The following is a 55750-nucleotide window of genomic DNA, read 5'->3' on the forward strand; positions in this document are numbered from 1 at the left end:
AGATCCATACCCACATGTGCTACAGCGAGTTCAACGACGTGATCGACGCCATCGCCGCCATGGATGCCGACGTGATCACCATCGAGACTTCCCGCTCGGACATGGAGTTGCTGCAAGCCTTCGAGGCCTTCGATTACCCCAACGACATCGGCCCGGGGGTGTACGACATCCACTCGCCACGGGTGCCGGATACCGCCGAGATGGTCAAGCTGATCAGCAAGGCCGCCCGGCGCATTCCCGCCGAGCGTCTGTGGGTCAACCCCGACTGTGGCCTCAAGACCCGCGCCTGGCCGGAAACCGAAGCGGCCCTGGTGAACATGGTGGCCGCCGCCCGCCAGCTGCGCAGCCAGCTGGCCTGAGCCCCTGGCCGGCGAAGGCGATCACCGGATCCTCTTCGTCGGCCAGGAATGACCGCTGGGCAATCTTCATCAAACTGTCACGCAACTGTGGCAGCGCGAATCATCGAAGTTCATCAGACTCGCGCTCCACTGGGGTTCTGCGTTTCGGTGTTTTCCATGCGGGCAAGATTGTTTTCCACTGTCATCCTGCTGGCCGGGCTATTGCTCGGCCAGCTGTCCTTTGCGGCCGCGCGCTGCGATGTCGACGTACCCACGCAACGGGTCGACCTGCCACAGGTGAGCCTGGCCTATCAGAGCATTGGCCGGACTTCCGATCCGGCGCTGTTGCTGGTCATGGGGCTGGGCGGGCAATTGATCCACTGGCCGGACGAGGTGGTCATGGCCTTGTGTCAGCAGGGCTTTCGGGTCATTCGCTATGACAATCGCGACGTCGGCCTGTCCACCTGGCGCCAGGCTCCGGCCAGCGCCAACCTGACCTTCGAAGTGCTGCGCTACAAGCTGGGCCTGCCGGTGTCGGCGCCCTACACCCTGACCGACATGGCCGACGATGCCCTGGGGCTGATGAATGCCCTGCACATCGAGCAGTTCCATGTGCTGGGGGCGAGCATGGGCGGGATGATTGCCCAGCACCTGGCGGCCATGGCGCCACAACGGGTCGAGAGCCTGACCCTGATCATGACCAGCTCCGGCGCCGAGGGCCTGCCCGCGCCGAACGCGGCCCTGGTGCAGTTGCTGTCCCGGCGCAATGCACCAAACCGCGAAGCGGCCCTGGAGCAGCAGGCGGACCTGCTGGCGGCCCTGGGCAGCCCGAAGGTCGCGGATGATCGTCAGGTTCTGCTGCATCAGGCTGCGTTGTCCTATGACCGGGCGTTCAACCCGCAGGGGGTTCAGCGCCAGATCATGGCGATCCTCGCCGAGCCGAGCCGGGTGGCGCTGCTCAAGCAACTGCGGGTGCCGACCCTGGTGGTGCACGGCACCGCCGATCCGCTGTTGCCGGTGATGCACGGCGTGCACCTGGCGGCGCAGATCCAGGGCAGTCAGTTGAAACTGATCCCGGGCCTGGCCCATCGTTTCCAGGAAGCTTTCAAGGCACCCTTGCTGGCGGCGGTGCTGCCATACCTGCAAAACCATCGCGAAGACACGTCCCACTGGGCCCAGATCGAACCACTGGAAGTGGGGCGCATGCTCTGAGCCAAGCCTCAAACGGCTAGATTTTCACTTGCAGCTTGCAGCTTGCAGCTTGCAGCTGGTCGCTGGTCGCTGTTCGCGTCAGCGAACGATCTTGTCCACCTGAATGCCGAGTTTCTTCAGGCGGTACCAGAAGCTGCGCTCGGAAATGCCGATCATCTGCGCCGCCGCAGCCTGGACGCCGTTGCTCTGCTGGAGGGCTGCGAGGATGTAGCTGCGTTCCACCTCCGCCAGGGCTGCATCCAGGTCGCTGGGCACTGGCGCACCGACTCCGGGGAGTGCGCTGCCTTCGACTCCCGCGGGCTGGGTGTCGAACAGATAGCCCGGCAGGTCGCTCTCTTCGATGACCGAGGCGCGGGCCACGATGGTGGCGCGCTCCACGCAGTTCTGCAGTTCGCGAATGTTGCCCGGCCAGTTGTAGCTGGCCATGGCCTGTAGCGCCTGCGGGCTGAAGCCGGTGATGCGCTTGCCCGCGGCGGCGCCCAGGCTGTGGGCGAAGTGGCGGGCCAGCGGGGCGATGTCCTCGACCCGCTCGCGCAGCGCCGGCAAGGGGATCGGGAACACATTGAGGCGGTAGTACAGGTCTTCGCGGAATTCCTTGTTGGCCACCGCTTCCAGCAGGTTCTTGTTGGTCGCGGCAATCACCCGCACATCGACCTTGCGCTCTCGCGGGTCGCCCACCGGCTCGATCACCCGCTCCTGCAGGGCGCGGAGAATCTTGGCCTGCAGGGCCAGGGGCATGTCGCCCACTTCGTCGAGGAACAGGGTGCCCTTGTCGGCCTGCTGAAAGCGCCCGACGCGGTCGGCCACGGCGCCGGTGAAGGCGCCCTTGCGATGGCCGAACATCTCGCTTTCCAGCAGGCCCTCGGGAATCGCCGCGCAGTTGACCGCGACAAACGGCTTGTCGGCGCGATTGCCGTGCTTGTGGATGGCCCTGGCGACCATTTCCTTGCCGGTGCCGCTTTCTCCGGTCAGGAGGATGGTGGCATTGCTGTCGCGCACCGAGTCCACCGCCTGCAGCACCTGGCGAAAGGTCGGGCTGTCGCCCACCAGACTGTCGAACTGCTGGTGTTCGTCGAGTTCGGCGCGCATGCGCTGGTTGTCTTTGAGAATGTCGCGAAACTGCAGGGCCTTGCTGACGGTGATGTCCAGCTCGTCGATATCGAACGGCTTGGCGATGTAGTCGTAGGCGCCGTTGCGCATGGACTGCACGGCGTTCTTCACCGTGCTGTAGGCGGTCATCACGATCACTGGCAGGTTCGGGTAGCGCTGCTTGATTTCCCCCAGCAACTGCGGCCCGTCCATGCCCGGCATGCGCCAGTCGCTGATCACCAGGTCGATGTCCTCCTGCTCCAGCACCTTGAGGGCGTGCAGGCCGTTGCTTGCGGTGAACACCTGAATACCGTCCTGGCTCAGGGCCGAGGACAGCAGGTCGCAGAGTTTCGGTTCGTCGTCGACCACCAGCAGGTTATGCGTCATCACTGTCCTCGTCGTCCTCTTCACCGTTGGCCGGAATGTACAGGCTGAAGGTGGCGCCGGCATCTTTTTCGCTGACGCACTCGATATGGCCGTCATGGCTTTCCATGATCGAGAAGACTTTAGCCAATCCCAGGCCGGTGCCCGAGGCCTTGGTGGTGACGAATGGGGTGAAAATGCGCTCCAGCATGTCCGGCTCGATGCCCTGGCCGGTGTCGCTGACGCTGATGATGGTTTCGTCTTCCTGCTGGGCGATGCCCAGGGTCAGGCGGCCGCCCTCGGGCATGGCGTCGATGGCGTTGAGGATCAGGTTCAGGCAGGCCTGCTTGAGCTGCCGGGCGTCGGCGTGGATGGTCGCGCCGGGGGCCTGGTCATCGATGCGCGCGTCGATGTTGTGGGTCGCCAGTTCCGGGGCGCAGAAGCCCAGCAACTCTTCCAGCAAGGGGCGCGCCGGCTGGGTGGCGCGGATCGGTGCGCTGGGCTTGGCGAAGTCGAGGAACTCGGTGATCAGGTCATTGATCCGGCTGACCTCGCTGATCACGTATTCCAGGTGGCGCTTGTCGTTTTCCGGCAGGTTGGCCCGGCGGTGCAGCAGTTGGGTGGCGGTCTTGATGATGCCCAGGGGATTGCGGATTTCGTGGGCCAGGCCCATGGCCACTTCGCCCAGGGCGTGCAGGCGGTCCCGGCGACGCAACTGGGCTTCCAGGTGCTGCAGTTCGCCGAGACGTTCGGTCATGTGGTTGAAGGTGCTGCTCAGCTCCGCCAGTTCGTCGCCACCGATCACCGGCACCCGTTGCCGGTAGTCGCCGGCAATTACCGCCTGGACGCCCTTGGACAGGCCCCGCAGCGGCCGGGTCAGGCGTTGCGACACCAGCCAGCCGACACACAGCGAGGCCGCCGAGCTGAGGAGAAAGATCAGGATGAACAGGTTGCTCTGGTTGACCAGGCCCACCAGGCTGCTGTGGCGCAGCAATCCGCTGAAAATCACCCCCACCAGGTCGCCGCTGTCATTGAAGATCGGTCGGTACAGGCCGCTGTAGCGGCTGGTGAACTGTTCGGTGGGCTGGCGCGTGGCGCGCAGGATGTCTTCGATCTTGTGCGGCACCCGCGGGGGGTGATCCTCGAAGCGCTGGGTGGCGAAAATCTCGGAGAAGTCATCGGCCTTGGCCAGGTACAGGCGCAGGTCCAGGGAGTGCACGTCGGCCACGCTGGTGAGGAAGCTGGCGTCCAGGTAGGTGGCGATCAACAGCTGATAGTCGACGCCGTCCAGCTGGGTCTGGAAGGTCGAGACCACCGCGCCGGTGGCCACACCGCCCACCTGGATCGTCTGCAGCACGGCATTGGAGGCGGTGCTGATCTGCCCCACCACGTCATCGGCGGCGGTGGTGAACATCACTTTGTGGTCGTTCTTGCGAATCAGCGCCACCACGTCGATGCCCATGGAGTCGGCGATGTCGGCGGTGAGCTTGTCGTGCTTGGCCGCATTGCGATCGGTGGGCGGGCGGGTGTAGCGCAGGAACAGTTGGGCGATCCGGGCGTTGTCACGCAGGATCTCGGTGATCTCGTCCTCGACGATCTTGGTCGACTCCTGCAGCCAGATCCGCACGTTGCTGTCGAAGATTTCCGACAGCGTGGTGGCCGCCAGTTCAGCCGCGATCATGGTGGGGATCACACTGACCAGCCAGAAGGCCAGCACCAGCTTGCGCTGCAGGCTCCAGCGGGAGATGGCGAAGGGGCGAGGCGGGCGACGATCTTTTCTGGTCATGTACTTTCGCTTATTGCAGCAGCCATGGCGGGGTCGGAGCGATCCGGGCGAACAAAGCGTTTTATCACTTTGAGCAGGGCATTGAGCAACGGATTGCGGTGGCGGAAAAACAGCATGTTACCGGTGAAGCGGCAACCCAGGCGCAGTTTGCTGGCATAGCCCGCCTGGCCGCACTCGTAGAGCGGAATCCGTTGCTGGATGCAGTAGTCGACATTGGCCAGCCAACTGCGGAAATACAGGTTGTGCTCGCGACTGACATTGAGGTCGTGGGCGAAGAACTTGTCGATCAGCCGATGCTGGTCGATGAGGATCAGGTTGAACGCCACCAACTGCTCGCCGACCCAGTACAGAACGCAGGCGGCGCGATCGCCCAACTGCTGCAGGATCGCGGTGAAGTAGTCCGCCGGCAGGCGTTCGAACTGCAGGTCGCTGCGGTTCAGGGTCGCTTCGTACAGGCGCATGATGTCCGGCAGCACGTCGTCGATCTGCCGCCGCCATTCGATGCGCGGTCCCGGGGCCCGGAGTTTGCGGCGCAGGTCCTTGCGGGTGGATTTGCCCAGGGTGCCCAGGTACGCGTCGATCGAGGCGAAGGGCACGGGCAGCAAGGCGGTGGGCAGGCTGGGCATGGCTTGCAGGCCGGCGGCCAGGCAGCTGTCGGCCCATTGCTGATCGTGGCTGGGGGCGTCCTTGACCGCCAGCAGGCCGATGCCAAAGCTGTCGGCGTCGCGCCGGGCCAGTTTCAGCAGTTCTTCAAGCAAGGCCTGGCGGCGCTGGGGCGGGACATGGCTGGCGGTGCCGGCGTTGCACTGTTCGGCCACCGGCGAACCGATGGCGTACAGGCGCAGTTGCAGAACACCGGGCCACTGGCGCTCCAGGCGCTCGGTAAAGCGTTTGGCCAGTCCCGAAACGGTGGTGTCGAGCCGATACTGGGTGGTGAAGGCCGGTGCCACCGCCACCAGGGTCGAGCCCTCGAAGACCGCCAGGTAGCGCCACTGAAAGTCGGCAATGGCGGCTTTTTCTACGGCCAGGTAGTAATCCCAATCCTCCAGGGCCTCTGGAAAACAGTCATTCCAGGCGCTGCGTTCGATGGCCTGTATGGTTGAAAAGGCTTGGGCGGTAATCACGTCTCTTCCTTAAGTCACGCCAGCTGTCGGTAGTCTTCGCGTTCGGCGGGCTGGGTCACTCGTTGCTGGATGAAGTCGACGCTCAGCTCGATCACCCGCTGGTACTGCAGGTCCACGGTGATCATGTGATAGCAGTTGTCGAGGAGGATCTTGGTCACCGGGCCGCCGAGCTTGCGCTCCACGTAATTGGCGTTCCAGGGGCTGGTGATGTCGTCCTCGCTGGAGTGCAGCACCAGGGCCGGGGTCATGATCGAAGGCATGCGTTTCTTGACCACGGCGTTCATGCGATGCAACTCGCGCACCGTTACGCCCTCCATGGTCAGGAGCCCGGCATTGCTGCTTTCGCCGGCTTTCATCTGCTTCTCGACGATGGCCCGCAGGCGTTCGTTCTTGATGCCGTAGGGCGGTTTCTCTTCGAAACGGCAGATGTGCACGCCAAAGGGGATCTTCATCAGCAACGGCGTGAGGAACGCCAGCTTGTTGATGCTCCAGCCGTCGTACTTGAGGGTGGTGGAGTACATCAGCAGGCCGCTGATCCGGCCCGGATGCTCGGAGGCCAGGTACATGGACATCACCGCGCCCATGGACAGGCCGCCGACGAACACCTCTTGGTGACGCTGCTGCACGCCGACAAAAGTCTTGCGCACGCCTTCGTACCAGTCCTGCCAGCCGGTGGCCTGCAGGTCGCTGTTGTCCCCGCAGTGCCCGGGCAGGGTCGGAACGTACACGCTGCACGTTCCGTCCTTGGCCAGGCCCTGGGCCACCCGACGGAGTTCCGTCGGGGTGCCGGTCAGGCCGTGGATCAACAAGACCCCGACCGGACCCGTGCCGAGAACGAAGCCGGCGTCGCCTTCGCCCAGATCGATCTCAGCCTGGCTCATCGCTTCATGGCCCGATCCAGCAGGCGGTCCAGCAGTGCGATGCCCAGGTCGATTTCCGCGTAGCTGATTTCCAGCGACGGGGCCAGGGTGATGACGTTCTTGTAGTAGCCGCCCACATCGAGGATCAGGCCCAGGCGCTGACCGTTGATTTCGATGTCGCCCTTCATGCCTTCCTCGACCATGAAGTCCAGGGTCGCCTTGTCCGGGGTGAAACCGTCGGTGGTGCAGATTTCGCAGCGCAGGGCCAGGCCCAGGCCGTCGACATCGCCGATGATCGGGTAGCGTTTCTGCAGGTCTTGCAGGCCGGCCAGGAAGTACTTGCCCTTTTCCATGACCATCGCGCCGTAGTCGATCTCGCTGGTCATCTTGAACATTTCCAGGCCCACGGCGGTGCCCAGCGGGTTGGAGGCGAAGGTGGAGTGCGTCGAGCCTGGCGGGAACACGCCCGGGTTGATCAGCTCTTCACGGGCCCAGATGCCGCCCAGCGGGTTGAGGCCGTTGGTCAGCGCCTTGCCGAACACGATCACGTCGGGTTTGACGTCGAAGTGCTCGATCGACCACAGCTTGCCGGTGCGGTAGAAGCCCATCTGGATTTCGTCCACCACCAGCAGGATGCCGTGCTGGTCCAGCACATGCTTGAGCTCGCTGTAGAAGTTCATCGGCGGGATCACGTAGCCGCCGGTGCCCTGGATCGGCTCGACGTAGAAGGCGGCGTATTCGCTCTGGCCGACTTTAGGGTCCCACACGCCGTTGTATTCGGTTTCGAACAGACGGGCGAACTGCTGCACGCAGTGGCTGCCGTACTCTTCCTTGGTCATGCCCTTGGGGCCGCGGAAGTGGTACGGGAACGGGATGAACTGCGCGCGCTCGCCGAAGTGGCCGTAGCGGCGACGGTAGCGGTAGCTGGAGGTGATCGACGAGGCACCCAGGGTGCGACCGTGGTAGCCGCCTTCGAAGGCGAACATCAGGCTCTTGCCGTTGGTGGCGTTGCGCACCACTTTCAGCGAGTCCTCGACCGACTGCGAACCGCCGACGTTGAAGTGCACGCGACCGTCGAGGCCGAACTTCTTCTTGGCGTCCACGGCGATCATTTCCGACAGTTCGATCTTGCCTTTGTGCAGGTACTGGCTGGCGATCTGCGGCAGGGTGTCGATCTGTTGCTTGAGGGCGTTGTTCAGGCGCGGGTTGGCGTAGCCGAAGTTCACCGCCGAGTACCACATCTGCAGGTCGAGGTAGGCCTGGTCGCTGGTGTCCCAGACATAGGAGCCTTCGCAGCGGCTGAAAATGCGCGGAGGTTCGATGTAGTGAACGGTATCGCCGTAGGAGCAGTACTTGGCTTCTTTTTCCAGAAGGATCTGGTCTTCGGCGGTCGCGATGCGGATATCAGACATGGTGGAAGAGTTCCTGGGTTTCAAGAGAGAAATTGGTGGCGTTGGCGGCGTTGTTCGGCAGTTTGGCCAGCAGCGCCGGCAGTTCGGCGAAGGAGTCGAACCGCGCATGGGGAATCTGGTTGCGTTCGCAGTAGTCGGCCAGGCGGTCCTTGGCGAACACGAAGTCGGCGGTGGAAGCCACGCACATGTCCGACTGGCCGTCGCCGATCACCAGCACGCGTTTGCCCCGCGGGGTGGACTTGCACTTGCAGTTGCCGGAGGCGGCGCGGCAGGCGTCGCTGGCGTAGGGAAAGTCGATGCGCCAGCTGTTGTGGTCGACCTGGCGCAGGCGGTTGGCGAGGATCGGCAGCAGGGTCACGTAGTTGCGTGCCAGGATGCGGGCGATGCCTTGTTCGATGCCGTCGCTGACCACTTCGATGGAAGCGCCCAGGCCGATCACGTGATCGACGAAGTCGGGGAAGTCGGGGTCGATTTCGACACTGTCGAAGTAGCCCAGCAGTTCGGCGGGCGAGGCCTTGACCAGGGCCAGTTGGCGGCTGAGGCATTCTCGGGAGCCGATGTGACCGTCCAGCCATTCCTGCTCGATGCCTTCCCAGCTCGGGTCGGCGAAGCGTTGGAGAACGTTATCGATCACGTCGGCGCGGGAGATGGTCCCGTCGAAGTCACATACGATATGCCAGTGCATCATCTGCTGTTACCTGTTGAATAAGAGCGCTGTTTGCGCTTGCGGCAGGGGTAGAGCAGGGACTGTGCCAAGTGGCGAAAACCCAGCAGGGCCGGGGCTCTGGTCGGGCGGGGAGGGGTTTTGTAGTTTTCTGGCTACAATTTTTGTAGCTTGCTACAACCAACATCAGTGCTTGCGTCCGTGGGGCGCTCTGGTGATTGATGCGCGGCTGTTCAGACAAGGAAACTCACTCATGCCTAGGCTTTCTCTCCCCGCCATACTGGCCGGCCTGCTGTCGCTGGGCGCGGCCATGGGCGCCGCCGCCGACTCCGGTATCACCGGTGAACTGGGACTTGGCCTCGGCTACCAGCCCCACGACCCGACCGGCAGCAGCTACGACACGGTGCCGCTGCCTTATATGGATCTGGAATGGGGCGATGTCAGCCTGAGCACCGATGACGGCCTGACCTGGAGCGCGTTCAAGGGCAATGGCTTGAGCATCGGTCCCTACGTCAACTACCTGCAGGGGCGCAACGCCGACGGCAAGCTGCGCGGCTTGCGGGACGTGCGCGACATGGCCGATATCGGCGGTTTCATTGAATACGCTCCGGATGACTTCTGGCGGGTGTTCGCCACCGTCGGCCAGGCGGTCGGCGGTGCCGGCGGCCAGGGCGGCCTGCTGGGCAAGCTCGGTGGCGAGATCGGCTATCCCCTGGGCATGGGCATCATTGGCAGCAACGAGCTGACCCTGCACTTTGCCGACGACCGTCAGGCCAATACCTTCTATGGCGTCAGCGCCAAAGAGTCCCTGGCCTCCGGTATTGATCGCTACAACGCCGGCGGTGGCATGCAGAACTTCACCCTGAGCCAGAGCTTCCAGTTCCCCCTGGGGGACAACTGGTCGCTGGTGGCCAGCGCCAGCTGGATCCGTCTGGTCAACTCCGCCGCGGACAGCTCCATCGTTCGCGATCGGGGCGAGGTCAACCAGGGCCAGGTGCAGACCGCCATCAGCTACAAGTTCTGAAGCGCGCCACCGCAGGCCGCACCCCGGCCTGCGGTGGCCCCGGTGAAAACTGGTCTGGCCTTTGCAAAGGCGGTCATGAATTCAATTTCTCAGGAAGTTCTTCATGGCTCGACCCGCCTACCGTCTGCTTGCCCATTCCCTCTGGGACCTGATCCCTATTGTCATGGCCCTGGCGCATTTCGCCTTTGTCCTGTGGCTGGTGCTGGACTTTCACGCCCTGTCCTGGTGGGTCATTCTCCCGGCGGCGCTGCTGTATGCGGTCAGCCTGTCGTGGAGCATCAACAGCATTTCCCACAATCAGATCCATAACGCCTACTTCACCCCGGGGTGGATGAACCGGGCCTTCGACCTGCTGCTGTCGGTGACCATCGGTTTTTCCCAGACCCTGTACCGCGACATCCACAACCGTCACCACCGTGGCAACTCCGATCGGCCGGATGCCCAGGGCAAGACCGTGGATCCGCTGTCGATCTACCTGCACGGCAAGCATGGCCAGCCGGACAATCCCTGGGCCTACACCTTCCTGAGCTTCTTTCGCGACGATCCCAAGGAGATCTACCAGGACATGCAGCGCAAGCGGCCTGACGATGCGCGCTGGGTGAAGGTGGAAATCGGCGTCACCGTGGCGTTCTACCTGGCCCTGGCGCTGTATGACTGGCACGCGGTACTGGTGCTGCTGCCGTTCTGGTACCTGGGACAATCGCTGTCGTCCCTCAATGGCTACTACGAGCACCTGGGCGGCAACCCCGACCTGCCGATTGCCTGGGGCGTGAGTTCCTACAGCCCGCTGTACAACCTGATCTGGATGAACAACGGCTACCACTCCGAGCATCACTACCGGCCGAAGATGCACTGGACCAAGGTCAAGGCCTTCCACCGCGAGATTCGCGAGCAGCAGCGCGCGGCGGGGGTGAAAGTGATTCCCGTGTCCCACGGCCTGGGCTTCCTGGTAGCCCACCGCAAGGCCTGAGGGCAAGATCGCCTTCGCCGGCAAGCCGGCTCCTACCAAGGCACTACGCCAATCCCCCGCCGTAGGAGCTGGCTTGCCAGCGAAGGGGCCCGCAAGATCGCCTTCGCCGGCAAGCCGGCTCCTACCAGGGCTCGACGCCAATCCCCCCGCCGTAGGCGCTGGCTTGCCAGCGAAGGGGCCCGCAAGATCGCCTTCGCCGGCAAGCCGGCTCCTACCAGGGCACGACGCCAATCACTCGCCGTAGGCGCTGGCTTAGCAGCGAAGGGGCCCGCAAGATCGCCTTCGCCGGCAAGCCGGCTCCTACCAGGGCTCGACGCCAATCCCCCCGCCGTAGGCGCTGGCTTGCCAGCGAAGAGGCCTTCAGGCCTCTTCACCCTCCGCCAGCAGGGCAATCCCGCCGATGATCACGAAGACGCCGATCCAGTGCAGCAGGCTGATCTGTTCGCCCAGGCCCAGCCACGACCCCAGCAGGACCACCACGAACACCAGGGAACTCAAGGGGAAGGCCAGGGACAGGCTGCTGCGACGCAGGATCAGCATCCACACGAAAAACGCGCCGATGTAGCAGGCAATCGCCAGCAGCACACCCGGATTGACCGCCACGGCCGTCAGCCATTGCAGGTTGAAATCCATCTGCCCCAACTGATCGCCGCCGACCTTGGTGGCGATCTGCCCGGCGCTCTCGAAGCCGATCAGCAGGGCCCAGAGCACGATGGTGCCCAGACGCTCGTGCAGCCAGCCGTGGGAGGTGTTCGAACTCATGAAGCGTTTCCTTCTATTCGTTGAATGAGGCTCAGGTACTGGCCACGCACACCAGCATCACCCCGGCGGTGATCACCAGGGTGCCCAGCCAGCGCCGGCGGCTGACGGTCTCGCCCAGCACCACCTTGCCCGCCAGTACCACGCCGCAATAGGCCAGGGCCGCAGCCGGGAACAACAGGCTCAGGGGCGCCCGGGACAGGGCTTCGAGCCAGACGAAGAACTCGATGGCGTAGGCGCCGATGCCGCACCACAGCAGGGGCGCGTTGAACACCTGGCCCCAGAAGGCATTCAGGCGAAAGCCGCCTTCCAGCTCCGGCAGGCGGTCGAGGCCGAGCTTGAAACAGAGTTGGCCGATCACGTCCAGGAGGATCGAAAAGGCCACCAGCAGAACAACGGTCAGGGTCACGGGAACAGCTCCTCGAACAGCGAAATCAGGGCTTCATTGGTCACCGAGTTGCGCAGCAGGTCGTCCTGGCTCCAGCGTTCGGCCGGGGGCTGGTCGGACTTGGCTTCCCAGCGTTTGAAGGCGTTGCTGAAGGCCGGTTTGGCGAACTCGCCGCAGACGTCGATGCCCAGGATGCGCTTGCGCGCCGCCAGTGCGCGCAGTGCCTGCAGCAGGTGGGTCAGGCGCATGCCGCCCTGGTCCCAGTTGGTGGCGGCGTCTTCGCTGGCCAGCACGTCCTTGTCGATGGTGATCCACACCGCTTCGGTGGGCAGGCTGTCGATCATCTGCGCGAGGAAGGCGGCCCAGTCCAGGTCCGCCAGGTTGCGCCAGTGCAGGAGGTTTTCCTGCTGTTGATGCCCGGCGCCGTCGCCGACCCGGCCCCAGACCTTGGACGGCGCGTGCTGCCAGGGAAATAGTTGCAGTTTGCCGTGCTTCAGGGCGCCGAGGTTGCCGCCGCGCAGTTGCGGATTATGCAAATCTTCGCTGCAAGGGCCCAAGGTGACGATGCGCTGGATATTCGGCAGCTGCAGCGCCCGGTTGACCCAGGAGCCGCAGTGCCGGCGCGGGGCGAAGCGTACCCAGTCGGGGTGGTTGTCGAAGTGGATCAGGCTCACCGGCTCTTTGAGGTCGCCGAGAAAGGCCGGGGTCAGGTGGTGATAGTCACCGGAGCCGACGAAGAAGATTTCCGGCTGCGGGCCGCTGTGCCGGGGGCGTTGGCCCAGGCGCTCGGTGAAGTGGCGGTAGGTGCGTTCGGTGGACCAGAGGCGCAGCTTGGGGCCCAGGTCCAGCAGGTCCAGGCGTCGTGCCTGGCCGCTGTTCAGGCGCCGGACAATGGGCTCCTGGGCGGTCAGGCTGTGGTCGAGATCTAAGATATTCAAGGTGTTCTTTACCCATGGCAGCGCCCTCCAGAAACTGCGTGATAACGCGCAAACGCAGGCTGGACGGGCTTTACCGGGTAAATGCAAGGGTCGGGCCAGGGTGGCCGGCGACAGACCGCGGCGCCGGCTTCGCGAGCAAGCTCGCTCCTACAGAAAGGGCAGGGCCTCAGGCGTGGAGGCGGACCCAGACGCTGACCAGGATCGTCGCGGCTATCAGCCAGGCCACGGCGGCCACCGCCAGGGACGCTTCCAGGCGCAGGCGGTCAACCATCACATACAGGGTCGCCAGGTAAACGAAGTAGGGAATGATCGACCACATGCCGAACAGGATGGTGGTCTTCAGGTCGTCGAGCGAGCGGCCCTTGCCGACGATGTAGTGGGCGATCAGGGCAAAGGTCGGGAACAGCGGCACCAGCCCGGCGATGTAGTAGTTCCGGGTCTTGGCCAGGGCCGCCAGAATCACCACCACCGCCGCGCCCAGGGCGGCCTTCAACAATAGATCCATAAGTCCTCGCGCTGGGGTCAGTGGTTCAGGCCGTACTTCTTGACCTTGTCGAACAGGGTGGTCTTGGCCATGCCCAGCTCCTGGCTGGCCTGGGTCAGGTTGCCGCCGCTGCGCTGCAAGGCGTCGTTCAGCAGGTTGCGTTCGAAGGCTTCCACCGCCTCGGCAAAACCCAGGCCCTGGGCTGCGCTGCCGCCGGTCTTCTTGAACGCCGGCAGGCCCAGGGCGAAGCGCTCGGCGACGTTGCGCAGTTCGCGCACGTTGCCCGGCCAGTCGTGGCTCATCAGGCTCGACAGGGTCTGGTTGTCCAGCTCCGGCACGGCGCGGTCGAAGCGCAGGGACGACTGCTGCAGAAAGTGTTCGAACAGTTGCAGGATGTCCTCGCGGCGCTCGCGCAGGGGCGGCAGTTCCAGGGTCACCACGTTGAGGCGGTAGTACAGGTCGCTGCGAAATGCCTTGGCCCGGCTCAGCTCGTCCAGGTCCGACTTGGTGGCGGCAATCACCCGGCAATCCACGGCCACGCTCTGGTTCGAACCCAGGCGTTCCAGGGTGCGCTCCTGCAATACCCGCAGCAGCTTGATCTGCAGGTTGATCGGCATGCTTTCCACTTCATCGAGGAACAGGGTGCCCTGGTGAGCGTGCTCGATCTTGCCGATCCGGCGTTTGCCGGCGCCGGTGAAGGCGTTGGCCTCGTGGCCGAAAATCTCGCTTTCGAACAGGTTCTCCGGCAAGCCGCCGCAGTTCAGGGCGACGAACTGTTGCGGGTGGCGGCGGCTGAAGTCGTGCAGGCAGCGGGCGACCAGTTCCTTGCCGGTGCCGGTTTCGCCTTCGATCAGCACGTTGGCCGACGTATCGGCGACGTTGGCGATTAATTCCCGCAGGTTCTGCATGGCCGGCGAGCGCCCGATGATCCGGCCTTCCAGGGAACTGCGTTCGGCCAGTTGGCGGCGCAGGGAAGTCACTTCCCGGGCCAGGCCTCGCTGCTCCAGGGCGCGGCGGGCCACGTCCACCAGGCGCTCGGGAGAAAAGGGTTTCTCCATGAAGTCGTAGGCGCCTTTCTGCATTGCCCCCACGGCCATGGAAATATCCCCGTGACCGGTGATCAGCACCACCGGCAGGCTGCGATCCCGGGCCTTGAGTTGGGTCAGCAGTTCCAGGCCGTCGATGCCCGGCAGGCGGATGTCACTGACCACGATGCCGGGAAAGTTGTCGCCGACCTGGGCCAGGGCCTCTTCGGCGCTGCCCACGCCAATGCAGGGAATGTCTTCCAGGGCCAGGGCCTGCTGGCAACCCAGCAGGACATGGGGATCGTCTTCGACGATCAGCACGGTCAGCTCGTTGTTCATATCGACTCGGCTTGAGTGGGGCTTGCCAGGGGCAAGCTGAGGACAAAGGCGGTGCCGCCGCTTGCCGGATGTTCCACCCCCAGGCTGCCGCCGGTGGCGGCGGCGAGGCTGGCGGACAGGGTGAGGCCCAGGCCCAGGCCCTGCTCGCCGGGTTTGGTGGTGAAGAAGGGTTCGAACAGATGCTTGCGCGCCTCGGGATCGATGCCGTGGCCGTTGTCGCGTACCCGCAGACGGTACTTGCCGTCGCCGGGTTCGCCTTCCAGCCACAGTTCCGGCGCCGGCTGTGCCTGCATGGCGTCCAGGGCATTGCCGATCAGGTTGACCAGGATCTGCTCCAGGCGGGTCTGGTCGATCTGCAGGGTCTGTTCGCTGAAGTCGCGGTGCAGTTGCAGGGGCAGGGGTTCGATGCGGGCGTTGAGGATCTGCAGGGCGGCGTCCACCGCCTTGTCCAGGCTGGCCTGGCCCTGGTCGTCGCCGCGGCGGGCGAAGGCGCGCAGGCTGGCGGTGATGCGGCCCATGCGGTCGATCAGTTCGTTGATGGTCTTGAGGTTGGCGCTGGCGGTGTCCAGGGCGCCGCGCTCAAGAAAGCGCACGGTGTTGCCGGATAGGGTGCGCAGCGCCGCCAGGGGCTGGTTGAGCTCGTGGGCGATGCTGGTGGACATCTGGCCGATGGCCGCCAGCTTGCCGGCCTGGACCAGCTCGTCCTGGGCCCGGCGCAGGGTTTCCTCGGCCTGGCGGCGTTCGCGGATCTGGCTCTTGAGCCGCTCGTTGCTGGCCCGCAGGTCGGCGGTGCGCTCGGTGATTCGGCGCTCCAGCTGGCTGTTGGCTTCCTGCAGGGCTTCACGGGCGGCCAGGCGCGTGGCGATGACCTTGCGCCGCTCGTTCCAGGCGATCAGCAAGAACGCCACCAGGGCAAACGCCACGGCCACCAGGATGCCCTGGTTGATGGCTTCGCGGCGCAGGTCCTGCAAGGGGGTGAGCAGGGTGAAATTCCACGGGGTGTCGCTCAGGGGACGGGTCTGGGACAGGTAGCTGATGGCCTTGCCGTCGGACTCGAGTTCGGTGTTGGCGGGGAAGGTCAGTTTCTCCACGCCTTCGGCCAGGCGTTCCCGGGCCAGGGGTTCGAGTTCGTTGAGCGGGAACCAGTAGTACTGCAGGCTGCGGGCCAGGCGTTCCTTGGTGTCGTCGCTCAGGGGGAGGACCGACTTGAGACGCCGCGCCGGGTCGCTGGAGAGGATGATGATGCCGTTCTCGTCGCTGACGAAGGCTTCCAGACGGGCGCGCTGCCAGCGTTCCTCCAGGGCTTCCAGGCGCACCTTGACCACCGCCACGCCAATGATCTTGCCGTGCTCTTCCAGGCCGTGGGCCAGGTAGTAGCCGGGTTCGCCGTTGGTGCTGCCGATGCCGTAGAAGCGTCCGGGCTGGCCGCGCACGGCGTTCTGGAAGTAGGCGCGAAACGACAGGTCCTCACCCAGGTAGCTGTCGACGTCACGCCAGTTGCTGGTGGCCAGTACCCGGCCGGTGGTGTCCATGACATAGATGGCCCGGCTGCGACTGCGGCGGTTCAGGCCTTCGAGGTATTGATTGACGGTCTGCCGGTGTTCCGGCGAGGGATCGTCCAGCAAGCGCGAGACACTGGATTCCAGTTCCAGCAGGCTGGGCAGATAGGTGTATTTGCTGATCTCGCTTTCTACGGCGCGGGCGTGCAGCTCCAACTGGCGTTCGCCATTTTCGCTGAGGGTGCGGATGCCGTTGTGTTCGCTGACCCAGAAGCCGATGTAGCCCAGGCCGATCATCAGCAGGATGACCAGTGGCGGCAGGAACAGTTGGCGGATCAGACGGGGTTTCACGGCAAGTGATGGCGGCGCGGCGCGATAGAGAGTGGGGTCGCATTTCATCACAGATGCCTTGGGTCAACCACTGTGCGGTGTCCATAGGAGCCGGCCGGCCGGCGAAGAGGGCGACCCTGGCGATAGGGGAGCCAGGTGCGTTCCCTTCGCCGGTCAGCCGGCTCCTACAGAAGCACAGGTTTAGTGCTGCAGGATCTTCTCGAGGAAGTGCTGGGCACGTTCGGAGCGGGCGCTGATGTCGCCGAAGAATTCCTCTTTCTGGCAGTCTTCGATGATCTGGCCCTTGTCCATGAAAATCACTCGGTTGGCCACTTTGCGGGCAAAGCCCATTTCGTGGGTCACGCACATCATGGTCATGCCTTCCTGGGCCAGTTGCACCATGACGTCCAGCACTTCATTGACCATTTCCGGGTCCAGGGCCGAGGTTGGTTCGTCGAACAGCATGACGATCGGGTCCATGGCCAGGGCGCGGGCGATGGCCACGCGCTGTTGCTGGCCGCCGGACAGTTGGCCCGGGTGCTTGTGGGCGTGGGCGGCGAGGCCGACGCGGTCCAGCAGTTGCAGGCCTTTCTTGGTGGCCTCTTCCTTGCTGCGACCCAGGACCTTGATCTGCGCGATGGTCAGGTTCTCGGTGATGGTCAGGTGCGGGAACAGTTCGAAATGCTGGAACACCATGCCTACGCGGGAGCGCAGTTTCGGCAGGTTGGTCTTGGGGTCGGCGATGGAGGTGCCGTCGACCACGATGTCGCCCTTCTGGAAGGGTTCCAGGGCGTTGACGCACTTGATCAGGGTCGACTTGCCCGAGCCGGACGGCCCGCAGACCACCACCACTTCACCCTTCTTGACCTCGGTGCTGCAATCAGTCAGCACCTGGAAGTCCCCATACCACTTGTTGATGTTCTTGATAGAGATCATACGGCGAACCTTTTTTGCAGACGCTTGACCAGCAGCGAGGCGGCAAAGCTGATTGTGAAATAGACCAGACCAGCGATGATCAGGAATTCATTGGAGCGGCCGATGATGTCGCCGCTGGAACGCGAGGCGTTGAGGAAGTCCACCAGGCCCACGGTGTACACCAGGGAGGTGTCCTGGAACAGGATGATGCTCTGCTGCAGCAGCAAAGGGGTCATCTTGCGGAACGCCTGGGGCAGGATGATCAGGCGCATGGTCTGGCCATAGCTCATGCCCAGTGCCTGGGCGGCGCCCATCTGGCCCTTGGGAATGGACTGCACGCCGGCGCGGACGATTTCGCAGAAGTACGCCGCTTCGAACATCATGAAGGCCACGATGCACGAGGTGAAGGCGCCGATCGGGGTGTCTTCGCCGGTGATCCAGCGCAGTACGAAAGGCACCGCCAGGTAGAACCAGGTGATCACCAGCAGCAGCGGGATCGAGCGGAAGTAGTTGACGTAGGCACCGGCCAGGTTCGACAGCAGCTTGTTGTGGGACAAGCGCATCAGGGCCAGCAAGGTGCCGAGGATGATCCCGCCGACCACGCCCATGACCATCAGCTTGAGGGTCATCAGCATGCCGTTCCACAGGCCGGGAATGGCCGGGATGATGCCCGAGAAGTCGAATTCCATTATTTACCCCCCACGGAGATCAGGCCGGGGACCGAGACTTTTTTCTCTACCAGGCGCATCAGCAGCATCAGGCTCATGTTCAAGGTGAAGTAGATCAGGGTGGCCAGGGTGAAGGCCTCGAACAGGTTGGCCGAGAACTCGGCGGTCTGTTTGGTCTGGGCCAGCAGCTCCATCAGGCCGATCAGGGACGCCACCGAGGAGTTCTTGAAGACGTTGAGAAACTCCGAGGTGAGCGGCGGAATGATGATCCGGTAGGCCTGGGGCAGCAGCACGTTCCAGTAGATCTGCGGCAGCGAGAAGCCCATGGCGCGGGCGGCGGATTCCTGGCCGCGGGGCAGCGCCTGGATACCGGTACGTACCTGTTCGCAGACTCGGGCGGCGGTGAACAGGCCCAGGCACACGACAACGCTCAGGTAGGCCGAGGTGGTCGGGTTGAGGTCCTGCTTGTACCACTCCTGAAGGTTTTCCGGCAGCAGGTCGGGTACCAGGAAGTACCAGATGAACAGCTGCACCAGCAGCGGCACGTTACGGAAGATCTCCACGTAGACGGTGGCGATGCCCGACACCAGACGGTTCGGCACGGTACGCATGACGCCCAGGATCGACCCCAGCAGCAGCGCGATGATCCAGGCCACCACGGCGATGGCGATGGTCCAGCCCAGGCCGCTGATGAACCAGTCGAGATAGGTCTCGCTGCCCACGCCGGTGGACTTGAAGAACACGCCCCAGTCCCAGTTGTAATTCATTAGGGTTACCCCTCAGATCGTTCGATGTACAAGCACCCGCCTGGGGACGTCCGTTCCCACCCGGCCAGGAAGGCCAGGCACACGCGATCGGCTCGACAACCACCGGTTCGAGTGTTTCCAAAAAAAATGCCAGCAGGTAGTGACAGACTCCCGAAGGGGCGGCGCCCCTTCAGGAGATAAGGTTAGTCAGGAATCAGGACTTTTTATCGTCAGCCGCTTTGTCGGTCGGGTTGGCGATCAGGGCCTTGAGCTCGTCGCTCATCGGGAACATCAGGTTCAGGCCTTTTGGCGGAATCGGCGATTGGAACCACTTGTCGTAGATCTTGTTGATTTCGCCCGACTTGTAGGTGGCAACGATGGCGTCGTCCACGGCTTTCTTGAACGGGGCATCGCCCTTGCGCACCATGCAGCCGTAGATTTCGTAGGACTGCGGGGTACCGGTCACGGCCCAGTCGGTGGGCTTCTTGGCCTTGGCCATTTCACCGGCCAGCAACGCGTCGTCCATCATGAAGGCGACGGCACGACCCGATTCCAGCATCTGGAACGACTCACCGTGGTCCTTGGCGGAGATCACGTTCATGCCCATCTGCTTGTCGGCGTTCATGGCCTTGAGGATGCGCTCGGACGTGGTACCGGCGGTGGTCACCACGTTCTTGCCTTTCAGATCAGCGAAATCCTTGTAGGTCGAGTCCTTTTTGGACAACAGACGGGTACCGATTTCGAAGATGCCGACCGAGAAGTCGACCTGTTGCTGGCGCTCGACGTTGTTGGTGGTGGAGCCGCACTCGACGTCCACGGTGCCGTTCTGCACCAGCGGGATACGGGTCTGGGAGGTTACCAGGTTGTACTTGACCTTCAGGTCAGGCATGTCGAGGTCTTTCTTGATCGCTTCGACGATTTTCAGCTGGATGTCGTGGGAGTAGCCCACTGGCACGCCAGAAGCGTCAGCGATGTAGGAAAACGGGATGGAAGCGTCGCGATGTCCGAGGGTGATGGTGCCGGACTCTTTGATTTTCTTCAGTGTGCCGGTGAGCTCGGCAGCGAAAACTGGAGTGCTAATCAGAGCGGCAGCGATAGCTGCGCCCAACAGATGGGGAACGATGCGCATCAATATTTCCTCGACATTTGTTTTTTTTATGAAGCCAGTTCGACGGCTCTTTTATACAGCGAATGCCTTGACGGCTCCTGGTGTGTTGGCACGACAGGCATTCGTCGCACAGTGTAGAGCATGAGTCGTGCCAGACCCATTGATCATGTTCAAGTCATTGATTTTAAAGGTCATAAAAATTTATTGAGGCATAAATTTCCGTGCTTTTATCCGGTTATCCGAATGCCTTTCGGTCGGCCATTCGGAAAACCGAACGCGATGCTTTGCTGTGGAGAGGGGCGGCGAGTCGAGGCGAGCGGCTGCGATGCACCACAAAAAAAGCCCCTGGGCCTTCCGGCGCAGGGGCTTGACGTGCTCCATGGCGTTCAGGCCGCCTTGATCTTGCCGCGATTGTCCTCGACCTTTTGCAGATAATCCTGCAACTGCCGTTGTTCGGCGGCGGTGGTGAACAGGCCCAGCTTGCTTCGGCGCCAGAGAATATCCTCGGCCTTCAGTGCCCATTCCTCGGCACACAGATAATCCACTTCGCGGGTGTACAGGCCGCCCCCCAGGTGTTCACCCAGGTCGTTGAGGCTATGCACGCCTTCCAGCAGGCGCCAGGTGCGGCTGCCATAGGTGGTGGCCCAGCGGCGGGCGATCTGGCTGGGCACCCAGTCGAATTTCTTGCGGATGGCTTCCGCCAGGGCTTGCGGCGTGCTCATGTGCTCGCCGCCGGGCAGGGTGGCCTGGGCGGTCCAGCTCGGCTTGGCCTGCTTGAAGTAGGGCGCCAGCTGCGCCATGGCCGATTCCGCGAGCTTGCGGTAGGTGGTCAGCTTGCCGCCGAACACTGACAGCAGCGGAGCTTCCTCGCCAGTGCCGGAAAGGGCCAGGGTGTAGTCGCGAGTCACGGCCGAAGGGTTGTCGGATTCGTCGTTGCACAGCGGGCGAACACCGGAGTAGCTGTGCAGGATATCGCCGCGGCTGAGCTGCTTCTTGAAGTGCGCGTTGACCACCTGCAGCAGGTAGTCGGTTTCGCCTTCGGTGATTGCGACCTTGGCCGGGTCACCGGTGTATTCACGGTCGGTGGTGCCGATCAGGGTGAACTGATCGAGGTAGGGAATGGTGAAGACAATGCGCTGGTCTTCGTTCTGCAGGATGTGCGCGTGCTCGCCCTCGTACAGCTTGGGCACGATCAGGTGGCTGCCCTGGATCAGGCGGATGCCGTAAGGCGATTCCAGTTTCAGGTCATCCTTGATGAACTTGGCGACCCAGGGGCCGGCCGCGTTCACCAGGGCCTTGGCGGTGATGGAGAACAGGCTGCCGTCGGCCCGTTCCAGTTCCAGTTGCCACAGGCCCTTGCTGCGTCGGGCGCTGATGCAGCGGGTCTGGGTATGCACATGGGCGCCGTGCTCGCGGGCGGCCATGGCGTTGAGCACCACCAGGCGGGCATCGTCGACCCAGCAGTCGGAGTATTCGAAGCCTTTGCTGATCTCGGCTTTCAGCGCGCTGTCGGCACCGAACTTCAGGCTGCGCGAACCTGCGAGCTTCTCCCGCTTGCCCAGGTGGTCATACAGGAACAGACCGGCGCGAATCATCCAGGCCGGGCGCAGGTGGGGCCGGTGCGGCAGGACAAAACGCATGGGCTTGACGATATGCGGCGCCTTGGCCAGGAGCACTTCACGCTCGGCCAGGGCTTCGCGTACCAGGCGGAACTCGTAATGTTCGAGGTAGCGCAGGCCACCGTGGATCAGCTTGCTGCTGGCCGACGAAGTGTGGCTGGCCAGATCGTCCTTTTCGCAAAGGAACACGGACAAGCCGCGACCTGCCGCGTCCGCGGCAATTCCAACACCATTGATCCCACCGCCAATGACGGCGATATCGTAAACCTCGGAGAGAGGGCGCGCGGGCAAGGTAGAAGTGGGCATCGACGGGCCTCGTGTTGCTTTGGTATTTGAATTCGAACATTAATGTTCATTTTCGAAAATACTAGCGCATAAAGACCCACGCATCCAGCGCACTTCGATTGAAAAAACTGATCGAAACAGCTTTGGAAGATGGTTTTCGAACATTGTCAGGCGATTGATGCCGCGGTTGCCCCGCGCCCGCAGGGGCGGGGCACTGATGCAGGTGGACGAGGGCGCTATCGAGCCAGCCGTGGGCCGGCGCGCGAATGCGCCCTGCGTTGTCTTGCCGGAGGGAAGGGGGCTCAGACCACTTCGAGGCGGATCTTGTGCTGGTTGAGCAGTTGGGTCAGGGCCGGGACCGGTTGCTGGTCGGTGACCAGGCAATCGATCAGGCTGATGGGGCCGAGGCGGATCATGGCGTTGCGCCCGAACTTGCTGGAGTCGGCGGCCAGGATCACTTGCCGGGCATTGGCGATGATCGCCTGGGAAACCCGCACTTCCTGGTAGTCGAAGTCCAGCAGGCTGCCGTCCTCGTCGATGCCGCTGATGCCCACCAGGGCGAAGTCCACCTTGAACTGATTGATGAAGTCGACGCTGGCCTGGCCCACCACGCCGCCGTCACGGCGCACATTGCCGCCAGTGAGCAGCACGTCGAAATCATCCTTGGCACTGAGCATTGAGGCCACGTGCAGGTTGTTGGTGATGATCTTCAGGTGGCTGTGGTTGAGCAGGGCGCGGGCGATGGATTCGGTGGTGGTGCCGATGTTGATGAACAGCGAGGCGTGATCGGGGATCTGCGCGGCAACGGCTTCGCCGATGCGCTGCTTTTCATCGCGCATCTGGTCGGCGCGCATGGCGTAGGCGGTGTTTTCGACGCTGGAGTCGTAGGCCGCGCCGCCGTGGTAGCGGCGCAGCAGATTGGCTTCCGCCAGCTGGTTGATATCGCGGCGGATGGTTTGCGGGGTCACAACGAACAGCTGGGCCAATTCCTCGATGCTGACGTAGCCGCGTTCGCGGACCAGATCGAGGATTTGCTGCTGACGGGGAGGCAGATTCATGGGGCTTCCTTTGGGCTGCCGTGCAAAATTTGCCCATGATGCCGCAGGAATCCCCTCCCGACCAGTTACAAGCGGTTACCTATCCACGGCTTGGCTTATTTGGCCTCTTCGTGGGGTTCCCAGTCGCGGGTGCGGCTGACGGCCTTCTTCCAGCCTGCGTACAGGCCTTCTTTTTCCGCTTCGGCCAGTTGGGGTTCGAACTCGCGCTCGATCACCGCCTTGCCTCGCAGCTCTTCCAGGCTGCCCCAGAAACCGCAGGCCAGGCCTGCCAGGTAGGCGGCGCCCAGGGCCGTGGTTTCGCGCATTTGCGGGCGCTCCACCTGAGTACCGAGGATGTCGGCCTGGAACTGCATGAGGAAGTTGTTGGCCACGGCGCCGCCGTCCACGCGCAGGGCTTTGAGGCGTTCACCGGAATCCTGCTGCATGGCGTCGAGCACGTCGCGGGTCTGGTAGGCGATGGATTCCAGGGCGGCGCGGATGATGTGATCCACGCGCACGCCTCGGGTCAGGCCGAACAGCGCGCCACGGGCGTAGGGGTCCCAATAGGGCGCGCCGAGACCGGTGAAGGCCGGCACCAGGTACACGCCATTGCTGTCCTTGACCTTGTTGGCGAAGTATTCGGTGTCGTGGGCGTCGTTGATGATCTTCAGCTCATCACGCAGCCACTGCACGGTGGAGCCGCCGTTGAACACTGCGCCTTCCAGTGCGTAGGCCACTTCGCCGCGGGGGCCGCAGGCGATGGTGGTGAGCATGCCGTGCTGGGATTTCACCGCCTTGTCGCCGGTGTTCATCAGCAGGAAGCAGCCGGTGCCGTAGGTGTTCTTGGCCTGGCCCGGCTCGACGCACATCTGGCCGAACAGCGCCGCTTGCTGGTCGCCGGCGATGCCGCCGATGGCGATACCACTCTTGGTGCGACCGTAGATTTCCGACGAGGACTTCACCTCGGGGAGCATTTCCCGTGGGATATCCAGCACCTCCAGCATCTTCGCGTCCCACTCCAGGGTGTGGATGTTGAAGAGCATGGTGCGCGAGGCGTTGGTGTAGTCGGTGACGTGGGTCTTGCCGCCGGTGAATTTCCAGATCAGCCAGCTGTCGATGGTGCCGAACAGCAGCTCGCCGCTACGGGCGCGCTCGCGGCTGCCTTCGACGTTGTCGAGGATCCACTTGAGCTTGGTGCCGGAGAAGTAGGGGTCGGTGACCAGGCCGGTGGTGTCGCGAATGTAGGCTTCGTGGCCGTCGCGCTTGAGCTGCTGGCAGATCTCGGTGCTGCGGCGGCACTGCCAGACGATGGCGTTGTAGATCGGCCGGCCGGTGGTCTTGTCCCAGACCACGGTGGTTTCCCGCTGGTTGGTGATGCCGATGGCGGCCACCTGGTCGTGATGCAGGCCGGCTTGCGCCAGGGCCTCGACCATCACCGCGCTCTGGGTGGCGAAGATTTCCATCGGGTCATGTTCGACCCAGCCGGCCTGTGGGTAGTGCTGGGCGAACTCGCGCTGGGCGGTGCACACCACGTTGGCGTCGCGGTCGAAAATGATCGCCCGGGAGCTGGTCGTACCCTGATCGAGGGCAATGATGTAGTTCTTATTCTGAATGTCGGTCATGTCGATTGCCTTGGACGAAATAAGGGAGTGGAAACAGGCGCGTGATCGATTTGGGCAGGATCACGCGCCGCGAGATTCAAGAAGCTTTGACTTTGCCATCGGCGACCGATTCGCTCTCGGAGGCGGCGACGGCGTTGGGCAGGTGCCGGGCAATCAGTCCGCGATAAGCGGCCGCACCCAGGCAGGCACCGAGGATCGGAGCGAAGACCGGCACCAGGAAGTACGGAATATCCCGGCCGCCGGTAAAGGAAATCTGACCCCAGCCGGCAAAGAACGTCATCAGTTTAGGTCCGAAGTCCCGCGCCGGGTTCATGGCGAAGCCGGTGAGCGGGCCCATGGCGCTGCCGATCACGGCGATCAGCAGGCCGATCAGCAGGGGCGCCATCGCGCCGCGAGGCAGGCCATTGTTGTCGTCGGTCAGGGCCATGATCACGCCCATCAGGATCGCCGTGATCACCACTTCCACCAGGAAGGCCTGGGCGGTGGACAGCGCCGGGTTGGGGAAGGTGGAGAACACCGAGGCCAGTTCCAGGCTGGCCTGGGAACCGCGGATCATTTGGTGAGCCTGTTCGAAATCGAAGAACAGGTTGCTGTACAGCGTGTAAACCAACAGCGCCGCGCAGAAGGCGCCAGCGACCTGGGCCAGGATGTAGAACGGCAGTTTGCGTTTTTCAAAGTCGGCGAACAGGCACAGGGCGATGCTCACGGCAGGATTGAGGTGCGCGCCGGAAACGCCGGCGGTGAGGTAGATCGCCATGCTCACGCCGATCCCCCAGATGATGCTGATTTCCCACAGGCCGAAGCTGGCTCCCGCGACCTTGAGCGCCGCGACGCAGCCGGTGCCGAAGAAGATCAGCAGCGCAGTACCCAGGAACTCGGCCATGCATTGGCCCGATAGTGACGGTTGTTGCAGAGCAGTTGTCATTGTGAACCTCGTTTTTTGTTGTTGTCTGGCGCTGCTGCAAAAGGCATGGAGCGCGACTTCCAACGAAGACGGAATCCCCATTCCGGCCTCGTCTTGCTGCTGGGTGCAACGGTGCATCTACTGCATGATATTCAGAAACGAAAAAATATAGACAAGAAACACCGCTGTCAAAGGTCGAAAGTGAACGGCTGGTCATTTTATAGATATCAATCAAATGAATGATCCGGGGCGACAGTCCCGGGAGTGACAGGTGGTGCGGCGCTGGTGTCTGTGGCCAGGGCTTATCAAGGCCTGGAATAGAGCCTTTTGCCGATTAATGGCCTAAAATTCGCGCGCTCGGTTTTGCCTTTTCGTCCCTCTTGGAGCTGCCATGACCCCTGCATTGGATCTGCTAAAAAAAGTTCGCGCCGAACATCGCATCCACAGTTACGAACATGATCCCAAGGCGGCCTCCTACGGTCTGGAGGCGGCGGAGAAGCTCAGCCTCGATCCGGCGCAAGTGTTCAAGACGCTGCTGGCCAGCAGCGAGAAGGGGGAATTGCTGGTGGCGGTGGTGCCGGTTGCCGGCAGTCTCGACCTCAAGGCCCTGGCCCACGCGGCTGGGGTGAAAAAAGCCGAAATGGCCGATCCGGCCGCTGCCCAGCGTGCCACGGGCTACCTGTTGGGGGGGATCAGCCCGCTGGGGCAGAAGAAGCGTCTGCGGACTTTCATCGACAGCAGTGCTCAGCCTTTGGCCAGTATTTTTGTCAGTGCCGGTCGACGCGGACTGGAGGTGGAATTGGCTGCTGCCGTGCTGGCCGAGCAGACCCAGGGCAAGTTCGCCGACATCGGTCGCCCTTGAGCCAAGGCGTCGGCGGTTGAGCGGGCCGCTGCTGTATGCCGGAAAATCTTCTCGTCTGTGTCTGTCGCGCTGCCGCTCACGCAAGCCATGCTGGCCGCCGACTGATCAAGGAGAAGGGCCATGCAGCTTGAGTTTCAACAGATCGATGCATTCAGTGATCAACCCTTTGCCGGCAACCCGGCCATGGTTTACCGGCTTGATGCATGGCTTGACGACGCCCTGATGCAGCAGATTGCCGCCGAGCACAATCTGGCGGAAACCGCGTTTGTGGTGCGTGAAGCCCAAGGTTGGCGGATTCGCTGGTTCACCCCCGCCACCGAGGTGCCCCTGTGCGGGCATGCCACTCTGGCCAGTGCCTACGTGCTGTTCGAGCTGTATGAGGAGCCGGGGCCACGCATTGAGTTTCTCAGCCGCTCGGGGCCCCTGAGCGTTACCCGTGAAGGCGGCCTGTTGTGGCTGGACTTTCCGCTGCGCAGCCCCCGCCGCCAGGCCGATGCGGAGCAGGTGGCGCAGATACTCGGCGCCAGGGTCATCGATTTGCAAGGCGCCCATGAGCTGTTGGCGGTGCTGGAGTCGGAGCAGGCGGTCCGCGATTGCCGGCCTGATCTGGCGGCGCTGGCCAAGTTGCCCTGGCCGGGGGTGATTGTCACCGCGCGGGGCGAGCGGCATGACTTTGTCTCGCGGTATTTTGCTCCGGCCATCGGCATCGACGAGGATCCGGTGACCGGCTCGACCCATTGCTGCCTGACGCCTTACTGGGCGCAGCAGCTGGACAAGCAGCAGCTGAGCGCCTTTCAGTGCTCCGCACGCGGTGGTGAGCTGTTCTGTCGCCTGGAGGGGGAACGGGTGAAGATCGGCGGACACGCCCGGCTGATTGCCAGCGGGCGCTTGCATCTGCAATGACGGCGCTCTGACTCGCCGGCAAGCCGATTCCTACAGTGTGTTGGTGTAGGGGCTGGCTTGCTGGCGAGGGCGGCTCAATGAGCGCTGCTGTAGCGCCGTACCCCTGAGTCGCTATGGGGAATCTGCGCCGCCGTGCTGCCTGAAGCCTGGAACAGCACCAGGTGTTCCGCCGCAACCCGAATGCCCACATCCGCTCCGACCTGATGGTCGGCGTGGCTGGGGAAAATCGATTCCAGCTGGCTGCCGGTAGGCAATTGCAGGCGATACAGGGTCGAGGCGCCGAGGAAGGTTTTGCCCACCACCCGGGCTTTCAAGTCACTGTCCGGCGCGTGGACGATGTCGTCCGGGCGCAGCAGGACGTCCACCGCGCCACCTGTCGGCCAGGTATAGGCCCGGTTGCCCTGCAGTACACCCAGTTCGGTCTGCACTGATTCCGGCGTGTTCAGCTGGCCGCGAATGAAGTAGCCCTGGCCAATGAAGCTGGCGACAAAGGGTGTCTGTGGTTCGTGATAGAGGTTGTAGGGGGTGTCCCACTGCTCCAGGCGGCCTTCCTTGAACACTCCGACCTGATCACTCACGGCGAAGGCTTCTTCCTGGTCGTGGGTGACCAGGATCGCACTGGTGCCGCGAGCCTTGAGGATGTCGCGCACCTCGTGGCTGAGCTTGCGCCGCAGTTCGCCGTCGAGGTTGGAGAAGGGTTCGTCCAGCAGCAGCAGTTGCGGCTCGGGCGCCAGGGCGCGAGCCAGCGCCACTCGCTGTTGCTGGCCGCCGGACAGCTCGTGGGGAAAGCGCTGGCCGAGGTCCTTCAGGTTGACCAGCTCCAGCAGTTCGGCGACCACTCGGTCTTTCTGCGGGTGCTTGCGGATGCCGAAAGCGATGTTGTCCGCCACGCTCAGGTGGGGGAACAGGGCATAGTCCTGAAACACCATGCCGATCCGGCGTTTCTCCGGGGCCAGGGTGAAGCCGGCGCTGGATATGGTTTCGCCGGCCAGTTGGATCTCGCCTTCGTGCACCGGCTCGAACCCGGCGATGGCCCGCAGGGTGGTGGTTTTGCCACATCCGGACGAGCCCAGCAGGCAGCCGATGTCCCCGGCGTTGAGGTGCAGATTGAGGTTCTGCACCACGCGTTGGTCCTGGTAGCCGCATGCCAGATTGCGCAGGTTCAGCAGGAGTGGCTGGCTCATGCGTGGTGGTACGCCGGCTCGACGAGGAACTCGAGCAGGGCCTTTTGTGCGTGCAGACGGTTTTCCGCCTGGTCCCAAGCCACTGAGCGAGGGTCGTCCAGCAGGTCGAGGCTGATTTCCTCGCCGCGGTGGGCGGGCAGGCAGTGCATGAACAGTACGTCCGGGGCGGCCAGGTCGAGCAGCGCGCGGTTGACCTGGAAGGGGGCAAACAGCTGGAGACGCTTGGCGGTCTCTTCTTCCTGGCCCATGGAGGTCCAGACGTCGGTGCTCACCAGATGGGCGCCGATCACCGCCTCGCGAGGGTCGCGGACGATGGTCACGCGATCGCCGGCCTTGGCGACAAACTCGGCGTTGGGCTCGTAGCCCTCGGGACAGGCGATGCGCAGCTGAAAGTCGAACTGGATGGCCGCTTCTATATAGCTGTTGCACATGTTGTTGCCGTCACCTATCCAGGCCACGGTCTTGCCCTGGATCGAGCCACGGTGTTCGAGGAAGGTCTGCATGTCCGCCAGCAGTTGGCAGGGGTGCAGGTCATCGGACAGGCCGTTGATCACCGGGACCCGGGAATTGGCCGCGAACTCGGTCAGGGTGCTGTGGGCAAAGGTGCGTATCATCACCGCGTCGAGCATGCGCGACATGACGATGGCGCAGTCGCCGATCGGTTCGCCGCGACCCAGCTGAGTGTCCCGTGGCGAAAGGAAGATGGCCTGGCCGCCCAGCTGGATCATGCCGGCTTCGAAGGACAGTCGGGTACGGGTCGACGACTTCTCGAAAATCATGCCGAGTACACGATTTTTCAAAGGCTCGAAGAGTACGCCGCGGTTACGCAGGTCCTTCAGCTCGATGCCTCGACGAATCACACTGACCAGCTCTTCGGGCGTGCAATCCATCAGGGAGAGAAAGTGCCTTGCGCTCATCATTAACTACCTTTTTGCAACGGACCGCAGATTCTCAAAGCCTTGTTTAATCGAACAACGGGCTGGACCTGCGGCGAAAGCCGCACGGGGCGACGAAATAGGGGAAGGCGCGATCTTATAATTAAATGTCGCGTCTTACCAATAGTGCTACGGCGTTCATGGGCATTCAGAGAGGCCAGGACGCGAATGCGCTGGCGCTTTTGAGACCGGTTTTCAGACAGCAGCCGGGCATTTGTACACTGCCCCGGCGCGGCTTGGCAATCGAGTGTGGCGCCGGCCGTGCGGTTGCGGTCGCTTTCTGACCTGTGGGCCGAGGTCCGCTGCGGGGGGAATCCGCGGCTTGGCCACTTGAAACATTTCCTAATGCAAAGTGCTGAGTCTATAAAGGCGAATCTGCGGCAAGGATAGGTGTGCGATGGAATCCAGGGAGCAACAACTGATGACGCTGTTGGGGCTCACCGCCCGGGCGCTGACGGACATGACCGCTTCGGTGACGGCCTTTTCTTTCGAGCTGCTGCGCAGCGAGGATCCGCTGACCCGGGCAGCCGCGCGCAAGATGATCGACCGAATGATGACCCTCAGCGCCGGGCTGGATGAGCATTGGCGACTGCTGGCCGAGTTGTCGGGTGTCCATGCCGAGCAGGGGCCCATGGACGCCTCCTCGCGAATCTCCATGGAGGGGCCGCCGCGCTTGCCGCCGAACTGACGGCCCTGATCATGGCCCAGGTTGATGGACCTCAATTCATGGGGCGAACGTCGCTGGTGTCGGCAGAGGCCAGCCGCCATAGTTTTGGCTTCCTGCGGCCCTGTGCGGGGCGCCTTCAAACAATAGAGACTGGCCATGACCAAGACTCTCCATCACCGTGCCTGCCACCTGTGCGAAGCCATCTGCGGCCTGACCCTGGAAATCACTGAAGAGCCGGGCAGCGCTCCGCGCATTACCTCGATCAAGGGCGACCCCCTGGACAGTTTCAGCCGTGGCCATGTCTGCCCCAAGGCCGTGGCCCTGCAGGATATCCAGAATGATCCCGATCGCCTGCGCCAGCCGGTGCGCCGTGTGGGCAACCAATGGCAGCCCATCGAGTGGGACGAGGCCTTTGCCCTGGTGGCCGAGCGGCTGGCGAGCATCCAGCAGCGCCATGGCAACAATGCCGTGGCGACCTACCAGGGCAATCCCAGCGTGCACAACTATGGGCTGATGACCCACAGCAATTACTTTCTCGGCCAGCTCAAGACCCGCAATCGTTTCTCGGCCACATCGGTCGATCAGTTGCCCCAGCACCTGACCAGTTACCTGATGTATGGCCACGGCCTGCTGTTGCCGATTCCGGACATCGATCACACCGATTTCATGCTGATCCTGGGCGGCAATCCCCTGGCATCCAACGGCAGCATCATGACCGTGCCGGATGTGGAGAAGCGCCTCAAGGCCATTCAGGCTCGTGGCGGCAAGGTGGTCGTGGTCGATCCGCGGCGCAGTGAAACCGCAGCCATGGCCGATCAGCACCTGTTTATCCGGCCGGGGGGCGATGTGGCGCTGCTGTTCGGTCTGCTCAACAGCATTTTCGACGCCGGCCTGACCCGCGACAGCCATTTGCCGGTGGATGGGCTGGCCGAGGTGCGCCAGGCAATTGCGCGGTTCACTGCCGAAGCCATGAGTCCGTTGTGCGCAATTCCGGCTGCGCAGATTCGGCAACTGGCCCGGGATTTCGCTTCGGCGGACAAGGCGGTCTGTTACGGGCGCATGGGGGTGTCGACCCAGGCCTTCGGCACGCTGTGCCACTGGTTGCTGCAGCTGCTCAATCTGGTCACCGGCAACCTGGACCGTGTCGGCGGTGCCTTGTGCACCCAGCCGGCGGTGGACCTAGTGGCGGCGACCTCGGGCGGTCACTTCAATGTCTGGCAGAGTCGGGTTTCCGGGCTTCCGGAGTACGGCGGCGAGCTGCCGGTATCGGCCCTGGCCGAAGAGATGCTCACCGAGGGCGAAGGACAGGTAAGGGCCCTGATCACCGTGGCCGGCAATCCGGTGTTGTCCACACCCAACGGCCGGCAGCTGGAGCAGGCCCTGGACGGGTTGGAGTTCATGCTCAGCATCGATCTGTACATCAATGAAACCACCCGTTATGCCGACCTGATCCTGCCGTCCACCTCGGCTCTGGAGAACGATCACTACGACACCACCTTCAATCTGTTCGCGGTGCGCAATGTCAGTCGCTTCAATCGAGCGATCCTGCCCAAGCCTCAAGGGGCGCTGCATGACTGGGAGATCTTCGTCGGCCTGGCCAAGGCATTTGCCGCGCAGACCGCCATCCCGTTGAAGCCGACCCTGGCCCCTGCACAGATGATCGACATGGGCTTGCGCGCCGGGCCTTACGGCGATGCCTCGCCGCTCAAGCTGTCCCTGGCGACTCTGGACCAGTACCCCCACGGCATTGATCTTGGGGCGCTGCAGCCGAACCTGGCGGCCCGCTTGAAAACCGAGAATCGGCGGATCCAGGCCGCACCGGCGCCAATCATGGCCGATCTGCAACGCTTTGCCGCGTTGAGTGCGCCACCTTCGGGCGAGTTGTTGCTGATCGGACGTCGGCATGTGCGCAGCAATAACTCCTGGATGCACAACTATCACCGCCTGGTGAAGGGCAAGCCTCGCCATCAGCTATTGATGAATCCCGAGGATCTGGCTCAACGGGGCCTGAGTGATGGTCAGCGGGTGCGAGTCCGATCCCGGGTGGGCGCGGTGGAGGTGGAAGTGCTGGCCAGCAGCGAGATGATGCCGGGCGTGGTAAGTCTGCCCCATGGCTGGGGGCACAGGCGTCCCGGCGTGCAGATGAGCATTGCCAGGGAGCAGCCTGGCTGCAGCGCCAATGACCTGACCGATGAGCGTCAGCTCGATGCGTTGTCCGGGAATGCGGCGTTGAACGGGGTGCCGGTTACCGTGGAGGCGGCCTGAGGTGTCTGTCGGAGAGGCCGAGCAGGGCGCTCAGGATTCCGTTACAATGCGCCACCGTGCCGACAACAGAGTCGGAAAGTTCAGCCGAGGTGTTCCATGGATATCATCGAAACTATTAAAGAGCAGATTGCCAACAACACCATTCTGCTCTACATGAAAGGCTCGCCGAATGCCCCGCAGTGCGGCTTCTCGGCAAAAGCCGCTCAGGCCGTAATGGGCTGTGGTGAGAAGTTCGCTTACGTGGACATCCTGCAAAACCCAGAGATTCGCGCCAACCTGCCCAAGTACGCCAACTGGCCAACTTTCCCGCAACTGTGGGTGGCCGGTGAGTTGGTCGGCGGTAGCGACATCATGGCTGAAATGTTTGCCAATGGTGAGCTGCAGAGCCTGATCAAGGCTGCTGCCGAAAAAGCGGCTGCCAAGACCGAAGCCTGACGCGAACTTCTTGTTCGCGGTCAATAAAAAGCCCCGCCTCTCTTACGAGGGCGGGGCTTTTTATTACATGGGCGTTGGTTACTCGTCGCCCATTTGCGATTGCAGGTAGTTCTCGATACCCACTTTGTCGATCAGGCCCAGTTGGGTTTCCAGCCAGTCGATGTGTTCTTCTTCGGACTCCAGAATGTCTTCCAGCAGTTCACGGCTGCCGAAGTCGCCAACCGATTCGCAGTGAGCGATGGCGGCCTTGAGGTCGGCGTGGCCGGTGCGTTCGATGCGCAGGTCGCACTCGAGCATTTCCTTGGTGTGTTCGCCGATGTGCAACTTGCCCAGGTCCTGGACGTTGGGCAGGCCTTCGAGGAAGAGGATGCGCTTGATCAGCTTGTCCGCATGCTTCATCTCGTCGATGGATTCGTGGTACTCGTGCTTGCCCAGCTTGTTCAGGCCCCAGTCTTCATACATGCGTGCATGCAGGAAGTACTGATTGATCGCGACCAGTTCATTGGCAAGGATTTTATTGAGATGCTGGATGACTGTAATGTCGCCTTTCATGTTGGGGTCCTGCCCTTTAATTAGTGAAATAAGGGCAGAGTCTGAGCCGCACAAACATTACTGTCAAACCTAAGTTATTGAATAATATATGAAAATTAATCGGAATAAGAATGTTTGTGTTCCGCGTTTTGCACCTAAGCGATTGAATTACAGACATAAAAAAACCGGACGCTAGGTCCGGTTGTTTCAAATGCGGCTATTTATTCGGTACATCAAGCAACATTAAATTCCACTGGGTAGGGAATGGCGGCTTGGCTGCTCTGCAATTCGGTCAGGGTTTCGCGAACCACTTGCTTGGCCAGGCATGCGCATTTGCCGCATTGGCTGGCGACGCCGGTGGCCTGGCGCACTTCACGGTAGCTGCAGCAACCTTCGTAGATCGCTTCGCGAATTTGTCCGTCGGTGACACCGGTGCAGAGGCAGACATACATAGGATGAGAACCGTCGCTGGTTAGGGCTCAATTGCGATGGATCTTAATGTTAACGAGAATGATTGTCAAAGTGGTTTCGGCCGCCTTTGTGGCCGTTTCATCCCGGGGTGACGAACGGTTTTGTTAGCGATGGTGACAGATGATTCGCATTTTCCGCTTTGTGGGCCGGGCTGACGAAAAACCGTTAAGGACAGCTCAAAGACGCGGTGTATGATGGTCGGTCCTTGCGAAGCGGGGTCGGGTCACAGAGCTGTCGCATCAGCGTGGCAGACTCAAGGCCAATCCCCTTCTTCATTACTACGTCCACACCAGGAGATATCCAATGAGCGTACTCGTAGGCAAACAAGCCCCTGACTTCACCGTACCGGCCGTTCTCGGCAATGGCGAAATCGTCGACAGCTTCACCCTGTCCTCGGCCATCAAAGGCAAATACGGCCTGGTGTTCTTCTACCCACTGGACTTCACCTTCGTTTGCCCGTCCGAGCTGATCGCTCTGGACCACCGCATGGCCGACTTCAAGGCGCGCAACGTGGAAGTGATCGCTGTTTCCATCGACTCGCACTTCACCCACAACGCCTGGCGTAACACCCCGATCAATGCCGGCGGCATCGGTCAGGTTCAATACATCATGGCCGCTGACATGAAACACGACATCGCCAAGGCCTATGACGTCGAGTCCGAAGGCGGCGTGGCCTTCCGTGGCGCGTTCCTGATCGACGACAAAGGTGTTGTCCGTTCGCAGATCGTCAACGACCTGCCGCTGGGCCGCAACATGGAAGAGCTGATCCGTCTGGTCGACGCTCTGCAATTCCACGAAGAGCACGGCGAAGTCTGCCCTGCCAACTGGAAGAAAGGCGACAAGGGCATGACCGCTTCGCCAGAAGGCGTTGCTGCTTACCTGAGCGAGAACGCCGGCAAGCTGTAAGCCTGGCGTCACGCATAAAAAAACCGGCCTCAGGGCCGGTTTTTTTATGCGGGCGATTCAACTCGACCAGGGATCGATCAGTCGTCGAAGTCCTGCCAGCCGCCCATTTGCTTCCAGCGGTTGACGATGCCGCAGAACAGCTCGGCGGTCTTCTCGGTGTCGTAGCGGGCCGAGTGGGCCTCGCGACCGTCGAAGTCGATGCCGGCGCTCTGGCAGGCCTTGGCCAAAACGGTCTGGCCGTAAGCCAGGCCAGCCAGGGTGGCGGTGTCGAAGCTGGAGAACGGGTGGAACGGGTTGCGCTTCATGTCCAGGCGCGCCACGGCGGCGTTGAGGAAGCCCAGGTCGAAGCTGCTGTTGTGGCCCACCAGGATCGCGCGTTTGCAGCCGTTGGCTTTCAGCGCCTTGCGCACACCACGGAAAATATCCGTGAGAGCGGTTTCTTCGCTGACGGCCATGCGCAGGGGATGGTCGAGCTTGATCCCGGTGAACTCCAGCGCCGCGGCTTCAATGTTGGCGCCTTCAAAAGGCTCGACGCGGAAGAAATAGGTGTGTTCGGGGAACACGAAGCCCTTTTCGTCCATGCCGATGGTGGTAGCGGCAATCTCCAGCAGGGCGTCGGTGGCTGAGTTGAAGCCACCGGTTTCTACGTCGACGACTACCGGCAGGTAACCGCGAAAGCGTGCCGCCATCGGATGGCGGGGGGCGCCGCTGTTGCCGTCTTGTTCGTCGTCGAAATGGTCGTCACTCACGAGTGATCCTCCAGCAGGCGCCAGCGCAGTTTTTCACCGGCGCGCAGCGGAATGACAGTCAGCTCGCCGAACGGCAGGCTGGCGGGGGCGGTCCATTCTTCACGAACCAGGGTGATGCGATCGGTGTTGGCCGGCAGGCCGTAGAAGCGCGGACCGTTGAGGCTGGCAAAGGCTTCCAGCTGGTCCAGGGCATTGCGCTGTTCGAACGCTTCGGCATACAGCTCGATTGCGGCGTAGGCGCTGTAGCAGCCGGCACAACCGCAAGCGGCTTCCTTGGCATGCTGGGCGTGGGGCGCGGAGTCGGTGCCGAGGAAGAACTTCTCGCTGCCGCTGGTGGCTGCATCCAGCAGGGCTTCCTGGTGGGTGTTGCGCTTGAGGATCGGCAGGCAATAGAAGTGCGGACGAATACCGCCCACCAGCATGTGGTTGCGGTTGTACAGCAGGTGGTGCGCGGTGATGGTGGCGCCGACGTTGGCCGAAGCCTCCTTGACGAACTGCACGGCTTCACCGGTGGTGATGTGCTCGAACACCACTTTCAGGCTGGGGAAGCGCTCGACCACGCGACGCATGTGTTCGTCGATGAAGATTTTCTCGCGGTCGAAGACATCGACCTCGCCGCGGGTCACCTCACCGTGGATCAGCAGCGGCAGGCCGACTTCGGCCATGGTTTCGAGCACCGGGAAGATCTTGTCGATGCTGGTCACGCCCGAATCCGAATTGGTGGTCGCACCGGCCGGATACAGCTTGGCGGCGTGCACGAAGCCACAGGCCTTGGCCGCGCGGATCTCGTCCGGCTGGGTGCGGTCGGTCAGGTAAAGCACCATCAGCGGCTCGAAGCGGCTGCCGGCCGGGCGCGCAGCTAGAATACGCTGGCGATAGGCGTCGGCTTCCACGGCGTTGCGCACCGGAGGTACCAGGTTGGGCATGATGATGGCGCGGCCAAAGGTGCGCGCGACATCTGCGACTGTATTGGGCAACACGGCACCATCGCGAAGATGAATATGCCAGTCGTCGGGACGCAGCAGGGTCAGGCGGTCGGACATGGGAGGTTCCAGGCGGGTAAAACTCGGTGGGAATGCTACCGGAAAAGACTCTTCCAGGCACTCGCTATCAAGTTTTGCGACGAGCAACCGATATCCCGAAGGTATGGCGTATTAACGCCTGTCGATTTTTCTGTTGTACACGTCAGTGGAGCCTCCCGTGCGCCAGCGTTATCTAGCCTTGCTCAGTGTGTTTGCCAGCCTGCCCGCGATGGCTCTCACTTTCCAGACTCGTCTGGAGAGCATTGAGTGGACGGTCGAAGGCGACAAATTCGAGTGCCGCCTGATCCAACCGGTAACCGATTTCGGTTCCGGCGAATTCGTTCGCCGCGCCGGCGAGCAGGCGATCTTTCGTCTCAAGAGCTTCAACCCGATGCAGGCGGGGGGCTCGGCGACTCTGCTTGCGGCAGCGGCGCCCTGGCAGCCGGGACGTGGCGACATCAACCTCGGGGCGGTCAAGGCCGGTACTGACGGGGTGCTGTTCAACAGCAACCAGATGCAGGCCGGGCGCCTGATCATCGGGCTGCTGGAGGGGCGCAGCCCCGTGGTGCGCAATTATTCCCGTGAAGGCGGAGTGTCCGAAGTGCGCCTGTTGCCGGTGAAGTTCAGCAAGGCGTATGGCGACTATCAAAGCTGCATGGCCAAGCTGCTGCCGATGAACTACGAGCAGGTGAAGCAGGGCGAGATCGGTTTTCCGGGAGGGGGGATCGAGCTCGATGCCCGGGCCAAGGCCAAGCTGCAGGTGATGGTGGACTTCATCAAGGCCGACCCGACGGTCAACCACGTCGAACTGGATGGCCACTCGGACAACAGCGGCAATCGCTTGACCAACCGCGACCTGTCCCGTCGTCGTGCACTGGCGGTGATGGAGTTCTTCAAGGCCAATGGCCTGGCGGAAAACCAGATCGTGGTGCGCTTCCATGGCGAGCGTTACCCCCTGGCGCCCAACACCAATGCCGCCAACCGGGCGAAGAACCGTCGGGTCAATGTGCATCTGGAGCGGGTTGCGCCCACCGAAAAGCCGGCTCCAGCGCCCCAGGCGGCCTCTGGCTCCAGCGCTGCTGCGACCTCCTGATACGGCTGTCATCGTCGCGCGCTCGACATAATCTGTCGCTTGGTCGTCATAAGCTGTCGCGCCTCTGTAAATTATCCGCGTGGATCGGTAGACTTGGCGGCTTTCCGTACAACCCCGTGGAGTGATGGCATGGCGGACGTTAACAAGGTCGTTCTGGCGTATTCAGGCGGCCTGGACACTTCGGTGATCCTCAAGTGGCTGCAGGATACTTACAACTGTGAAGTAGTGACTTTCACTGCTGACCTGGGCCAAGGCGAAGAGGTCGAGCCGGCCCGCGCCAAGGCGCAAGCCATGGGCGTCAAAGAGATCTACATCGACGATCTGCGCGAAGAGTTCGTGCGCGATTTCGTTTTCCCGATGTTCCGCGCCAACACCGTCTACGAAGGCGAGTACCTGCTGGGTACTTCCATCGCTCGTCCGTTGATCGCCAAGCGTCTGATCGAGATCGCCAACGAAACCGGCGCCGACGCCATTTCCCATGGTGCTACCGGCAAGGGCAATGACCAGGTGCGTTTCGAGCTGGGTGCCTATGCCCTCAAGCCAGGCGTGAAAGTGATCGCTCCTTGGCGCGAGTGGGACCTGCTGTCCCGCGAGAAGCTGATGGACTACGCCGAGAAGCACGGTATTCCAATCGAGCGTCACGGCAAGAAGAAGTCGCCGTACTCGATGGACGCCAACCTGCTGCACATCTCCTATGAAGGCGGCGTGCTGGAAGACACCTGGACCGAGCACGAAGAAGACATGTGGCGCTGGACCGTCTCCCCGGAGAAGGCTCCTGATACCCCGCAGTACCTGGAACTGACCTACCGCAACGGTGACATCGTCGCCATCGACGGCGTGGAAATGACCCCGGCTACCGTGCTGGCGACCCTGAACCGCATTGGTGGCGAGCACGGCATCGGTCGTCTGGACATCGTCGAGAACCGTTACGTCGGCATGAAGTCCCGTGGCTGCTACGAGACCCCGGGCGGTACCATCATGCTGCGTGCCCACCGCGCCATCGAGTCCATCACCCTGGACCGCGAAGTGGCTCACCTCAAAGACGAGTTGATGCCCAAGTACGCCAGCCTGATCTACACCGGCTACTGGTGGAGTCCTGAGCGTCTGATGCTGCAACAGATGATCGACGCCTCCCAGGCCCACGTGAACGGTGTCGTGCGCCTGAAGCTGTACAAGGGCAACGTGATCGTGACCGGTCGCAAGTCCGATGAGTCGCTGTTCGACGCCAACATCGCCACCTTCGAAGAAGACGGCGGTGCTTACAACCAGGCGGACGCAGCAGGCTTCATCAAGCTCAATGCCCTGCGCATGCGCATTGCTGCCAACAAGGGCCGGACTCTGATCTGATCCCGAGTTGTTGAAAAAGAGCCCCGCCCTATGCGGGGCTTTTTTTTGCCTTTGATTAACTCAACGGCTTGTTGCTGCAGAGCAATGCTTGGACAGAGAAGTTGATTGGAAAAAATGAAGTGAGTGATGGCGGAGTTATCAGCGGTTGGCGCTGGAAAAGATGCGGCAGCGTGTAATTTTTTAGTACGAAAAGTAGCTGAATTGAAGATTAATCCTAAGCAACTTTTCCGTTGAACGCCCTTTATCTAATTTATTTTGTAAGGTAAATCGGTATTGTTTGTAAGGATCGTCCTCGTAGGCTCGTAGCCCCTTTTGGCACGGTGTCAGAGTCAATTCTCTGGGGTATTGTGCGGGCTCTAAAAAACTCTAAGTACTTGGATGGACCTATGAAAAGAGTATTGATCGTGGACGATCATCCTGTTGTTCGCCTCGCTGTTCGCATGTTGATGGAGCGTCATGGCTTTGAAGTAGTGGCAGAAGCAGATAACGGTACGGACGCATTGAAGTTGGCTCTTGAATATGTTCCCGATATCTTGATTCTGGATATTGGCATACCACAACTGGATGGACTTGAAGTTATAGCTCGCCTCATGTTCAGAAGTTTGCCGATCAAGATCCTGGTATTGACGCTGCAAGCGCCAGGGCCCTTTTCCATGCGCTGCATGCAGGCCGGTGCCGCCGGCTACGTGTGCAAGCAGCAGGACATTACCGAGCTGATCAGTGCGGTACGGGCGGTATTGGCGGGTTACAGCTACTTTCCCAACGAGGCATTGCACACTTTTCGTTCCAGCCAGGGCATCAGCAGCGAGGAAGAAATGATCGAGCTTCTTTCCGGACGTGAGTTGATCGTATTGAAACAGCTCACCAATGGCATGAGTAACAAGGAGATTGCTGAAGGCCTGTGCCTGAGCAACAAGACGGTCAGTACTTACAAGCGGCGGTTATTGGCCAAGCTCAACGCGCGTTCATTGGTTGACCTGATCGAGTTTGCCCAGCGCCATCAGTTGGCGTGAGCCTTGCTGTCCGAGACGATGCTGGACTGCCAGGCCTGAAAGTACGGATAGGGCCGGTCATGCCGCGAGGCTGATCGGCCGGGCGTGACGGCAAGACAGGCACAAAAAAACCTCCGTCTGGAGGTTCTTTTGCGACTACAGGTCAAAGTCGTAATCGGCCAGTTGTTTCTGCAGGCGCCGCTCTTCCAGAAGATTGTCGATGGTGCGGCGCTTGCTCAGATTGGTTTTCGCCACTTCGACCACCGGTTCGACATCGTCTGTTTCCGCGGCGATGAAGTCTTCTTCTACGTCCAGTTGTTCTTTGCCAGTGCTCATAAGGTCAACTCCAGGCTAAGACTGCCATTGGCGCTCCTTATATCGATATTCTCCTGGCGGGTAAAAAAGATTTTTTCAATCGACTCATCGGCAAAATCAATGCTTCCTCAATCGTCGGAAGTCTTCTGCTTGTATTCGCACAGGTCTTCGATTCGACAGCTGCCGCAGCGTGGCTTGCGGGCCAGGCAGACATAGCGTCCGTGCAGGATCAGCCAGTGATGGGAGTCCAGCAGGAACTCCTTGGGCACGAACTTGAGCAGCTTTTTCTCCACTTCCACCACGTTCTTGCCCGGGGCCAGGCCGGTGCGGTTGCTGACCCGGAAGATGTGGGTGTCCACCGCCATGGTCAGCTGCCGGAAGGCGGTGTTGAGGACCACGTTGGCGGTCTTGCGCCCGACACCGGGCAGGGCTTCCAGTTCTTCCCGGGTTTGTGGCACTTCGCTGTTGTGGCGTTCCACCAGCAGGCGGCAGGTTTCGATGACGTTCTTGGCCTTGCTGTTGTACAGGCCGATGGTCTTGATGTACTCGGACAGGCCTTCGACCCCCAGGGCGTGAATCGCCGCGGGTGTATTGGCCACGGGGAAGAGTTTGGCGGTCGCCTTGTTGACCCCGACGTCGGTCGATTGCGCCGAAAGAATCACCGCGATCAGCAGCTCGAACGGCGAGGAATAGGCCAGTTCGGTCTTGGGCTCGGGATTGTCTTCATGAAGTCGGCGAAATATTTCCAGGCGTTTGGCGGCATTCATGGGTGGTTCATTTCCTCGAAGACTGTCGGTTGAAGGGCGATGAGGCGGTCCAGGCCCGCTTTGCCGCCAGCAACAGGCCCAGCAGGATAAAGCCCCCGGGGGCCAGAGTCAGCAGGCGCAAGCCGCCCTGGGGTAGCAGCACCCAGCCGGTGCTGTCACCGCTCTGGCCGACAAGCCAGCCCAGATGGCTGCCCAAGGCGCCGGTGCCCAGCAGTTCGCGCAGTGCGCCCAGCAGCACCAGTGCGCCACAGTAGCCAGCGGCCAGGCGCAGTCGCTCGCGGTGCTGGAAGAAGCCCGCCTGTTCCAGTATCACGCATTGCAGGGGCAGCAGGCCCAGGTACAGGCTCAACTGCTGGTGCAGTTCGTAACTCAATGCCTGCAGCGCCAGCCACAGGCAACTGCCGAGGGACGCTCCGAGCAGCAGGCTGGCGAGCCACTGCTGCTGGCGTTGCAGCGCTGCTCGCAACAGGCCCATGGCGGCCCCAAACAAGCTGAGCAGCAGCCCGGATGCCAGGGCCAGGCCCAGGGCCTTGACCCAGGAGTCGGTGGCCCCGATCAGCGGCGTCAGCATCAGCAGGCCCGGCAATGTCAGCGGCTTACTCATGGGCGGCCCCCGTGAGCAGTTGCTGGCGATGTTCGTCGAAGTAGCGCAAGGCATCGTGCAGGGCACTGATGACAGCGCGGGAGGTGATGGTGGCGCCGGCAATCTGATCGAACTGGCCGCTGTCCTTCTTCAGCGCCCAGGCGGCATCGCCCGGATCACTGCGAGACTTGCCGGCAAAGCCTTGCAACCAGGGGTTGGGCTGATCAGCGATCCTGGCGCCCAGGCCGGGAGTTTCATCTTGTCGGAGGGTCTTGCTGCCCAGCAGCCGGCCCTGGCTGTCGATGGCGATCAACAGCTCGATGGGGCCGGCATAACCACTGACCTGGCTGCGCAACAGCACGGCGCTGGGCTGACCCTGGCGGGTGGCCAGGTAGCCCTGCAGCAAGCGGCTGTTGTCCAGTTGCACATCCCTCAGAGGCAGTGGCTGCTCCAGGGGCTGATTGTCGTAGCTGGCAACAGGCAGCAGGTCGAGCAACTTGCGCGCCTGCAGTGCCCGTTGTTCGGCGGCGATACGCGGCGCCGCAACCGAGTGCAGCCACAAGGTCGCCGCCACGCCCAGCAAACCGAGCAGGGCCAGCAGGAGCAGAGCGCTGGATTTTTTCATGCTCAAGCGTTCTCCCGTTTTGCCGCGCACAGGCGTTCCAGTCCCGGCACCGCCAGGTTCATCAGCAGCACGGCGAAGGCGACGCCGTCGGGGTAGCCGCCCCACGTCCGGATCAGGTAGGTCAGCAGGCCGACACCGACACCAAACAGCAACCTGGCTTTTTCCGTCTTGGGTCCCGATACCGGCTCGGTGACGATAAAGAACGCGCCGAGCATGCTGGCGCCGCTGAGCAGATGAAACAGCGGTGAACCGTGGGAGTCCGAGCCCGTGCCGTTCCAGCACACCAGGCTGATGACCAGGAGGCTGCCCAGCATGCCCACCGGCGCCTGCCAGCCGATGACCCGCTGCTGCAGCAGAAACAGGCCTCCGGCAAGAAATCCCAGGTTGATCCATTGCGCGGCCCGACCGCCGAAATGGCCGAAGGCCGGGTTGCTGGCAAAGAGTTCGTCGAGGGTCAGGCTCTTGTTGATGCGCAGACTGTCCAGCGCCGTGGCCTGGGCCCAGGCATCCGCTTGCAGGCCGTTAGAGAGGCCGAAGACGTGTTGCAGCCCCGTGCCCAGGTCCATGGCGTGCGGCGCGGGCCAATGGGTCATCGATTGGGGAAAGCACAATAAGGCCAGGGCGTATCCGAGCATCGCCGGATTGAACGGGTTCTGGCCGACTCCACCGTACACCTGCTTGCCCAGGGCAATGGCTGCTGCCGCGGCACTGAGCGGCAGCCACCAGGGGCAGTAAGGTGGCAACGCCAGGGCCAGCAAGGTGGCGCTGACCAGGGCGCTGCCGTCGCCAAGGCCAGTTGGCAGCGCACGCTTTCTCAGCGACAGCGCCAGGGCTTCCATGGCCAGGGCGCCGCCTATCGCCAGCAACAGGTTGAGCAGTACGCCCCAGCCGAACCACCACAGCAACACCAGCAGCCCGGGCAGCGTGGCCAGCAGCACGCGCTGCATGGCCTGGCGCAGGCGCTGGTCGACGCCGTCAGCAGTCAGCATGGGCCTTCACCTGGCGTTCGGCCTCGTGCAAGCGCGCTTGAGCCTGGGCCAGTTGCTCGGCATGGGTGTCAGGCTGGCGCTGCAGTTTGTTCAGTTCGGCGCGGGCGTAGGCCAGTTCGGTTTTCAGTTGCCGCAGTTGCGGGTCGATCGGGCGCTTTTCGCTACGCATCAGTACCGGGGCCGGTTTGCCGCTGGCGTCCTCGGCGGCGTGCAGCGCCTGTTCGGCGGCCGCCAGGGCGGCGCTCAAGGCGTGTAGCTCGGCGTCGGAGGCTTGCGCTGCCTGGGCCTTTTTCAGTTCGGCGCGGCGGGTGGCCAGCTGGATCTTTGCCCGCTTGAGTTCGGCGTCCTTGGCCACGGGGGCCGCCGCAGCTGGCGCCGCCGACTCCAGCTGAGCCAGGGCCTGCTCGGCGGCTTCGAACTGACGCTGCAGCACGATGAGCTGTGCCTGCTGCTCGAAGGTCGGTGGGTGGCCGAAGGCCTTGAGGGATTTGTGCAATTGAGCCCGGCTCATGGCCAGCTCGATCTTGGCTTTTTTCAGCGCCGCGTCGTCGGCAGCGGCTTTCTGCGCGCGGACCCGTTCGATGGCGGCCTGCAGCGGATTCTGGCTGTCGTCGGCAGCCTGCGCGGCTTTCTGCGCGCGAGCCTGACGCTCGGCCAGGCGCCGGGCTTCTTCTCGTTGCAAGCGCTCGTTGCGTTGTTCGAAGCGCCGTCGCGCCCGCTCGCGCTTGCTGTTGCGGGCCTGCAGTTGCTCGGGGCTGGTGGCCAGGCCGCCAACAATCGGCACCACCTTGGCCTCCGGGAGCGGCAGCATATCGATGCAGTCCACCGGACAAGGCGCCACGCACAGGTCGCAACCGGTGCATTCGTCGATCAGCACGCTGTGCATCCATTTGGCCGCGCCGACGATGGCGTCCACCGGGCAGGCCTGGATGCACTTGGTACAGCCAATGCACTCCGCCTCGCGGATATGGGCGATCTGTGCCGGCGCTTCGCCGCGGCTGCGGTCCAGTTCCAGTACCGGTAACTGCAACAGTTGCGCCAGGCCGGCAATGGTTTCCTGGCCTCCGGGCGGGCACTTGTTGATGGCCTCGCCGTTGGCGATGCCCTGGGCGTAGGGCTTGCATCCGGGATGGCCGCACTTGCCGCATTGGGTCTGGGGCAGCAGGGCATCGATGCGTTGAATCAGACTCATGTTTTGATCAGTCCGTTGAAGCCGAAAAACGCCACCGCCATGAGACCGGCGCTGATCAGGTCGATCGGCAGGCCGCGCCAGGGCAGGGGAATATCGTTGGTGGAAATACGCTGGCGCAAGTCGCTGAACAGACTCAGCACCAGCCAGAAACCCAGTCCGGCGCCCAGGCTCATGGCACTGAGGGTGGCCAGGTCCAGATCGTCCCGGGCGCCGATCAGCAGCAGGCCGAGCATGCCGGCATTGCCCAGAAGCAAGGGCCAGAGGCCTTCGAACGGCAAGCGCGGCAGGGCCCGGGACAGCAGCCTCAGCAGCGGTTTGATCAGCAACAGGCTCAATGGCAGCCAGATGAACAATTGCAGCGCCGCCAGCCCCCAGGGCTGCAACAGCCCACGGTAAAGGACATGCCCCAGCACGCTGCTGAGCAGCATCAACACCGTGGTCGCCAGCCCCAGGGCATGAACCCGTTGCCGGTTGCTACCGTCGGCCTGCAACAGCGGATCGACGCCCAGCGGCCATTGCAACACGAAGTTGTTGATCAGGACGGTACTGAAAAGGGCGAGCAGGAACTGGGTCATGGTGGCGGCCGGTGCGGGCAGGCTATCCCTCAAGAGTAGGCAAACTCTGCGCGCACGCAGGGTCGCCAGATATGCAAATCCCCCCGTTGCGCCTGGGCGCGACGGGGGGATGGGGGGCTGCGTGGAGGCTTACTTGATCCGCTGGCCAGGCTTGGCGCCGCTGTCCGGGCTCAGCAGGTAGATCTCTTCGCCGCCAGGGCCGGCAGCCATCACCATGCCCTCGGAAATGCCGAACTTCATTTTCCGCGGCTTGAGGTTGGCGATCATCATGGTCAGGCGACCATCCAGCTTGGACGGGTCCGGGTAGGCGCTCTTGATTCCGGAGAACACGTTGCGTTGCTCATCACCGATATCCAGGGTCAGGCGCAGCAGCTTGTCGGCGCCTTCCACGGCTTCGGCCTTGACGATCAGGGCGACACGCAGGTCGACGGCGGCGAAGGTGTCGAAGTCGATTTCCGGCGACAGTGGATCCTTGGCCAGTTCGCCGTTGCCAGCAGGTGCTGCGGCACCGGTGTCGGTCTGGCTGGCGGTCAGGTCTTCTTTCGAGGCGTCGGTCATGGCTTGTACTTTTACCGGGTCGATCCGCGTCATCAGCGGCTTGAATTCGTTGAGCTGATGGTTGGCCAGCAGGTGCTGGTGGTCGTTCCAGGTCAGCGGCGCCACGTTGAGGAACGCCTCGGCATCGGCGGCCAGCAGCGGCAGCACCGGCTTGAGGAAGATCACCAACTGGCGGAACAGGTTGATGCCGGTGGCGCAGATGGCCTGCACCTCGGCCTGCTTGCCTTCCTGCTTGTTCAGCGACCATGGGGCCTTGTCGGCGATCCAGGCGTTGGCGCGGTCGGCCAGGGCCATGATTTCGCGCATGGCGCGGGCAAAGTCGCGGGCTTCATAGGCGTCGGCGATGCTTGGTGCGGCGGCCAGGAAGGCCTCGGTCAGCTCGGGGGCGGCATTGCTGTCGACCATCACCCCGGCATTGCCCTTGTGGATGAAGCCGGCGCAACGGCTGGCGATGTTGACCACCTTGCCCACCAGGTCGGAGTTGACCTTCTGCACGAAGTCTTCGAGGTTCAGGTCCAGGTCGTCGACGCCACGGCCCAGCTTGGAGGCGTAGTAGTAGCGCAGGTATTCCGGCGACAGGTGCTCCAGGTAGGTGCGGGCCTTGATGAAGGTGCCGCGAGACTTGGACATCTTCTGGCCATTGACCGTCAGGTAGCCGTGGACGTTGATGCCGCTCGGCTTGCGGTAGCCGGCGCCTTCAAGCATGGCGGGCCAGAACAGGGCGTGGAAGTTGACGATGTCCTTGCCGATGAAGTGGTACAGCTCGGCGGTGGAATCCTTGCCCCAGAACGCGTCGAAATCCAGCTCCGGACGACGGTTGCAGAGGTTCTTGAAGCTGGCCATGTAGCCGATTGGTGCGTCCAGCCACACGTAGAAGTATTTGCCCGGCTCGTCGGGGATCTCGAAGCCGAAGTACGGCGCGTCGCGGGAAATGTCCCACTGCTGCAGGCCGGCATCCAGCCACTCGGCGATCTTGTTGGCCACGGCGTCCTGCAGGGTGCCGCTGCGGGTCCAGCTTTGCAGCATCTGCTGGAAGTCCGGCAGCTTGAAGAAGAAGTGCTGGGAATCCTTGAGCACCGGAGTGGCGCCGGAGATCGCCGACTTCGGATCCTTCAGGTCGGTGGGGGCATAGGTGGCGCCGCATTTTTCGCAGTTGTCGCCGTACTGGTCCTCAGTGCCGCATTTCGGGCAGGTGCCCTTGATGAAGCGGTCGGCCAGGAACATTTTCTTTTCCGGGTCGAAATACTGGGTGATGGAGCGCGTGGCGATGTGCCCGGCGTCGCGCAGCTTGAGGTAGATCTGGCTCGACAGCTCGCGGTTTTCCTCGGCGTGGGTCGAGTGGAAGTTGTCGAAGTCCACCAGGAAGTCGGCAAAGTCGGCGCTGTGTTCGGCCTGGACGTTGGCGATCAGTTGTTCCGGGGTGATGCCTTCCTTTTCCGCGCGCAACATGATGGCCGAGCCGTGTGCGTCGTCCGCGCAGACATAGATGCATTGGTTGCCGCGATGCTTCTGGAAGCGCACCCACATGTCGGTCTGGATGTACTCAAGCATGTGGCCAAGGTGGATGGAACCATTGGCATAGGGCAGGGCGCTGGTGACGAGGATCTTGCGTGGCTCGGACATGGGGCTCGGCTACTTGATGAAACGGAGGTCGGCCACTATAAAGCGCCGGCGCGGATTTTTCACCCTTCCGGACAGATTGTACGCAGCGGGCTCCCTCGCCACGAAGGAGTCGGCGGCGTAGGATAGCCGGCTGATTTTCCAGTCTTGTTATCGGAGTTGCCCATGAGCGCCGTCAATCGCGCAGCGGTGGAAGCCGTCCTTCGCCAGTACACCGACCCTTACCTGAACCAGGACCCGGTCAGCGCCGGCTGTGTGCGGGACATCGACGTCCAGGGCGACCGGGTCACGGTCCGCATGGAGTTGGGTTATGCCGCCGGTCTGTTCAAGAGCGGCTGGGCGCAGATGCTGCAACTGGCCATCGAAGGCCTGGACGGCGTCGGTTCGGCCAAGGTCGAGATCACCAGCGTGATCGCCGCGCACAAGGCCCAGGCGCAGATCCCGGGCCTGGCCAACGTCAAGAACGTGGTGGCGGTGGCGTCCGGCAAGGGCGGTGTGGGCAAGTCCACCACCGCCGCCAACCTGGCCCTGGCCCTGGCCCGCGAAGGCGCCAAGGTGGGGATTCTCGATGCCGATATCTATGGTCCGAGCCAGGGCATCATGTTCGGCATCGCCGAAGGCACCCGGCCAAAGATCAAGGACCAGAAGTGGTTCGTGCCCATTGAGTCCCACGGGGTCGAAGTCATGTCCATGGCCTTCCTCACTGACGACAACACGCCCATGGTCTGGCGCGGGCCAATGGTTTCGGGCGCCTTGCTGCAATTGGTGACCCAGACCGACTGGGGCAACCTCGACTACCTGGTGATCGACATGCCGCCAGGCACCGGCGACATCCAGCTGACCCTGGCGCAGAAAGTCCCGGTGGCCGGGGCGGTGATCGTCACCACGCCTCAGGACCTGGCCCTGCTGGATGCACGCAAGGGCGTGGAGATGTTCCGTAAGGTCAACATCCCGGTGCTGGGGGTGGTGGAGAACATGGCGGTGCACATCTGCTCCAACTGCGGTCATGCCGAGCATCTGTTCGGTGAGGGCGGCGGTGAGAAACTGGCCAGCCAGTACGGCGTCGAACTGCTGGCCTCGCTGCCGCTGTCGATGCTGATCCGTGAGCAGGCCGACGGCGGCAAGCCGACGGTGATCGCCGAGCCGGAAAGCCAGATCGCCATGGTCTATCAGGAACTGGCGCGGCATGTGGGGGCGCGCATCGTATTGCAGGAAGCCGCGGCGCCGGCGATGCCCAACATCACCATCAGCGACGACTGAAGCCCCAGGCGGGAGGATCAGGCAGGAGCCGGCTTGCCGGCGCAGGCGCTGGCAAGATCGCCTTGCCCGGCAAGCCGGCTCCTACCGTTGCGATGACAGGATCAGACCCGCAGGCCGCCATCCAACTCCAGGATGCGTCCGGTGTAATAGTCGTTCTCGAAGATGTACGCCGCCGAGTGGGCGATTTCCTCCGGCTTGCCCATGCGCTTGAGGGGAATCCCCGAGGTCATCTTCTCCAGGGCTTCAGGCTTCATGCCCAAGGTCATCTCGGTTTCGATAAAGCCCGGGGCAATACCGGCCACGCGGATGCCATAGCGCGCCAGTTCCTTGGCCCAGGTCACGGTGGCCGCCGCGACCCCGGCCTTGGCCGCGGAATAGTTGGTCTGGCCAATATTGCCGGCGCGGGAGATCGAGGAGATGTTGATGATCGTGCCACTGTTGTTCAGCTCGATCATTTTTGCCGCCACTTCACGGGTGCAGAGGAATACCCCGGTCAGGTTGACGTCGATCACCGCTTGCCACTGGGCCAGGCTCATCTTGGTCATTTCACCGTCCTTGACCTTGACCAGCAGGCCGTCGCGCAGGATCCCGGCATTGTTGATCAGGCCGTGGATGGCGCCGAAGTCCTCGGCCACCTGGGCCACCGTGTGGCTCACCTGTTCTTCATTGGCGACATTGCACAGATAGGCACGGGCCTCGACGCCCAGGGCCTGGCAGGCGGCGACCGCCTGATCGAGTTTTTCCTGGTTGAGATCGACCAGGGCCAGCCGCGCGCCCTTGGCCGCGAAATACTCGGCCATGGAGCGGCCCAGGCCTTGGCAACCGCCGGTGATCATGATTACTTTGTCAGTGAGTTGCATTCGCATGTCCCGCTAGCAGGTCTTGAGGGGTTGTCCTTGGTAGGGGAACCTCGGCCGACTGCCGGATCTGGCCTGGCTGCAGATGAGAATTGCCCCGTCGGCGTAGCTGGAACAATGCTCCAGGCGCCCGTCCGTTTTCGACGGATTTTACATGAGGAGTCACAAAGTGAGCGTTGAAGCTGCGAAAAATGCACGAGAACTGCTGCTCAAGGAATATCGCGGGGTGCTGTCGACTCACTCCAAGGCCATGCCCGGCTTTCCCTTTGGCTCCGTGGTGCCCTACTGCCTGGACGCCGAGGGACGGCCACTGATTCTGATCAGTCGCATTGCCCAACACACGCACAACCTGCAGAAGGACTCCAAGTGTTCGCTGCTGGTGGGCGAGCGCGATGCCGACGACGTGCAGGCGGTCGGACGCCTGACCTATCTGGCCGAGGCCGAAAAACTCGAGGATGAACAGGCAATCGCTGCCGCGGCCGAGCGCTACTACCGCTACTTCCCCGAATCGCAGAACTACCACAAGGCCCACGATTTCGATTTCTGGGTACTCAAGCCGGTGCGTCATCGTTACATCGGCGGCTTTGGGGCGATCCACTGGATCGATCAGGTGACCCTGGCCAACCCGTTCGCCGGCAAGGCCGAGTCGAGCATGGTGGATCACATGAACAGCGATCATGCCAAGGCCATCGCCCATTACGTCGAGCTGACCGGGCTGCCCGACAGCGAGCCGGCGCAACTGGTCGGGATCGATGCCGAAGGCATGCACCTGCGCATTGGCCAGGCCCTTTACTGGCTGCCGTTCCAGGCGCCTTGCAACACGCCGACACAAGTACGCGAAGCCCTGGTTTTCCTGGCTCACGCCGATCAATGGCCGAAAAATCCAGCCGTTGGCGCTTGAATTCACGAATTGGCGACGTCATTTACGGTCTACTGGAAGGCATTCTTCCGCAGAGGAAACCATTTGATGCGCCCTTACCTGTTGCTCTTTTTACTGTTCCCGGTGCTGGAGCTGTTCGTCTTCGTCAAGGTCAGCGCGGCCATCGGGTTTTTCCCGGCCCTGCTGCTGATCATTCTCGGTTCGATGCTCGGTGTGCTGGTGTTGCGCGTGGCCGGTCTGGCCACGGCACTGCGTGCCCGTGAGAGTCTCAATCGCGGCGAACTGCCGGCCCAGCAGATGCTCGAGGGGCTGATGCTGGCCCTGGGCGGCGGCCTGCTGATCCTGCCCGGTTTCATCAGTGATGTATTCGGCCTGTTGATGCTGCTGCCGATCAGCCGTCGCCTGCTGGCCAACAAGATGCGCCAGCGCGCCGAGGAGCAGGCCCTGCGTCAACGCGCTTTTGCCGATGACATGCGCGCGGCCCGCGGCGGCCCTGCGCCGCAACAGCCATTGGGCCGCGAGCCCAATGTCATCGAGGGCGAGTTCGAGCATCGCGACTCATAACTTGGCGGCTCCACTGCACGGCACCTTCGGGTGCCGTGTTCGTTTTGGTGCAAGCACCGCAAAAAAAATCACCGGTCAGCCCTTGTAATAACCTTATGCGCCCTTATGTAACGGTCACCGCAAGGTTTCTGGTGCTTACACCAGACAGACTTCCGCGGCTCGCTTGTCGAGTCGCACCCGGCACAGCCGGATTTGTTAACCCGCCGGTGTCGACACCGGCCGTTGAAAACCACAATTAGGAGAGATCGACAATGAAGCTTCGTCCTCTGCATGACCGCGTCGTCATCCGTCGCAGCGAAGAAGAATCGAAAACTGCCGGCGGCATCGTTCTGCCTGGTTCGGCTGCTGAAAAACCTAACCGTGGCGAAATCGTCGCTGTAGGTACCGGCCGTGTGCTGGACAACGGTGAAGTACGTGCGCTGGCCGTGAAAGTGGGTGACAAAGTGGTGTTTGGCCCGTACTCCGGCAGCAACACCGTGAAAGTCGATGGCGAAGATCTGCTGGTAATGGCCGAGAACGAGATTCTCGCTGTTATCGAAGGCTGATTTCCCGCGTATTTTCCCGCTACTACACAGTATTTAAGGAATATCGATCATGGCTGCTAAAGAAGTTAAATTCGGCGATTCCGCCCGCAAGAAAATGCTCACCGGTGTCAACGTTCTGGCTGACGCGGTAAAAGCGACCCTCGGCCCGAAAGGCCGTAACGTGATCATCGAGAAGAGCTTCGGCGCTCCGACCATCACCAAGGACGGCGTTTCCGTTGCCAAAGAAATCGAGCTGAAAGATCGCTTCGAAAACATGGGCGCGCAGCTGGTCAAAGACGTTGCCTCCCGTGCCAACGATGACGCTGGCGACGGCACCACCACCGCTACCGTTCTGGCTCAGTCGATCGTCAACGAAGGCCTGAAAGCCGTCGCTGCCGGCATGAACCCGATGGATCTGAAGCGTGGTATCGACAAGGCCACCATCGCCATCGTCAAAGAGCTGAAAGGTCTGTCCAAGCCTTGCGCTGATTCCCGCGCCATCGCTCAGGTCGGCACCATCTCCGCCAACTCCGACAACTCCATCGGCGACATCATTGCCGAAGCCATGGAAAAAGTCGGCAAGGAAGGCGTGATCACCGTTGAAGAAGGCTCGGGCCTGGAAAACGAACTGTCTGTCGTAGAAGGCATGCAATTCGACCGTGGCTACCTGTCCCCTTACTTCATCAACAAGCCGGACACCATGGTTGCCGAACTCGACGGCCCGCTGATCCTGCTGGTGGACAAGAAGATCTCCAACATCCGCGAAATGCTGCCAGTGCTGGAAGCCGTTGCCAAAGCCGGCCGCCCACTGCTGATCGTGGCTGAAGACGTTGAAGGCGAAGCCCTGGCGACTCTGGTTGTGAACAACATGCGTGGCATCGTCAAAGTCGCTGCCGTCAAGGCACCAGGCTTCGGCGACCGTCGCAAGGCCATGCTGCAGGACATCGCCGTACTGACCGGCGGTACCGTGATCTCCGAAGAGATCGGCCTGAGCCTGGAAAGCACCACCCTGGAGCACCTGGGTAACGCCAAGCGCGTGATCCTGTCCAAAGAAAACACCACCATCATCGACGGTGCTGGCGTTGAAGCGGACATCCAGGCTCGTGTGACCCAGATCCGTCAACAAGTGGCCGACACTTCGTCCGACTACGACCGTGAAAAACTGCAAGAGCGTCTGGCCAAGCTGTCCGGCGGCGTTGCAGTGATCAAGGTTGGCGCTGGCTCCGAAGTTGAAATGAAAGAGAAGAAAGCCCGCGTTGAAGACGCCCTGCACGCTACCCGTGCAGCCGTTGAAGAAGGCGTGGTACCTGGCGGTGGTGTAGCCCTGATCCGTGCTCTGCAAGGCATCAAGGACCTCAAAGGCGACAACGCCGATCAGGACGTGGGTATCGCTGTTCTGCGTCGCGCTATCGAAGCGCCGCTGCGCCAGATCGTTGCCAACTCCGGCGACGAGCCAAGCGTGGTGGTGGACAAGGTCAAGCAAGGTGCCGGCAACTTCGGCTACAACGCTGCCACCAGCGAATACGGCGACATGATCGAAATGGGCATCCTGGATCCAACCAAGGTGACCCGTTCCGCGCTGCAAGCTGCATCGTCCATCGGCGGTCTGATCCTGACCACCGAAGCCGCTGTTGCTGAAATCGTGGAAGACAAGCCTGCAGCTGGCGGCATGCCAGACATGGGCGGCATGGGTGGCATGGGCGGCATGATGTAAGCCAGCCTTACCCCTGTACTGAAAAAGCCCCGCCGGTGAAAGCCGGCGGGGCTTTTTTATGCCCGGGATATGGGAGGCGCCTGGATCTTCGCGGGCAAGCCCGCTCCTACAGCGATGCACCTCTGTAGGAGCGGGCTTGCCCGCGAATGACTTCAGCGCTGACTCAACTCGGCCGCCGAGGCTTTTGGCGCCTTCCAGCCCAGCAACTGCTGCTTGAAGCCATAACTGGCGCTCTGGTAGTAACTGATCCCGCGCTGGATCAGTGGATCGCTGTCCGGCACCCGGGATTCCCGGCTGGCGCCCAGCGCCTGGTCATGGCGGCGCAGACCCTGGCGCGGGCTGAGAATCGCCAGGTCCTGTCCGTCGAACAGTCCCAGGTGCTGGTAGTTGCCCACCAGCACCCGAGGCGGCAGCGGGTTGTCCTGCAGCAGGTTGCGTCCGAAAAAGGTCGATTCGTAGTCCAGGTTCAACAGCCCCAGCAGGGTCGGCGCCAGGTCGATCTGGCTGGCCAGTTGGGCACTTTCCCGCGCCGGGATCAGTTTGGGCGCGTAGACGAACAGCGGGATCTGATAGTTGCTGATGGGCAGGTCTTCCTTGCCCGCGCTGCCCGCCGTGTGGTCGGCGACGAACACGAAGATCGTGTTGTCGAACCAGGGCTTTTGCCGCGCGGCCTTGAGGAACTCGCCGATGGCGTAGTCGGTGTATTTCACCGCGCCGTCACGGCCATTGCCGGACTTGATGTCGATCCGGCCATCGGGGTAGGTGTACGGCCGATGGTTGGAGGTGGTCATCAGTTGCAGCAGGAACGGCCGCTGTTGGGCGTAGTCGGCATCGGCCAGCTTCAGGGTCTGGCCATAGAGGTCTTCGTCGGCCATGCCCCAGGCGTTCTTGAAGTGGATCTCGGATTCCTCGACGCTGCTCTGGTCCACCACCCGGTAGCCGTTGCCGCTGAAAAAGGCATTCATGTTGTCGAAGTAGCCGCGCCCGCCGTAAACGAACACGCTGTCGTAGCCCACGGCGCGCAGTTGCTGGCCCAGGCTGGCGAAGCCGCTTTCACGACCGATGCGTTTGACGATCGAGCGCCCGGGCGTGGGCGGGATCGCCAGGGTAATGGCTTCCAGGCCACGGTCGGTGCGGGTGCCGGTGGCGTAGAAATTGTTGAAGTACAGGCTCTGCCGGCGCAGCGCATCGAGGTTGGGGGTCAGGTTGCGCTCGTCACCATTGCTGCCCATGTACTTGGCACTGAAGCTCTCGAGGGTCACCAGGACGATATTCGGCGTGCGCGGTGTGCCCGGGTTATCGATGGCGCGGCGGATATCCAGCGGGTCCTGGCCAATGAAGCGGGCATTGGGCTCGTTCAGCTCGGCGCGCATTTGCCGCGCCACGGCCTCGGCGGGCAGGCTGCGATAGAACTGTGAATAGTCCAGTTCGTTGTTGCGAAAGGCGGCAAAGAACTGGTACGGGCCGTTGCTCGCCAGCTCATTCTGATAGGCGTTGCCGCCCTGGGCGCGCGGACTGTCCTGGCTGAGCAGTTGCAGACTGGCCACGGCCACCAGCAACAGGCTCAGGGCGCTGAGCAGGCGACCGCGCAGGGGCGGCAAAGGCGCGTTCAGGGCGGCCAGCAGGGGTCTGCGCAGGACCAGGCTGAGGATCACCGCCGCCAGGGCCAGCAGGCTCATCAGCAGGCCGATGGGATAGGACTCGAGGATGTTGTTCATGACCTCGTCGGAGTACACCAGGTAATCGACGGCGATGAAGTTGAAACGCACGCCGAACTCATCCCAGAACAACCATTCCGCCACGGCGGTGAACAGCATGGCGAACAAGCTGATGCTGAACAGGCCCTGCATCAGCCAGCGCAAGCCGCGTCGGCGCCAAAGGCTTGCCGGGCACAGCAACAGGCCCAGCCCCAGGGGCAGGGCGGCGTAGGCCAGGAAACCCAGGTCATAGAGCAGGCCGACGCCGAACACGGGCAGCCAGCCGCTACCGGCTTCGTTGAGGTGGGTCAGCAGGAGGGTGCTGCGGGTCAGCAGGAAAATCGCCAGCCAGGTGCCGGTCAGTAGCAGTACCAGGCGCGCGGGCGCGGTCTTGAGAAGGTCCATCGAGGGGGTGTTCCTTGTGGGCAAAACGGTCCGCAGTCTGAGGTTGTCCCTGTAGTCAGGTTGTGAACCCTCGGTGAAAAACTCGTTAAGACATTGATTGGATAACAGCGCTGCGGCAGCGGTCAGACAAGGCTGGCGGCGAGTCGGACTTGGCCTTAAGCTGCGCGAGCCAAGACGGCCGTAACTGTGTAGGGAGAGAGTTCCGATGCGAATTCTACTGGTTGAAGACAACCGCGATATTCTCGCCAACCTGGCTGACTACCTGGGGCTCAAGGGCTACACCGTGGACTGCGCCCAGGATGGTCTGTCCGGGCTGCACCTGGCGGCCACCGAGCATTACGACCTGATCGTGCTCGATATCATGCTGCCGGGAATCGATGGCTACACCTTGTGCAAGCGCCTGCGTGAAGATGCCCGGCGCGACACCCCGGTGATCATGCTCACCGCCCGCGACCAGCTGGATGATCGGCTGCAGGGCTTCAAGTCCGGCGCCGACGACTACCTGCTCAAGCCTTTTGCCCTCTCGGAACTGGCGGCGCGAATCGAGGCGGTAATGCGCCGTACTCAGGGCGGTGGTCGCCGTGCGTTGCAGGTGGGCGATCTCAACTATGACCTCGACACCCTCGAAGTCACCCGCGAAGGGCGTCTGCTCAAGCTCAACCCGGTGGGCCTCAAGCTGTTGGCGGTGTTGATGCAGAAGAGCCCCCATGTGTTGCGCCGGGAGATTCTCGAAGAAGCCCTGTGGGGCGACGATT

At 62.4% G+C, this 55750-nt stretch carries 55 protein-coding genes (2 of these 55 only partly in view); 19 read left to right on the forward strand and 36 right to left on the reverse strand.

Annotated elements, in window-relative coordinates; all coding sequences use genetic code 11:
* Together metE and L1O02_RS06655 are read left to right on the forward strand one after the other, a co-directional pair.
* Window positions 1-359: the 3' end of a 5-methyltetrahydropteroyltriglutamate--homocysteine S-methyltransferase gene (gene metE, locus L1O02_RS06650; RefSeq protein WP_235759718.1), read on the forward strand. It extends 1951 nt beyond the left edge of the window; the window shows 359 of its 2310 coding nt (coding positions 1952-2310); the start codon falls outside the window, past its left edge; its stop codon occupies window positions 357-359.
* Window positions 360-515: 156 nt separating this feature from the next.
* Window positions 516-1550 (forward strand): alpha/beta hydrolase, encoded by a 1035-nt coding sequence (locus L1O02_RS06655; protein WP_235759719.1) that lies wholly within the window; start codon window positions 516-518, stop codon window positions 1548-1550.
* Window positions 1551-1628: 78 nt separating this feature from the next.
* On the opposite strand, the gene L1O02_RS06660 is transcribed toward L1O02_RS06655, so the two are convergent.
* Genes L1O02_RS06660 through L1O02_RS06685 form a run of 6 tightly spaced genes read right to left on the reverse strand, consistent with a single transcriptional unit; the run spans window position 1629 to window position 8872 of the window.
* Window positions 1629-3026, reverse strand: a complete 1398-nt coding sequence (locus L1O02_RS06660; RefSeq protein WP_235759720.1) for a sigma-54 dependent transcriptional regulator — start codon at window positions 3024-3026, stop codon at window positions 1629-1631.
* On the reverse strand, window positions 3016-4788 hold the full coding sequence (locus tag L1O02_RS06665; RefSeq protein ID WP_060840819.1) for a HAMP domain-containing sensor histidine kinase: 1773 nt from the start codon (window positions 4786-4788) through the stop codon (window positions 3016-3018). The genes L1O02_RS06660 and L1O02_RS06665 overlap by 11 nt, the downstream gene beginning before the upstream one ends.
* On the reverse strand, window positions 4785-5912 hold the full coding sequence (locus L1O02_RS06670; RefSeq protein ID WP_235759721.1) for a GNAT family N-acetyltransferase: 1128 nt from the start codon (window positions 5910-5912) through the stop codon (window positions 4785-4787). Before L1O02_RS06670 ends, L1O02_RS06665 begins: the two co-directional genes overlap by 4 nt.
* A gap of 14 nt (window positions 5913-5926) precedes the next feature.
* On the reverse strand, window positions 5927-6793 hold the full coding sequence (locus tag L1O02_RS06675) for an alpha/beta fold hydrolase (RefSeq protein ID WP_060840817.1): 867 nt from the start codon (window positions 6791-6793) through the stop codon (window positions 5927-5929).
* Window positions 6790-8184 (reverse strand): aminotransferase class III-fold pyridoxal phosphate-dependent enzyme, encoded by a 1395-nt coding sequence (locus tag L1O02_RS06680; RefSeq protein WP_047288922.1) that lies wholly within the window; start codon window positions 8182-8184, stop codon window positions 6790-6792. Before L1O02_RS06680 ends, L1O02_RS06675 begins: the two co-directional genes overlap by 4 nt.
* Complete coding sequence (locus L1O02_RS06685) at window positions 8177-8872, reverse strand: HAD-IB family phosphatase (protein WP_060840816.1); 696 nt, start codon at window positions 8870-8872, stop codon at window positions 8177-8179. Before L1O02_RS06685 ends, L1O02_RS06680 begins: the two co-directional genes overlap by 8 nt.
* Before the next feature lie 229 nt (window positions 8873-9101).
* On the opposite strand from L1O02_RS06685, the gene L1O02_RS06690 reads away from it, so the two are divergent.
* Together L1O02_RS06690 and L1O02_RS06695 are read left to right on the forward strand one after the other, a co-directional pair.
* Entirely contained in the window at window positions 9102-9872 is a 771-nt protein-coding gene (locus L1O02_RS06690) for a MipA/OmpV family protein (protein WP_060840815.1), read from the forward strand.
* 103 nt (window positions 9873-9975) lie between these two features.
* Window positions 9976-10842, forward strand: coding sequence for a fatty acid desaturase (locus L1O02_RS06695; RefSeq protein WP_235759722.1), 867 nt, complete (start codon window positions 9976-9978; stop codon window positions 10840-10842).
* Between the two features lie 360 nt (window positions 10843-11202).
* Here the strand turns inward: L1O02_RS06695 and L1O02_RS06700 are convergent, their stop codons facing one another.
* From L1O02_RS06700 to L1O02_RS06765, 14 genes are all read right to left on the reverse strand, one after another.
* Entirely contained in the window at window positions 11203-11604 is a 402-nt protein-coding gene (locus L1O02_RS06700; protein ID WP_108545303.1) for an EamA family transporter, read from the reverse strand.
* Window positions 11605-11635: 31 nt separating this feature from the next.
* Window positions 11636-12010 carry an EamA family transporter gene (locus tag L1O02_RS06705; protein ID WP_060840813.1) on the reverse strand — a complete coding sequence of 125 codons (375 nt, stop codon included), beginning with the start codon at window positions 12008-12010 and terminating at the stop codon, window positions 11636-11638.
* Complete coding sequence (locus L1O02_RS06710) at window positions 12007-12927, reverse strand: arginase (RefSeq protein WP_060840812.1); 921 nt, start codon at window positions 12925-12927, stop codon at window positions 12007-12009. The genes L1O02_RS06705 and L1O02_RS06710 overlap by 4 nt, the downstream gene beginning before the upstream one ends.
* Window positions 12928-13093: 166 nt before the next feature.
* Window positions 13094-13423 (reverse strand): GlpM family protein, encoded by a 330-nt coding sequence (locus L1O02_RS06715; RefSeq protein WP_169892259.1) that lies wholly within the window; start codon window positions 13421-13423, stop codon window positions 13094-13096.
* A 26-nt stretch (window positions 13424-13449) separates the two neighbouring features.
* Window positions 13450-14727, reverse strand: coding sequence for a sigma-54 dependent transcriptional regulator (locus tag L1O02_RS06720; RefSeq protein ID WP_231979061.1), 1278 nt, complete (start codon window positions 14725-14727; stop codon window positions 13450-13452).
* Window positions 14728-14771: 44 nt separating this feature from the next.
* Window positions 14772-16673, reverse strand: coding sequence for a sensor histidine kinase (locus L1O02_RS06725; protein WP_060840810.1), 1902 nt, complete (start codon window positions 16671-16673; stop codon window positions 14772-14774).
* A gap of 132 nt (window positions 16674-16805) precedes the next feature.
* Complete coding sequence (locus L1O02_RS06730; protein WP_016964662.1) at window positions 16806-17540, reverse strand: amino acid ABC transporter ATP-binding protein; 735 nt, start codon at window positions 17538-17540, stop codon at window positions 16806-16808.
* Entirely contained in the window at window positions 17537-18208 is a 672-nt protein-coding gene (locus tag L1O02_RS06735) for an ABC transporter permease subunit (RefSeq protein ID WP_011063127.1), read from the reverse strand. The genes L1O02_RS06730 and L1O02_RS06735 overlap by 4 nt, the downstream gene beginning before the upstream one ends.
* Window positions 18208-18954: an amino acid ABC transporter permease gene (locus tag L1O02_RS06740; protein ID WP_011063126.1), complete on the reverse strand. Its 747-nt coding sequence runs from the start codon at window positions 18952-18954 to the stop codon at window positions 18208-18210. The genes L1O02_RS06735 and L1O02_RS06740 overlap by 1 nt, the downstream gene beginning before the upstream one ends.
* 193 nt (window positions 18955-19147) lie before the next feature.
* Entirely contained in the window at window positions 19148-20062 is a 915-nt protein-coding gene (locus L1O02_RS06745; protein WP_060840809.1) for a glutamate/aspartate ABC transporter substrate-binding protein, read from the reverse strand.
* Window positions 20063-20427: 365 nt separating this feature from the next.
* Window positions 20428-21966, reverse strand: coding sequence for a glycerol-3-phosphate dehydrogenase (glpD, locus tag L1O02_RS06750; protein WP_060840808.1), 1539 nt, complete (start codon window positions 21964-21966; stop codon window positions 20428-20430).
* Window positions 21967-22247: 281 nt separating this feature from the next.
* Window positions 22248-23003: a DeoR/GlpR family transcriptional regulator gene (locus tag L1O02_RS06755; RefSeq protein ID WP_011063123.1), complete on the reverse strand. Its 756-nt coding sequence runs from the start codon at window positions 23001-23003 to the stop codon at window positions 22248-22250.
* Window positions 23004-23098: 95 nt separating this feature from the next.
* Window positions 23099-24604, reverse strand: a complete 1506-nt coding sequence (glpK, locus tag L1O02_RS06760; RefSeq protein ID WP_060844476.1) for a glycerol kinase GlpK — start codon at window positions 24602-24604, stop codon at window positions 23099-23101.
* Between the two features lie 76 nt (window positions 24605-24680).
* Window positions 24681-25529 carry an MIP/aquaporin family protein gene (locus L1O02_RS06765; protein WP_060840806.1) on the reverse strand — a complete coding sequence of 283 codons (849 nt, stop codon included), beginning with the start codon at window positions 25527-25529 and terminating at the stop codon, window positions 24681-24683.
* 370 nt (window positions 25530-25899) lie between these two features.
* On the opposite strand from L1O02_RS06765, the gene ybaK reads away from it, so the two are divergent.
* Together ybaK and L1O02_RS06775 are read left to right on the forward strand one after the other, a co-directional pair.
* Window positions 25900-26370, forward strand: a complete 471-nt coding sequence (gene ybaK / locus L1O02_RS06770) for a Cys-tRNA(Pro) deacylase (RefSeq protein WP_060840805.1) — start codon at window positions 25900-25902, stop codon at window positions 26368-26370.
* 120 nt (window positions 26371-26490) lie between these two features.
* Window positions 26491-27273, forward strand: coding sequence for a PhzF family phenazine biosynthesis protein (locus L1O02_RS06775; protein ID WP_108545305.1), 783 nt, complete (start codon window positions 26491-26493; stop codon window positions 27271-27273).
* A 74-nt stretch (window positions 27274-27347) separates the two neighbouring features.
* Here L1O02_RS06775 and L1O02_RS06780 read toward each other — a convergent pair whose 3' ends face one another.
* Together L1O02_RS06780 and argF are read right to left on the reverse strand one after the other, a co-directional pair.
* Window positions 27348-28457: an ABC transporter ATP-binding protein gene (locus tag L1O02_RS06780; protein ID WP_060840803.1), complete on the reverse strand. Its 1110-nt coding sequence runs from the start codon at window positions 28455-28457 to the stop codon at window positions 27348-27350.
* On the reverse strand, window positions 28454-29374 hold the full coding sequence (argF, locus tag L1O02_RS06785) for an ornithine carbamoyltransferase (protein ID WP_060840802.1): 921 nt from the start codon (window positions 29372-29374) through the stop codon (window positions 28454-28456). Before argF ends, L1O02_RS06780 begins: the two co-directional genes overlap by 4 nt.
* 415 nt (window positions 29375-29789) lie before the next feature.
* Between argF and L1O02_RS06790 the strand changes: the two genes are divergently transcribed.
* The 3 genes from L1O02_RS06790 (at window position 29790) to grxD (ending at window position 32759) form a co-directional block, all read left to right on the forward strand.
* Window positions 29790-30080 (forward strand): hypothetical protein, encoded by a 291-nt coding sequence (locus tag L1O02_RS06790; RefSeq protein WP_060840801.1) that lies wholly within the window; start codon window positions 29790-29792, stop codon window positions 30078-30080.
* A gap of 135 nt (window positions 30081-30215) precedes the next feature.
* Window positions 30216-32324, forward strand: coding sequence for a molybdopterin oxidoreductase family protein (locus L1O02_RS06795; RefSeq protein WP_108545306.1), 2109 nt, complete (start codon window positions 30216-30218; stop codon window positions 32322-32324).
* 96 nt (window positions 32325-32420) lie between these two features.
* Window positions 32421-32759: a Grx4 family monothiol glutaredoxin gene (gene grxD, locus L1O02_RS06800; RefSeq protein WP_011063114.1), complete on the forward strand. Its 339-nt coding sequence runs from the start codon at window positions 32421-32423 to the stop codon at window positions 32757-32759.
* A 78-nt stretch (window positions 32760-32837) separates the two neighbouring features.
* Here grxD and bfr read toward each other — a convergent pair whose 3' ends face one another.
* Both bfr and L1O02_RS06810 read right to left on the reverse strand, forming a co-directional pair.
* Window positions 32838-33311, reverse strand: a complete 474-nt coding sequence (gene bfr, locus L1O02_RS06805) for a bacterioferritin (protein WP_011063113.1) — start codon at window positions 33309-33311, stop codon at window positions 32838-32840.
* 212 nt (window positions 33312-33523) lie between these two features.
* Complete coding sequence (locus L1O02_RS06810) at window positions 33524-33742, reverse strand: bacterioferritin-associated ferredoxin (RefSeq protein ID WP_011063112.1); 219 nt, start codon at window positions 33740-33742, stop codon at window positions 33524-33526.
* 322 nt (window positions 33743-34064) lie between these two features.
* On the opposite strand from L1O02_RS06810, the gene L1O02_RS06815 reads away from it, so the two are divergent.
* Window positions 34065-34667, forward strand: coding sequence for a peroxiredoxin (locus L1O02_RS06815; protein ID WP_007922432.1), 603 nt, complete (start codon window positions 34065-34067; stop codon window positions 34665-34667).
* A gap of 77 nt (window positions 34668-34744) precedes the next feature.
* Here the strand turns inward: L1O02_RS06815 and rnt are convergent, their stop codons facing one another.
* Both rnt and pyrC read right to left on the reverse strand, forming a co-directional pair.
* Complete coding sequence (rnt, locus tag L1O02_RS06820) at window positions 34745-35416, reverse strand: ribonuclease T (RefSeq protein WP_060840799.1); 672 nt, start codon at window positions 35414-35416, stop codon at window positions 34745-34747.
* On the reverse strand, window positions 35413-36459 hold the full coding sequence (gene pyrC / locus L1O02_RS06825) for a dihydroorotase (RefSeq protein ID WP_060840798.1): 1047 nt from the start codon (window positions 36457-36459) through the stop codon (window positions 35413-35415). Before pyrC ends, rnt begins: the two co-directional genes overlap by 4 nt.
* A gap of 157 nt (window positions 36460-36616) precedes the next feature.
* Between pyrC and L1O02_RS06830 the strand changes: the two genes are divergently transcribed.
* The 3 genes from L1O02_RS06830 to L1O02_RS06840 all read left to right on the forward strand — a co-directional run bounded on the left by L1O02_RS06830 (window position 36617) and on the right by L1O02_RS06840 (window position 39891).
* The gene (locus tag L1O02_RS06830; protein ID WP_060844472.1) at window positions 36617-37531 is read left to right on the forward strand and encodes an OmpA family protein; all 915 of its coding nucleotides are present in this window, start codon (window positions 36617-36619) and stop codon (window positions 37529-37531) included.
* Window positions 37532-37660: 129 nt separating this feature from the next.
* A complete protein-coding gene (locus tag L1O02_RS06835; RefSeq protein WP_016965323.1) occupies window positions 37661-38878 on the forward strand; it encodes an argininosuccinate synthase in 1218 nt (405 codons plus the stop codon).
* Window positions 38879-39264: 386 nt separating this feature from the next.
* Window positions 39265-39891 carry a response regulator transcription factor gene (locus L1O02_RS06840; RefSeq protein WP_016965324.1) on the forward strand — a complete coding sequence of 209 codons (627 nt, stop codon included), beginning with the start codon at window positions 39265-39267 and terminating at the stop codon, window positions 39889-39891.
* Window positions 39892-40026: 135 nt separating this feature from the next.
* On the opposite strand, the gene L1O02_RS06845 is transcribed toward L1O02_RS06840, so the two are convergent.
* The 8 genes from L1O02_RS06845 to metG all read right to left on the reverse strand — a co-directional run bounded on the left by L1O02_RS06845 (window position 40027) and on the right by metG (window position 47097).
* Window positions 40027-40206 (reverse strand): hypothetical protein, encoded by a 180-nt coding sequence (locus L1O02_RS06845; RefSeq protein ID WP_016965325.1) that lies wholly within the window; start codon window positions 40204-40206, stop codon window positions 40027-40029.
* Window positions 40207-40313: 107 nt separating this feature from the next.
* The gene (gene nth / locus L1O02_RS06850; protein WP_060840796.1) at window positions 40314-40952 is read right to left on the reverse strand and encodes an endonuclease III; all 639 of its coding nucleotides are present in this window, start codon (window positions 40950-40952) and stop codon (window positions 40314-40316) included.
* A 7-nt stretch (window positions 40953-40959) separates the two neighbouring features.
* Complete coding sequence (locus tag L1O02_RS06855; RefSeq protein WP_060844471.1) at window positions 40960-41556, reverse strand: Rnf-Nqr domain containing protein; 597 nt, start codon at window positions 41554-41556, stop codon at window positions 40960-40962.
* Window positions 41549-42160, reverse strand: coding sequence for an RnfABCDGE type electron transport complex subunit G (locus tag L1O02_RS06860; protein ID WP_060840794.1), 612 nt, complete (start codon window positions 42158-42160; stop codon window positions 41549-41551). The genes L1O02_RS06855 and L1O02_RS06860 overlap by 8 nt, the downstream gene beginning before the upstream one ends.
* Before the next feature lie 2 nt (window positions 42161-42162).
* On the reverse strand, window positions 42163-43149 hold the full coding sequence (locus L1O02_RS06865; RefSeq protein WP_235759723.1) for an RnfABCDGE type electron transport complex subunit D: 987 nt from the start codon (window positions 43147-43149) through the stop codon (window positions 42163-42165).
* Window positions 43136-44341 carry an electron transport complex subunit RsxB gene (gene rsxB / locus L1O02_RS06870; protein ID WP_235759724.1) on the reverse strand — a complete coding sequence of 402 codons (1206 nt, stop codon included), beginning with the start codon at window positions 44339-44341 and terminating at the stop codon, window positions 43136-43138. Before rsxB ends, L1O02_RS06865 begins: the two co-directional genes overlap by 14 nt.
* Window positions 44338-44916 carry an Rnf-Nqr domain containing protein gene (locus L1O02_RS06875; protein WP_108545311.1) on the reverse strand — a complete coding sequence of 193 codons (579 nt, stop codon included), beginning with the start codon at window positions 44914-44916 and terminating at the stop codon, window positions 44338-44340. Before L1O02_RS06875 ends, rsxB begins: the two co-directional genes overlap by 4 nt.
* A gap of 129 nt (window positions 44917-45045) precedes the next feature.
* Complete coding sequence (metG, locus tag L1O02_RS06880; protein ID WP_060840790.1) at window positions 45046-47097, reverse strand: methionine--tRNA ligase; 2052 nt, start codon at window positions 47095-47097, stop codon at window positions 45046-45048.
* A gap of 162 nt (window positions 47098-47259) precedes the next feature.
* On the opposite strand from metG, the gene apbC reads away from it, so the two are divergent.
* Window positions 47260-48354, forward strand: a complete 1095-nt coding sequence (gene apbC / locus L1O02_RS06885) for an iron-sulfur cluster carrier protein ApbC (RefSeq protein ID WP_060840789.1) — start codon at window positions 47260-47262, stop codon at window positions 48352-48354.
* A gap of 101 nt (window positions 48355-48455) precedes the next feature.
* On the opposite strand, the gene L1O02_RS06890 is transcribed toward apbC, so the two are convergent.
* A complete protein-coding gene (locus L1O02_RS06890; RefSeq protein ID WP_060840788.1) occupies window positions 48456-49214 on the reverse strand; it encodes an SDR family oxidoreductase in 759 nt (252 codons plus the stop codon).
* Window positions 49215-49380: 166 nt separating this feature from the next.
* Here L1O02_RS06890 and L1O02_RS06895 point away from each other — a divergent pair, with 166 nt between their 5' ends.
* The 4 genes from L1O02_RS06895 to groL all read left to right on the forward strand — a co-directional run bounded on the left by L1O02_RS06895 (window position 49381) and on the right by groL (window position 52893).
* Entirely contained in the window at window positions 49381-50112 is a 732-nt protein-coding gene (locus L1O02_RS06895) for a HugZ family protein (protein WP_060840787.1), read from the forward strand.
* Between the two features lie 66 nt (window positions 50113-50178).
* Window positions 50179-50655, forward strand: a complete 477-nt coding sequence (locus L1O02_RS06900; protein WP_060840786.1) for an FxsA family protein — start codon at window positions 50179-50181, stop codon at window positions 50653-50655.
* Window positions 50656-50906: 251 nt separating this feature from the next.
* Entirely contained in the window at window positions 50907-51200 is a 294-nt protein-coding gene (locus L1O02_RS06905) for a co-chaperone GroES (protein WP_011063093.1), read from the forward strand.
* 49 nt (window positions 51201-51249) lie between these two features.
* Window positions 51250-52893, forward strand: a complete 1644-nt coding sequence (groL, locus tag L1O02_RS06910; protein ID WP_016965560.1) for a chaperonin GroEL — start codon at window positions 51250-51252, stop codon at window positions 52891-52893.
* Window positions 52894-53045: 152 nt separating this feature from the next.
* Here the strand turns inward: groL and L1O02_RS06915 are convergent, their stop codons facing one another.
* Complete coding sequence (locus tag L1O02_RS06915) at window positions 53046-54995, reverse strand: LTA synthase family protein (RefSeq protein ID WP_060840785.1); 1950 nt, start codon at window positions 54993-54995, stop codon at window positions 53046-53048.
* A 205-nt stretch (window positions 54996-55200) separates the two neighbouring features.
* Between L1O02_RS06915 and colR the strand changes: the two genes are divergently transcribed.
* On the forward strand, window positions 55201-55750 hold the 5' portion of the coding sequence (gene colR, locus L1O02_RS06920) for a two-component system response regulator ColR (RefSeq protein ID WP_060840784.1). 134 nt of this gene lie beyond the right edge of the window; 550 of the gene's 684 nt are visible here — the first part of the coding sequence; it begins with the start codon at window positions 55201-55203; the stop codon falls past the right edge of the window.

The sequence above is a fragment of the Pseudomonas sp. BC42 genome (assembly GCF_021560055.1).
Lineage (GTDB): Bacteria > Pseudomonadota > Gammaproteobacteria > Pseudomonadales > Pseudomonadaceae > Aquipseudomonas.

What these genes read in the sequence shown, in the direction of transcription:
- L1O02_RS06655 (WP_235759719.1), top strand. Translation starts at nt 516, where the DNA reads ATGCGGGCAAGATTGTTTTCCACTGTCATCCTGCTGGCCGGGCTATTG.
- L1O02_RS06660 (WP_235759720.1), bottom strand. Translation starts at nt 3,026, where the DNA reads ATGACGCATAACCTGCTGGTGGTCGACGACGAACCGAAACTCTGCGAC.
- L1O02_RS06665 (WP_060840819.1), bottom strand. Translation starts at nt 4,788, where the DNA reads ATGACCAGAAAAGATCGTCGCCCGCCTCGCCCCTTCGCCATCTCCCGC.
- L1O02_RS06675 (WP_060840817.1), bottom strand. Translation starts at nt 6,793, where the DNA reads ATGAGCCAGGCTGAGATCGATCTGGGCGAAGGCGACGCCGGCTTCGTT.
- L1O02_RS06680 (WP_047288922.1), bottom strand. Translation starts at nt 8,184, where the DNA reads ATGTCTGATATCCGCATCGCGACCGCCGAAGACCAGATCCTTCTGGAA.
- L1O02_RS06685 (WP_060840816.1), bottom strand. Translation starts at nt 8,872, where the DNA reads ATGATGCACTGGCATATCGTATGTGACTTCGACGGGACCATCTCCCGC.
- L1O02_RS06690 (WP_060840815.1), top strand. Translation starts at nt 9,102, where the DNA reads ATGCCTAGGCTTTCTCTCCCCGCCATACTGGCCGGCCTGCTGTCGCTG.
- L1O02_RS06695 (WP_235759722.1), top strand. Translation starts at nt 9,976, where the DNA reads ATGGCTCGACCCGCCTACCGTCTGCTTGCCCATTCCCTCTGGGACCTG.
- L1O02_RS06700 (WP_108545303.1), bottom strand. Translation starts at nt 11,604, where the DNA reads ATGAGTTCGAACACCTCCCACGGCTGGCTGCACGAGCGTCTGGGCACC.
- L1O02_RS06725 (WP_060840810.1), bottom strand. Translation starts at nt 16,673, where the DNA reads ATGAAATGCGACCCCACTCTCTATCGCGCCGCGCCGCCATCACTTGCC.
- L1O02_RS06730 (WP_016964662.1), bottom strand. Translation starts at nt 17,540, where the DNA reads ATGATCTCTATCAAGAACATCAACAAGTGGTATGGGGACTTCCAGGTG.
- L1O02_RS06735 (WP_011063127.1), bottom strand. Translation starts at nt 18,208, where the DNA reads ATGGAATTCGACTTCTCGGGCATCATCCCGGCCATTCCCGGCCTGTGG.
- L1O02_RS06740 (WP_011063126.1), bottom strand. Translation starts at nt 18,954, where the DNA reads ATGAATTACAACTGGGACTGGGGCGTGTTCTTCAAGTCCACCGGCGTG.
- L1O02_RS06745 (WP_060840809.1), bottom strand. Translation starts at nt 20,062, where the DNA reads ATGCGCATCGTTCCCCATCTGTTGGGCGCAGCTATCGCTGCCGCTCTG.
- glpD (WP_060840808.1), bottom strand. Translation starts at nt 21,966, where the DNA reads ATGCCCACTTCTACCTTGCCCGCGCGCCCTCTCTCCGAGGTTTACGAT.
- L1O02_RS06755 (WP_011063123.1), bottom strand. Translation starts at nt 23,003, where the DNA reads ATGAATCTGCCTCCCCGTCAGCAGCAAATCCTCGATCTGGTCCGCGAA.
- glpK (WP_060844476.1), bottom strand. Translation starts at nt 24,604, where the DNA reads ATGACCGACATTCAGAATAAGAACTACATCATTGCCCTCGATCAGGGT.
- L1O02_RS06765 (WP_060840806.1), bottom strand. Translation starts at nt 25,529, where the DNA reads ATGACAACTGCTCTGCAACAACCGTCACTATCGGGCCAATGCATGGCC.
- ybaK (WP_060840805.1), top strand. Translation starts at nt 25,900, where the DNA reads ATGACCCCTGCATTGGATCTGCTAAAAAAAGTTCGCGCCGAACATCGC.
- L1O02_RS06775 (WP_108545305.1), top strand. Translation starts at nt 26,491, where the DNA reads ATGCAGCTTGAGTTTCAACAGATCGATGCATTCAGTGATCAACCCTTT.
- L1O02_RS06780 (WP_060840803.1), bottom strand. Translation starts at nt 28,457, where the DNA reads ATGAGCCAGCCACTCCTGCTGAACCTGCGCAATCTGGCATGCGGCTAC.
- argF (WP_060840802.1), bottom strand. Translation starts at nt 29,374, where the DNA reads ATGAGCGCAAGGCACTTTCTCTCCCTGATGGATTGCACGCCCGAAGAG.
- L1O02_RS06790 (WP_060840801.1), top strand. Translation starts at nt 29,790, where the DNA reads ATGGAATCCAGGGAGCAACAACTGATGACGCTGTTGGGGCTCACCGCC.
- L1O02_RS06795 (WP_108545306.1), top strand. Translation starts at nt 30,216, where the DNA reads ATGACCAAGACTCTCCATCACCGTGCCTGCCACCTGTGCGAAGCCATC.
- grxD (WP_011063114.1), top strand. Translation starts at nt 32,421, where the DNA reads ATGGATATCATCGAAACTATTAAAGAGCAGATTGCCAACAACACCATT.
- bfr (WP_011063113.1), bottom strand. Translation starts at nt 33,311, where the DNA reads ATGAAAGGCGACATTACAGTCATCCAGCATCTCAATAAAATCCTTGCC.
- L1O02_RS06810 (WP_011063112.1), bottom strand. Translation starts at nt 33,742, where the DNA reads ATGTATGTCTGCCTCTGCACCGGTGTCACCGACGGACAAATTCGCGAA.
- L1O02_RS06815 (WP_007922432.1), top strand. Translation starts at nt 34,065, where the DNA reads ATGAGCGTACTCGTAGGCAAACAAGCCCCTGACTTCACCGTACCGGCC.
- pyrC (WP_060840798.1), bottom strand. Translation starts at nt 36,459, where the DNA reads ATGTCCGACCGCCTGACCCTGCTGCGTCCCGACGACTGGCATATTCAT.
- L1O02_RS06835 (WP_016965323.1), top strand. Translation starts at nt 37,661, where the DNA reads ATGGCGGACGTTAACAAGGTCGTTCTGGCGTATTCAGGCGGCCTGGAC.
- L1O02_RS06840 (WP_016965324.1), top strand. Translation starts at nt 39,265, where the DNA reads ATGAAAAGAGTATTGATCGTGGACGATCATCCTGTTGTTCGCCTCGCT.
- L1O02_RS06845 (WP_016965325.1), bottom strand. Translation starts at nt 40,206, where the DNA reads ATGAGCACTGGCAAAGAACAACTGGACGTAGAAGAAGACTTCATCGCC.
- nth (WP_060840796.1), bottom strand. Translation starts at nt 40,952, where the DNA reads ATGAATGCCGCCAAACGCCTGGAAATATTTCGCCGACTTCATGAAGAC.
- L1O02_RS06855 (WP_060844471.1), bottom strand. Translation starts at nt 41,556, where the DNA reads ATGAGTAAGCCGCTGACATTGCCGGGCCTGCTGATGCTGACGCCGCTG.
- L1O02_RS06860 (WP_060840794.1), bottom strand. Translation starts at nt 42,160, where the DNA reads ATGAAAAAATCCAGCGCTCTGCTCCTGCTGGCCCTGCTCGGTTTGCTG.
- L1O02_RS06865 (WP_235759723.1), bottom strand. Translation starts at nt 43,149, where the DNA reads ATGCTGACTGCTGACGGCGTCGACCAGCGCCTGCGCCAGGCCATGCAG.
- rsxB (WP_235759724.1), bottom strand. Translation starts at nt 44,341, where the DNA reads ATGAGTCTGATTCAACGCATCGATGCCCTGCTGCCCCAGACCCAATGC.
- L1O02_RS06875 (WP_108545311.1), bottom strand. Translation starts at nt 44,916, where the DNA reads ATGACCCAGTTCCTGCTCGCCCTTTTCAGTACCGTCCTGATCAACAAC.
- metG (WP_060840790.1), bottom strand. Translation starts at nt 47,097, where the DNA reads ATGTCCGAGCCACGCAAGATCCTCGTCACCAGCGCCCTGCCCTATGCC.
- apbC (WP_060840789.1), top strand. Translation starts at nt 47,260, where the DNA reads ATGAGCGCCGTCAATCGCGCAGCGGTGGAAGCCGTCCTTCGCCAGTAC.
- L1O02_RS06890 (WP_060840788.1), bottom strand. Translation starts at nt 49,214, where the DNA reads ATGCAACTCACTGACAAAGTAATCATGATCACCGGCGGTTGCCAAGGC.
- L1O02_RS06900 (WP_060840786.1), top strand. Translation starts at nt 50,179, where the DNA reads ATGCGCCCTTACCTGTTGCTCTTTTTACTGTTCCCGGTGCTGGAGCTG.
- L1O02_RS06905 (WP_011063093.1), top strand. Translation starts at nt 50,907, where the DNA reads ATGAAGCTTCGTCCTCTGCATGACCGCGTCGTCATCCGTCGCAGCGAA.
- groL (WP_016965560.1), top strand. Translation starts at nt 51,250, where the DNA reads ATGGCTGCTAAAGAAGTTAAATTCGGCGATTCCGCCCGCAAGAAAATG.
- L1O02_RS06915 (WP_060840785.1), bottom strand. Translation starts at nt 54,995, where the DNA reads ATGGACCTTCTCAAGACCGCGCCCGCGCGCCTGGTACTGCTACTGACC.